This is a genomic window from Bartonella sp. bp_1 (assembly GCF_055808085.1).
Window position 1 is genome coordinate 1,956,964 of the sequence record NZ_CM147851.1, and the last position, 57,671, is coordinate 2,014,634.

The window sequence follows — 57,671 nt, forward strand, 5'->3', positions numbered from 1 at the left end:
ATTATTGTTGCCCGTTCTATGGGTGCAGCTGAACTACTCGATTATCCGCGCGAAAATCTGCGCGGTCTTGTGCTGGAAGACGGTGCTGCAACAAGTCATGTTTCCATCGTTGCCCGTGCAATGGGTATACCCGTTGTCGGTCAGGCCAAGGGCATTGTTTCACTATCTGAAAACGATGATTCAATTATCATTGACGGGGATGACGGACGTGTCCACTTGCGACCTCCTGTCGAAGTTGAACGTGCTTATGCGGAAAAAGCTCACTTTCGTGCTCAAAAACAAAAGCAATATAAAGAACTGCGTGATATTCCCGCCATCACCAAGGATGGCGCTGCCATTACACTTTTAATGAATGCCGGATTGCTAGTCGATCTGCCTCAACTTAATGAAGCCGGTGCACAAGGAATAGGCCTCTTCCGTACGGAATTGCAATTCATGATTGCGTCAACCTTTCCTCGGGCCGAACAACAAGAAAAACTCTACCGTGCTGTCTATAAAGAGGCAGGCAGCAAACCTGTCACTTTCCGTACGCTTGATATTGGCGGTGACAAAGTGCTTCCCTATTTTCGCGCCAAAGGAAAAGAAGAAAATCCGGCGCTCGGCTGGCGCGCCGTACGTTTGACGCTTGATCGTCCGGCTTTGATGCGGACACAGTTACGCGCCTTGCTGAAAGCCTCGGGTGGGCGTGAATTACGCATTCTTTTACCTATGGTCAGCGAAATTGCCGAAATCCACCGTACGCGTCAGTTAATTGATCGTGAGATTACCTATCTCACCCGTTTTGGTCACCCTTTGCCAACACGAATCAAACTCGGCGCCATGATCGAAGTACCTGCACTTGTTTTTCAGCTTGATGAATTGATGAAAGAAGTCGACTTTGTTTCTGTCGGCTCCAACGATCTCTTCCAATTTGTTTTGGCGGTAGATCGCTCCAATCAGATGTTGGCCTCGCGTTTTGAATGGATGTCTGTGGGCTTCATGCGCGTTCTGCGCCATATTGTTGAAGCCAGCGAGCGCAATGATACACCGCTGACACTATGCGGTGAACTTGCCGCCCGTCCGCTTTCAGCCATGGCTCTAATCGGACTCGGCTTTACCCGCATGTCTATGACACCCTCTGCCATCGGGCCGGTAAAAGCCATGGTTCTCAGCCTTGATGCCAAAGCGCTGCAACAACAATTGCAAGAAAAACTAAAAAATCCAGAGCAAGACAATCTGCGTGATTGGTTGATAAAATTTGCTGAAGACCATAAAGTCAGCTTGTCCTGATCTTTATGTTGTTTGATACCGAAACCACTTTGAATAACGGATAAAAGAAATGGTCGCCCTACCTCAGGATCGTATGAACCAGCTCGAAAAACGGTTCGAAATGATTGAAAGCCAAATGGCAAACAATCCAGATCCCGATACTTATGTCAAACTCGCCTCCGAATATGCCGATTTGCAACCAATTGTCGGACCGATCCGTGAACTGAATGCAGCCCATCGCGAAGCCAATGATCTGGAAGCTATGTTGAATGACAAGGCAACGGATACAGATATGCGAGCCTTGGCCGAAGACGAGTTGCCGCTTTTGCGTGAAAAAATCGAACAGCTTGAAAATCAGGTGCAGATTTTACTGCTGCCCAAAGATGCGGCCGATAACAAAAGTGCCATTCTTGAAATCCGTGCCGGTACAGGCGGTTCGGAAGCGGCTCTGTTTGCCGGTGATCTATTCCGTATGTATGAGCGCTATGCCAGTGCCCATGGCTGGAAAGTCGAGCTGGTCTCGAGCAGCGATGGCGATGTCGGCGGCTATAAGGAAATTATTGCAACGGTCTCCGGTCAGGGCGTCTTTTCCAAACTAAAATTTGAATCCGGCACCCATCGGGTCCAGCGTGTACCGGAAACAGAAGCCGGCGGTCGTATACATACATCGGCAGCCACTGTTGCTGTTTTACCGGAAGCCGGAGATATCGATGTTGAAATCCGCAATGAAGATATCCGTATTGATACCATGCGTGCATCAGGTGCCGGCGGACAGCATGTCAATACCACCGATTCAGCCGTACGCATCACCCATATTCCAACCGGCATCATGGTCGTACAGGCAGAAAAATCACAGCACCAGAACCGCGCACGGGCCATGCAGATCTTACGCGCACGTCTTTACGATATGGAGCGCCAAAAAGCCGATGCAGAGCGCTCTGCCTCACGTAAAGCCCAAGTTGGTTCAGGTGATCGTTCCGAACGTATCCGTACCTATAATTTCCCTCAAGGACGCGTGACCGACCATCGCATCAATCTAACCCTCTATAAGCTGGATCGCGTCATGGAGGGTGAATTGGACGAACTGGTCGATGCATTGATTGCCGACCATCAAACCGCACTGCTGGCTGCAATGGGAGAAGCCGGTTGAAAAGTATAACGCTTGCAGCCTTGCTGGCGGATAGCAAAAACCGTCTTGCACAAGCTGATATACCCAATGCATCACAAGATGCACGTCTGCTCGTTGAATGGACAACAGGCACCACACGTAAAGACATGATCATGGCACCCGACCAAACGGTCTGTGCCGCCGCAGAAAAAAAATTACAAGAAGCGCTGCACCGTCGACTGAAAGGTGAACCTGTCTACCGTATTATTGGTGAACGTGAATTTTATGGTCTTCCCTTCATATTATCGGCTGAAACCTTGGAACCACGAGATGATACCGAGGCTCTTGTCGGTCTGGTTTTGCAACCGATGCGTGATAAAGCGCAAAGCAATAGCGGGATCAGCTTTATTGATCTTGGCACAGGAACCGGTGCGATTGCCATAACAATCCTCACGCAGATTGAAACTGCTCAAGGCCTTGGCGTCGATATATCTGTTGGTGCGCTAAAAACGGCCCAAATAAACGCTGAAAATGCGAAAGTCGCCAATCGCTTCAATATTTGCCACAGCAATGGATTTAAAAACATCAAGGGCCGTTTTGATTTTATTCTGTCTAATCCACCCTATATTCCAAGCCATGAGATTGAGACACTTGAACGAGAGGTAAAAGCCTTCGATCCAATTCAGGCACTCGATGGCGGTCCGGATGGCCTTGATTTTTATCGTCTCATTGCTTCAAACGCATCGGAATTTCTTCATCCATATGGCATGGTGGGGGTCGAAATTGGTAAGGGTCAAGAAAGAGATGTCGAAGCGTTATTTTTAAAACACGGATTCAAACAGATCGGTTATAAAAAAGATCTATCCGACATTATCCGCGCTCTGCTTTTCCAGCTTATCTGAAAGCGTATCGAAGACCAATTTTAATGTCATGTGACGTCAAGTGATCAGCCTTCATGGAAGATATACCATGGTTATTACCGGTTTTGGCGTCACCAAGATCAGAATAGCTGTAACCAATATCCAATGTCGCCCGCTGGTTCAACTTAACTGCAAAACCGGTATGTAAGGCCCAGGCAAAATCCCAATTGGTATTAGATGAGAATGACCGTTTTCCGGCAGATGACTGCACGGAAAAGTCGGATATATGATTAGCGGCGGCACCAACACCAAAGCCCAGATAGGGGGTTACATATTTGACCGTCGCCAGATCGACATAGGCATTGGCCATGAGAACCGTTGAAGACACATCACCACTATAGCGTCGTTCATCCAGACCAAACCTATCTTTTGCCCCGAGTTTGTTTTTAGCACGATACTCAACCGTACCATCAACACGCAACAGATCTGAAAAACGATAACCGACACCAACGCCGCCCATAAAATTAGCGTCATCAAGACTAGCTTTATCAGACCATCGTCCATAACCGCCCATATGATCAAATGACGAAAGATCAAGGATTGAACCACCAAGATAGCCTTTAATATAAAAGCTTCGCTTTTCGTTTTTAATTGTAACTTCCGGCACATTATCAAAATTGATATCCGCACCATGGGCGATCCCCGTCATGCCGACAAAAGCCATTGTCATGATAGCCAGATATTTCATTCTAGATCGCCCCTTAATACTGACGGTCGATAAAACAAACCGATTTCTGCAGTCTTTAAAGGATATTGGTTAAGGCCCTCTTAACCATAAATATTAAGGAACTATTTTCGATAAAAAAAACCGCCTCAAAGGGCGGCCTTTCAAAAAATGGATAAACAATCAAATACTATCGCGTACTTTGACTACAGCATCGACAATATCGTCGACTACTCTTTCAACAAGCTTATAATCATCCCCTTCCGCCATAATGCGAATTAAGGGTTCTGTACCAGACGGACGGATAACAAAGCGGCCATTCTTACCCAAATCATTTTCACAATCAGCAATGACCTGTTTAACATGCTTGTCATCCAGCGGTTTGGCGCCAGGCTCGATACGCACATTTTTGAGCAATTGTGGAACCGGATCAAATCTGTGACATAACTTCGACATAGGTAGACCGGTTTCCTTGACACAGCTCAATATCTGCAACGCGGATACAAGACCATCGCCTGTTGTTCCAAAATCCGTCAACACAATATGACCCGATTGCTCGCCGCCTATATTCAGGCCATGCACACGCATATATTCAACGACATAACGGTCCCCCACCTTGGTGCGGGCAAGATTAAGACCCAGATCATTGATAAAACGCTCCAGCCCCAGATTGGACATGACAGTTGCAGCAATGCCGCCACCGCGCAACCGTCCCGATGCCAGCCAATTTTCAGCAATCACAGCCATCAACTGGTCACCATCGACAATCGCGCCGGTCTCATCCACCATCACAACACGATCACCGTCACCATCAAGGGCGATACCAGCATCAGCACGCACTTCATTCACTTTTCGCATCAAGCCTACCGGATGGGTAGAGCCACTATCCTCATTAATATTGAGACCATTGGGCTGATCATTAATTGTAATGACTTCGGCACCCAATTCCCACAAAGCAAGCGGAGCCGCCTTATAGGCAGCGCCATAAGCACAATCAACAACAATACGCATACCATCCAGACGGACCTCACGCGGCATGGTACGCTTGGCAAATTCAATATAGCGGTAAATATCGCCATCCACACGTTTAGCGCGGCCAATCTGGGTAGAACCCGCAAGTTCAGACGTCATATCAGTCTGAATCAAATGTTCGATCTTCGCCTCAATATCATCGGACAATTTAAAACCATCCGGACCAAAAAGCTTAATACCGTTATCATAAAAAGGATTATGAGAAGCAGAAATCATAACACCAATATCGGCACGCAATGAACGGCAAAGCATAGCAACCGCTGGCGTCGGAATTGGTCCCAACAGAAATACATCCATGCCTGCTGCCGTAAAACCAGCAACCAGTGCATTTTCCAGCATATAACCGGAACGACGTGTATCCTTGCCGATCACAACACGTGACACACGCTCTGTCGAACGAAATAGAATACCAACAGCCATACCAACTTTCATGGCAATATCGGCCGTCATAGGAAAAGTGTTGGCTTTACCGCGAATACCGTCGGTGCCAAAATATTTGCGAGTCATGCAAAAGACCCCTCTTAATCTATAGTGAGAGCTGCATATCCTACCATGCCCTAATTGTCTATATTTGCTATAAAAAGACAGCAAAACAAAGGCGTCTTCAAATAAAGACGCCTTTGTTTTCTATTTTAAGGTTAATCTTTTTAAGCTTGCGGTTCCGGCTCATCGTTTGTTTTCGGTTTTACCACACGTTTTTTAGGTGCCGCCTTCGGCTTGGCTGTCGCTTTTCCAGCTTTGGGAACTGTTGAGCCACGTGACGGCGGTGTATCCTTACCCATATCACGTGAAGGAGGCTTACCATTAATCACGTCATTGATTTCGCTACCTGTCAATGTCTCGTATTCAAGCAGGCCTTCAGCCAAGGCAACCCACTGTTTTTTCTTTGTTGTTAAAATTTTAGTGGCTGTCTTATAAGCTTCATCAATCAGTTTACGTACCTCGGAATCAATCAACTGGGCTGTTTCTTCCGAAACATCTGCCTTACGGCCACCACCAAAACCGACATAAGAATTCTGCTGTTCTTCTCCATAGGCAACATTGCCCAACTTATCAGAAAATCCCCATTTAGTGACCATATTGCGCGCAAGCTTTGTAGCCTGTTCAATATCGGATGAAGCACCAGCCGTAATATTTTCCTTACCGAACTTCATTTCTTCCGCTACGCGCCCACCCATCATAATCGCAAGACGTGAAATCATCCAGCGATAACTGATCGAATAACGGTCACCTTCCGGCAACTGCATCACCATACCCAAAGCTCGGCCACGCGGCACGATGGTTGCTTTATGGACAGGATCGGTTGCCGGCAGATTAAGTGCAACAACGGCATGACCCGATTCATGATAGGCTGTCAGTTCTTTTTCAGCTTCCGTCATGGCTGATGAACGACGCTCTGCGCCCATCAAAACCTTGTCTTTAGCATCTTCAAACTCCTGCATGGTAACAAGGCGCTTATTGCGACGGGCCGCCATCAAAGCCGCTTCATTAACCAAGTTCATCAAATCGGCACCGGAAAAACCGGGCGTACCACGTGCCATTATCTTAAGATCGACATTAGGTGCCAACGGCACATTGCGCACATGAACCTTCAAAATCTGTTCACGACCGGCAACATCAGGATTGGAAACAACAACCTGACGATCAAAACGACCCGGACGCAACAAGGCCTGATCCAACACATCTGGACGGTTGGTCGCTGCGATAATGATCACGCTTTCATTGGGTTCAAAACCGTCCATTTCAACCAGAAGCTGGTTCAATGTCTGTTCGCGCTCATCATTGCCGCCCCCCATGCCGGCGCCACGATGACGGCCGACAGCATCAATTTCGTCAATGAAAATAATGCAAGGCGCATTTTTTTTGGCCTGTTCGAACATATCACGCACACGGCTGGCACCAACACCAACAAACATCTCAACGAAATCAGACCCTGAAATGGTAAAAAACGGCACATTCGCTTCACCGGCAACAGAACGCGCCAACAAAGTCTTACCGGTTCCGGGAGGACCAACAAGCAGGACACCACGCGGAATACGACCACCAAGACGCTGAAACTTCTGCGGGTCACGCAAGAATTCAACAATTTCCTCAAGATCTTCCTTGGCTTCATCGACACCGGCGACATCCTGAAATGTCACACGCCCATGTGCTTCGGTCAAAAGCTTGGCCTTGGATTTGCCAAAACCCATCGCTCCGCGAGAACCACCCTGCATCTGGCGCATAAAAAATATCCAGACTGCAATCAACAAGACAATCGGCAGAAGCGAATAGAGAAGATTCATAAAAGTATTATTGCCGGATGTGTCAACCGAGGCATGTATATTGACACCCTTTTTTTCTAACCGTCCCACCAATGTCGGATCATTAGGTGCATAAGAATTGACAGAGGTATTGGGCCCGGTCTTCCCAATAAGCCGCTGGCCTTGAATCTCAACGTCCTTGATCTCGTTATTATCAACTTTTGCTAGGAAATCCGAATATGAAATATTGGAAGTCGATGACTGACTTCCTGATTCATTATAAAAAGAAAACAAGGTAATCAGCACAAGAGCAATAATACCCCAAATAAAATAGGGCCGATAAATAGGATTCATCTTCAGTCCATTCTATGCATAACGCAAACACATTTCACCTAACATATGCACTCAACCATTGCTTGCCAAGGCCAAGACCACTGTTTTCTTTGATAATTTATGATTGTTGTACAGCATCCTTAATTTTTTTGCGTAAAAATCTGTTCCAACGCTTTTACCATCAGTACATCATCACCAGAAACGAGCCATACAAAAGGGCGCATGATACGGCAGAAACGGATATCTGTTGTCTTCAATGCCTTATGATTAAGTTGCGGCAAATAAAGTTTCTGCCCTTGCCGTATTGAAAAACCCGATTGCAATGAAGGAAAATGCAGCTGGTCGCGTGATAAATTATGATCCCGTACATATTTTTGAAGATCGAAAAGACTGGCAGGTGCGATATGGATTGGTCGATCACTCTTATTGCTAAAGTAGAAGCGCTGATCCCATATACCGCCAGCCTTCGGTGCAATATCGCTATTTTGTAAATTGCGATTTTCACGCCATATCTGCCATTTCTTCAGGCCCCGTTCGATCACTGCACCGGCAAGCGTTAACCGGGTCACTGTTGCTATCGGCCGCGTGATAAAATTTTCTAAATGCTGGATATGGCTATCATTTGGAAGAAACTCCGCACCTCCGAGAACAGCCGCAAAAACACCCAGCATAAAAGCAAAATCAGAATAGTCCTGCACTTTAGAAAGAGGAAACTGCAAACATTCGGCATCAAGTCTGGGAGCTACCGTTCCTATCAAGGCCGCAATACGCGCCGATTGTTGACGACGCGATTGGGCCGCTTGCAGCACAGCATTCTGGGCTATCATAATATCATTATCAGATAGCTTTTTACGCATCCTCACCCGTTCATAATGATCACATTCATTACTTGGATCATCAATCCAGCTTTGGTCATAATGTTGCAAGAAATCGCGCAACACCTTACGGCGTAAAGATAAAAGCGGCCGGATCAGACGGATTTTTTCATCCATAGAATCACAACCTAAAGAACCCATCAAGGCTTCACGCGGCATACAGGAAAGTCCCCGCACACTGCCACGTTGCAAACGCATATAATAGGTTTCAGCCTGATCATTGAGTGTATGGCCGGTCATAATGACCTTCGCCCCCAGCCGACGGGCTTCGCTCAACAGCAGATTATAGCGGGCAATTCGCGCCTGACGGGACAGTGCAGTCAAAGGCTTGGCATCCACCCAACTGACAATTTTATGCTTGATCCCTAATTTTGCGCATAATGCCGCAACCCATTGCGCCTCTTCACGCGCTTGCGGACGCAATCGATGATCAACCGTCACCGCCACCAGTTGCGGCGGATCGGCGCGCTTTGCCAAGGCCTCTTTTAAAAGAAACAGTAATGAAAGTGAATCACTGCCCCCCGAAACAGCGGCAATAATTGTATCGGTGCCAGAAAAATCAGATTCTTCAAAGATATTTTCGGCAAATGGTTTCACAGGCTCGGCTTACTGGCAATGATTACGATTTTGCTCATCCTTAACCCGTTTAACAAGCATCGGATCAGTATTCTTATAACGTTTACCAATTTCAGCGAAGACAGCGCAAGCCACTTTCGTATTTTCAAGCTTGGCCATTGTCATGCCAAGTTTTAAAAGATTTTCCGGCCCACGCGGTGAATCGCGATAATTATGCTGCACATCGGTATAAACGGCCGCAGCATCAGAGTATTTTCCCTGTCCGTAAAGCGATTCACCCAGCCAGAAACTGGCATCGGCAATCATTGGATCATTAGGGAAACGCTCCTGAAATGTGCGAAAAATAGTTTCTGCATCGCTATAATCACCCGCCAGAATACGCTTATATCCTATATCATAAAGCTGCTTGGGGTCACTGATCTCAGTCGGATTTTGCTGTGTCGCATCTGTTGGTGCCGCATCGCTGGACTGGCCGATAATATTGCCATCCTTGTCAAACTGGATAGTGCCAAGCTCCTGCGGAGGCGTAGCTGATCCATCCGTTGTGGCTACAGGTGTCTTATCGTTGCCATCCTGTGCTGTTCGGCCTGATGAAAACACACCCGGCAAAAAACCACCGCTACGTTTTGTTTGCGGCGTGCTCCGAGGATTAGAACTGCGTCCGTTCATATCATCTGTCATTGTTGGTGTTGAAGATGCTGTATTATTGGCAGTCTGGTTATTGACCGGCATATCGGTACGCGCCGTTGGGGCAACCGATGTTACGTTTTGATCTCCCCCCTGCAATTGACGTATCTGCTCTTGCATCTGTAAGACCATAAAATTGAGCTCTTCAACTCGACCGGTCAACTGGCGCACATGTTCCTCCAAATCATTGACCCGAGGATCCACGGCCTGTGCCAATTGAACATGTCCCTGCTCAACAGACGGCTGAGACTGCTTTGACGAAAAAATACCGCCAAAAAAACGGCTCCCGCCTTCGCCACCTGTTGCCGCATATGAAGACATAGACGAAAATACCACCATTCCCGCCAAAATAGCCGGGGCCAACCCTTTATAAGCCAAAGACTGCAATGCCATTATTCATTCCTTTTATATAGCGGCCCATATCGCATCGCTCACATACAATCAAAGCCCATAAAGAATAAAACCCGTTCAAGCAAGAAACCCATAAGTCAGGCTCCTATTTTCAATAGACATTGCCTATCCTTGAAGTCCGGCAAAATTTTGTCGTCCATAATATTTGATGGCATACTTCAATACAACCAATAAAAAAGCGGCCCTGAAGAGCCGCTTTTTCAATTTTCTATATTATAACCAGATCAGCTGCCGGCACCGTTAGAAATCACGGTTACAGCACGGCGGTTCTGGTTCCAGCATGATACGTCATCACAGACGGCAACAGGACGTTCCTTACCGTAGGAAATAGTACGCAAGCGGCTTGCCGGTACACCTTGCGAGATTAAATAATCACGCGCAGCAACCGCACGACGCTGACCCAATGCAATATTATATTCACGTGTGCCGCGTTCATCAGCATGACCTTCAACCGTCACAACACGATATTGCGGATAACGCAACAACCATTGGGCCTGACGGGCCAAAGTCTGCTGGGCATCGGCACGAATCGACGATGAATCAAGATCAAAGAAAATACGGTCTCCAACATTGACCGTAAAATCCTGCGGGGTGCCGGGTTTAGCATTCAAACCCAAGGCATTCGGATCATTATATTTGTTTTTACCTGAACAACCTGCCAAAGCAAGTGATGCAAAAAGCGCTGCGGCAATCGAGGCGCGAGCGATTGTCATGATACGGCGCATGAGCCGGAACTCCTTAAATTAGAACAATCATAAAGCTGTCTTAATCGCTTTTCATTAAAACGCCTTCAATAACTATGGTTAATGATGCGTCAATTTGATTTATTTTTACATATATAAGTTTTCGTATAATTACGGCAAATTCACGACATTGATTATAGATTAAAGCAAAAAGACTTTTCCAAATTATACCCTGAAATGAAACAGGCCCACAAAGGGCCTGTTATCATCGTGTTCCATCAAAAATCTAATCCAACAAAGGTGACCATGCCGGATCAGATGCATCATTGGGTGTGGGCACCTGTCGTTCATTGCGCCCTGTAATATCAATTGTATAAAGTTTAGGGCCCTGACCGGGATTTTGCCGGAAAAACATGATGACACGCCCATTCGGTGCCCAGGTCGGCCCCTCATTATGATAACCGGTAGTCAACAAACGTTCGCCCGAGCCATCAGTCAGCATAACACCGATTGAAAACTGGCCCTGCGACTGTTTAGTAAAGGCAATATAATCACCACGCGGCGACCAGACAGGCGTTGAATAGCTACCATCGCCATGAGAAATACGTTGCTGGTCACTGCCATCGGCATTCATCACATAGAGCTGTGGCGATCCACCACGATCCGATGAAAATACAATCTTCGAACCATCTGGCGAATAGGATGCGGATGTATCAATAGCAGGCGTCGTGGTCAGTCGCATTGTCGTACTAGAGCGCAAATCCATTGTATAAAGATTGGCACTGCCATTATCCTGCAACAGACTCATAATGACTTTTTGTCCATCCGGCGAGAAACGCGGCGCAATCGTCATATTAGGAAATGTGCCAACCAATTCACGTTGTGGCGCTCCTGCACCGGGAGCATCAATCTGCTGAAGATAAACGCGCGGTACATTATTGGTATAGGCCATATAGGTGATTTCTTGTCGGCTTGGTGAAAAACGCGGCGTAATGCTGATTTCCTTACCATTGGAAAGATAACGCAAATTAGCACCATCCTGATCCATGATTGCCAGACGCTTGATACGTCCATTGCGCGGGCCTGTTTCATCGATGAAGACAATCCGTGTATCGAAATAACCGGTTTCACCTGTCATTTTAGAATAGATTGCATCTGCAATGATATGGGCAACACGCCGCCAGCTATCGGGTGTTGTATAGAACTGGCGTCCTTCCATTTGCTGACCTGTATAAACATTCCAAAGGCGGAACTCAACACGAAGACGACCATCGGTTTCCTTGGTGACACGGCCTGTTACCAGTCCCTGCGCCCCAATCTGCTGCCAATCAGTAAAACGCGGCTGGATATCGGGGTTCGAAATACGCTCTAGAAAAGAAGCGCGATCAATCGGATTGAAAAGACCGGAACGCTCGAGATCCGCAGCAATCACCGAAGTAATCTGCGTACCCATTGTGTCACCGGCCAGAAAATCGGTCACCGCAATCGGAATAGGATCAAAATTACCGCCGGTTACATCAACTTTCAATTGCGCCCACGCATGGCCTGAACAACCAACCATCACCATAACATAAAGGACACATACCGCCCAGAACCGTTTTATCATTGTCAATTCCAACCTTTTCATTCCAACGCCATAAACGGCCTATACCGCCCTTATCATGTTCCATATTGCCAGATTACAACTTTCTAAGACCTTTAAAAGGATCAATGATCAACTCAACTTCTTTCCATATATCATACTTGTCCGCTGGCAACGGAAAAGGCGAACAGTTTGCCAAAGCGGCATAGGCCTGATAAATGCCGACCGCTTGCTGGCGATTATCGCCGCCTGTTGCGCTGACCTCAGGGGTACCAACAAGCGAGCCATCTACATTAAGATAGAAATGCACCTTGAGTTTCAAATCCAATTGTTTTCCACCCAAAGCCAGCACATTGAATTTGCTTCCAACACATGAAGTCACAATATTGGCAAATGTCCGGGCGAGCCTATCCTCTTCGCCAATGTTTTGACTTGTCTTCGAAACTTGCGCCCCTTGTGCGCGCTTGGCGCTCGCAATCTGCACATCCATTGTGTTGCTAACAAAATCATCTGCAACAGAATCAGAATGATTGCCGGCTGTATCGATTTTCGATTGCGAAACAGCATTATTCGCCATACCGCCAACGCTAAAACCCAGTACAAAGCACAACGCCAAAAGCCTTCTGATAATCATTGTTCTCAAGCCTTCATAGCCATAAACGCGTTCCTACACCCAATGCCCGATTATCTCTGGCTTCCGACTCGTGATTTTTCATAAGGATCAAAAACCATTTCAATTTCTTTCCACATATTATACTTGTCCGCCGGCAACGGAAAAGGAGAACAGTTTGCCAAAGCGGCATAGGCCTGATTCATGGCGACCGCTTGCTCGCGATTGTCACCACCTGTTGTACTGACCTCAGGGGTACCGACAAGCGATCCATCTACATTAAGATAGAAATGCGCCTTGATTTTCAAATCCGATTGGGCACCACCGCCCAAGGCCAAAACATTAAACTTGCTGTGAACACATGACGCCACAATATTGGCAAATGTCTGGGCAAGCCTGTTCTGCTCACCAATATTCTGGCTTGCACCAAAACCTTCCGGCCCTTGCGAGCGCTTGGCCCCGCCGCCTTGCGTCTTGGCATTGTTGTTAAGCAGCGCATCGTTGATCATCTCTGACAACTCGTCTTTTTCGCCCTTGGCAGATTGGGACTTCTCTTTAGGCTTTTCAGTCGGTGCGCGTTCAGTCTTATCTGCAACCTGTTGTGGCTTGGCCATTGGCACAGGCGCCTGATCTGGCAAAGCAGGAATAGTTGGATCAGGCACAACAGACTCTGCCGTATCTGCAGGCTTTTCTGACGGCGCCTGCGTCTCGACCGGCTCTTTAACCGGTTCCTTCGGTTTTTCAGGGGCAGGCTGTTCTTCCGGTTTGTCGACCTGTTCCTGATCATCGCTCTTTTGCGGATTATCAGGCGGTACAATCGGTGTCTTGGCATCAGGATCACCCGCCTTGGGCTGCGATGTCTCGACCTCGCGGGGACGCTCTTTCGGCTTTAGCGGCGCCTTAACATCCACTTTACCTTCCCCGACATTCTTGGCATCGGGTTTATCTTCATCCTGTTTGGTCGTCGGCGCTTCCGCTGCTTTATTTTCCTGACTGGCTGACAGGCTGCCTTTCTGGACAGACATTTCATCTTCAATCGGTACGGTGACCGGCAATGGCTCGTTCAAGGTCGCGTCAAATTGAGCCGGCGAAGACAGGACAACCATGCCCCATCCCAGTGCGATAACGTGTGCCGCTACCGATGTCGCCAAACCTGCTTTCATTTGATCAACTTACCTGCTCTTCACATTCAGTTCTGCTCTGGCAGACTTGCAAGTGCAACATTGCTAAAACCCGCCTTTTGAATCATTGCCAAAAGCCCTAAAACCTTTTCATAAGCAATAGTCTTGGCACCACGCACAAATATACGCTGCTTTGCCGGATCGGTTCCATTGTCAGTCTGCGCCTTCAATTTGGCAATAATCTGTTCCGGCGTGTCATAATATTCATTATTGACACCAAGTTTGCCATTCGCATCAATTGAAACCGTCAAAGGCTGGGTATCCGCATTAACAGGGCCCGCCTGTGTCTGCGGCAAATCAAGCGGTACACCATTTACAAGCAAAGGGGCCGAAACCATAAAGATAATGAGCAATACCAGCATAACATCAACAAAAGGCGTCACGTTGATTTCACTCATAAGCCCATGCTTATTGCTACGTCGACGGCCACGACGACCGCCATTTTTTGCTGCCCCTGGTCCTGACATACCCATATCGAAACTTCCTTAACCCGCCTAACGGGCGTTTAGTTTTTCATCAATCTGTCGCGATAAAATAGCCGAAAATTCGTCGGCAAAACCTTCCATCCGCCCAGTCATTTTGGCAACATCCCCTGACAATTTGTTATAAGCAATAACGGCAGGAATCGCAGCCAACAAACCAATAGCTGTCGCCAACAACGCTTCGGCAATACCCGGCGCAACAACAGCAAGAGACGTATTCTTAGACGCTGCAATCGACTGGAACGAACTCATAATACCGACAACCGTACCAAAAAGACCGATAAAAGGAGCCGATGAGCCAACCGTGGCAAGAAAGCCCAAACGCTGTTCAAGTTTTTCACTTTCACGTGCCAAAGCAACATCCATAGCCTTATCAATACGGCTTTGAAGGCCAATGGGAGAACGCGCACCCTTTTCAAAGGATTTTTTCCACTCGCGCATAGCCGACATAAAAACAGCACTCATACCAGAGACACGTTTTTCATCGAGATTGCGATAAAGTTCTTCCAGCGACTGACCTGACCAGAAAACCTGTTCGAAGCGGTTAATCCCACGGCGCACGCGGCCATAAAAAAACAGCTTATCAATAATGATCGCCCAGCTCCAGACAGAAGCCAGCAGCAACCCGATCATAACAAGTTTGACAACCCAGTTTGCCTGCATAAACAGGCTCCAGATTCCTACCGTTTCGGGACTTGCAAGCTCAATTGAAGGCATAATTTCCAATCCTTGAATCCAAACGCCCGGCTCAACATCAAAACCGGGCGACACTATTTGAACAGATGCAATATCTGACGACAAATTTTGTTAAAACAAAGGCCAGAATCCAACATTAAAACTGTATCGGATCAAAGCCGTTGATTCTGTGTAAATTTAACAGTGCATGGTTAAAGATTGGTTGATTGAACAGTGGCTACAAAAAGACTAAAACCTATTTAACGTGCTGCAAAAATTCCTTCAATCGTGGATTGGAAGGCTTTTCAATCATCTCTACAGGATCGCCATCAACACTGATTTTGCCGTTTTCCATAAAAATAAGCCGCGACCCAACATCCTTGGCAAAACCAATTTCATGTGTGACCACAATCATCGTCATGCCGCTTAATGCCAAAGTCTGCATCACCTTCAGCACTTCCTGACGCAGTTCAGGATCCAATGCCGATGTCGGTTCATCAAACAACATCAGCTTGGGCTTGACAGCAAGAGCGCGGGCAATAGCTACACGCTGCTGTTGACCACCCGAAAGTTCGGACGGATAATGATTGGCGCGCTCCGACAAACCTACCTTGCCCAATAATTCATGGGCTTCTTTCAAAGCCTGTTTTTTAGATGTTCCACGCACTTCACGCGGTCCAAAAGCAACATTTTCAACCGCCGTCATTTGCGGGAAAAGATTGAATTGTTGGAAAACCATACCGGCTTCCTGACGGATCTGGCGAATTTTGGAACGTCCGCCCAACACGGAAATACCATCAACGATAAGATCACCACCGCTGATTTTTTCCAAGGCATTGATACAACGCAGCAAAGTCGATTTACCCGACCCTGACGGACCGATCAACACAACAACTTCACCCTGATTGATTGTCAGGTCAACATTATCCAGCACCACAAGCTGATCAAAACGCTTAGAGACCTTTTTAAATTCAACAATAGCTTGGCTCATAACATACGAATCCGTTTTTCAGTAATACGCAAAATAATCGTCAATGAAATTGTCATGATCAGATAGAGCGCGCCAACTGTGGTCAAAATTTCAGGATAACGATAATTGGTCGAAGCAATCTCGTTGCCACGACGCATCAATTCCGTGACACCAATCACCATCAGCAAGGATGTATCCTTCAATGAAATAATACATTGATTACCTAAAGGCGGGATCATACGTCGCCAAGCAATCGGCAAGATCACTTTCATCACAACCTTCCATGTCGGCAAACCAAGAGCCAGACCAGCCTCACGCAGACCCGGACTGACCGAAATCAGGGCACCACGTACAATTTCAGCAATATAGGAAGCCGAGTTGAGCATGATCGTTATAATGCCTGCAACAGGTGCGCTTAACGTGATATGATATCCGAAAATAGATATAAGCGGCAAAGCAAAATAGATGAACATCACCTGCAAGATCACCGGGGTGCCACGGATCAACTCGATATAAATCATCGCCACCCAATTCAAGACAGGAACTTTATAGGCACGGGCCATGCCCAGCACCAACCCCAATACAAAACCCGCAGGAATGCCTATAATCGAAATGATCAAGGTCCATTGAACGCCGTTTAAAAGTTGCGGCATTGCAATATTAATCGCAGACCAGTCGAAATCCATGATTCATCCTAATATGAAAAAGTGAAAATTATTCGCCAACATCGTCAATAATTAAAAGTTGGCCGCTTATAAAATAAAAATGATAATAAAAAAAGGGCGCAAGCGCCCTTTTAATAAGCAAAGCAATTACTTTGGTTCTGTACCGAACCACTTTTTATAAATTTCAGCATAAGTTCCGTTTTCACGAATCTTAGCAAGGGCTGCATTATATTTTGCAGTCAAATCACTTCCTTTTTTCATCGCAGCACCATATTGCTGGGCTTCAAGAATATCACCGATAATCTTGACTTTGCCTTTACCGCCTGTTGCCGCATAATATTGGATATTGGGTGCATCATGCAGCACAGCGTCAACACGCCCAGTCTGCAATTCAAGAAAAGCATTATCAATATTGGGGAACTGACGCTGCTCTACATCCTTATAATGCTCAGTTGCATAAGGAACAGAACCGGTGCCGGTTTTCAAGGCGATAGTCTTGCCTTTCAAATCATCGGCAGATTTAATATCGCTATCCGCACGCACCATCAATAACAAACCGCTATTATAATAAGGATCGGAGAAATCAACGACTTTCTTACGCTCTTCTGTAATCGTCATACCCGCCATAGCGACATCGATTTGCCCTGCCTGAACACCGGGAACAATACCGGCAAAGTCCATTGGACGCAGTTCATATTTTACGCCCATTTCTTTAGCAATAGCATCCCAAATCTCAACATCGAAGCCGACATATTTATCGCCTTCTTTAAAGCTGAATGGCACAAAGGCTGTATCGGTTGCAAAAACCAAATCTTTTGCTTGAGCCGAACCGTTGAATGTAAAAGCGGCAGCTAAAATCGCAGCGGCTAAACCTAATTTAAATTTCATGTAAAGATCCCTTCATCTCTTGATGATTTTACAGTACAGAAACCATTCAGCCTGAAGCAGGACATGAACAATGACTGATTATAGACAATATGGCGCTTTAACCAAAGTCTCAAGCCTATTTTCCGTCGTCAATCCTGTTTTTAATAATTAAACCAATATAATGGCATTATAGAACACAATATAAACCTATAATAAAATATCATAAATTGCAGCAACGACAGAGGCACAAAACATGAAAATATTTGCTGCTCTTTTCCGCTTGGACATCATGCCCAAATGCATCCTGTCACTTTTAATCCTTATTGTCTTTCATATGCCAGTCGCTATTGCGCATGAACAAGCGCTTGACCATTTTCCTGATAAAATACGCCAGACCATTTCCGATGATATACAGTCAGGACGTTTTGATCGTGCATTAGAGCGGCTTCAAAAACTTTTTGATGAAACCTCTGACAATAAAACCCGTTTCTTACTGGCTATGGACATGGGTGAAATTTCCACACAAACCGGCCAGCCACGCAAGGCCGCCGAATATCTTTCTACAGCTCTCGACATCCCCTTGGACAATATACCATCCGATGCCATCGACCATGTCTGGTATCTCTATACCGAAGCAATCTATGCTGCCAATAATAAGAAAAAAGCGGCAATCATTGCACAAAACTGGGCACATTTTCGCGAACTTTGGCTTGGCAGTGACGATTCTGCGACATTGCAGGCCTTTGTCAAACAATCTTTCTTCATGGAAGAAGCCGGTGATGTGACAGGGGCAATGGTTGTACGTGAAAAGGCACTGACAAAACTACGCGCGGTCAACTTCCATGATTATAGTATGGCCCTCAACAATCTGGCAATCCGCTTGCAAAATAGTGGCCATATGGAAACTGCGTCTCAAACTTTTTTGCTACTGCTTACCGCCATATCGAACCAACCCGAAAGTGTCTTTCTCGGCATAACCTATTTCAATCTTGCCGTCCTAGAGCGGGACAAACTGCAATTCGATAAAGCCATCGACTATCATCGCAAGGCAATTGATATTCTTGAACATACCGGAGGCTTGAATGACACACGCACCATCATCGCTTATGATGGTATGGGACAAACCTATGATGTGGCAGGCCATCCTGCGGCGGCCCTTTTATTTTTGCGCGAGGCCTATCAGCGCAGCATGAAAGCTGGCCTCGATAATAACCAATTCATGACCACAACCAATAATTTGGCCAATGTCTATCGCACCATCAAACAGCCGGACAAAGCCTATGAAATGGATAAAAAAGCCTATTCATGGCGCGTTCAAAATTTAGGTGCTACCCATCCAGATACACAGACAAGCCTTTACAATATGGCTCTTGATTTGTTTGAACTGGGTGATTTCAAAACAGCCTTTGAAACATTCCAGCATATGATTGCACAGCGTCAAAATGCTTATGGTGCCAAACATCCTGATACACAGCTCGCACAAAAGATGTTTTATGCGCTTTTTGGCAAACATGATACAGCTACTATGCCGACCTTGCCTGACAATGCCGATGCTTCCGCCTATAATGCTGATCTTGCTTTTGCATTAGCCCAAGCCACAGCCCGAGAAGGCAACTGCCAAAAAGCCATTCAATATCTCAACAAATCCTCTTTATGGAGTGACATGATTTACGGCCCTTTGGATCCCATTTCGATCTACCGCCTCAAAAGAGCAGTTTATGCATTATCATATGAAACAGATGGCGCCGTTGATGCCTATATAAAACTTGAACAGCGATTGCGCCAATGGCAACGCCGTGAACTCTTTGCAACATCCGATCCTTTCATCATCGATCAAATCGCCAAAAGTACACATGAAGACATCAGCCGGATATTTACTTTTGCACTCCATGCATCCCTAAAAGATCCTAAAGCAACATTGTTAATCGAAACAATTGCACACGAATGGAAAACGCCAATCTCAATGGAAAGACAATTTCTTCTCCAGCAGCACAATGCTTTAACAAGTGATGATAAAGAGCGCCTCAAAACGATTGACGCACTCAGAGTACAGCTTTACCAATCACAAGACCCTGTAGAAAAAGCAAAGTTTCAACGTGATCTGACAATCAATGAATCGAAACTGACAGATCGTTTAAGTACCTTGCGCACACAAATGGACGTCCAAAAAAACACCGGACAACAACAAGCCGATAAGGATCGAGCCCTACCTATTTATGCCGATGAAGCCATTATTGATTTCATCATTATAAATTCAAAAATGTCAGACAATGCCGAAATGCAAGATTATCTCTTTGCGATAATCACACTGGGAAGTGATAAAAGCTTCGTTCATGTTCTCCAGTCCGCTCACTCTATTCAAGCCATGCTTTCAGAACAAAGTCAGATAGACAGCTCTTCTGGAAATGAAAGCCTGCGTAAATTCTACGATATATTGCTTGCACCACTTGAAAAAAATCTTAAAGATATCAGACATATCTATATCGTACCCGATGGCGAACTGGCTCTTGTGCCTTTTGATTCCCTTCTCGATAAAAATAACCAGCCCTTTTTCATGAAGCGGGATGTCACCATTGCACGCAATCGTTCCGCTATTGATTCAATGCGCAAAACGCCTTCTATAAAAGATACGACCGCCCTTCTTATCGGCAACGTCAGCTATCCCGAACATATGCTGCTCGCTCCTTTACCCTATACAAAAATTGAAACACAGGCCGCACATGAATTGCTTGATAAAAAATCGGCCAAAACCATATGGCTTGGCGGTTCAGACGCCAATGAGCGCAATATTTATAAGGAAAGCCGCAATAAAACTATTATTCATTTTGCCACCCATGGATTTTTCAAACCCGATTCTACAACACAAGATGATCCATTGGAGCGCAGCGGGATCATTCTTTCAGCGCCGACGCAAATGACAAAACAGGACAATCCGGATAATGACGGCATATTGCACGCATCCGAGATCATGCACTGGCCGTTGCAAAATACCGAACTTGTCATTGTTTCTGCTTGCGAGACGGCAGATGGCGATATCAGCTATGGAGATGGTATTTTAGGTTTTTCTTCCGCATTGGCGGCCGCCGGTGCCAAACGCAGTCTCTTGGCACGCAAGCAAGTCTATGACGATCAGGCTTCCATTTTCATCATTCGTTTTTATGAATATGTAGCAAACGGCTTTTCATACGAACAAGCAATTAATGCAGTAAAACGGGAAGTTTACCGCCACGAACTACCCCATGTCAGCCTTGAGACAGCAACAGCCTTTGTCCTGATTGAAAACTGATAGCTAAAAAGAAAATTGACTGCGGCTTATGATCAATGCGCCAGCTGAAAACTTTTAGGAAACCGCCGCGGGCGTCCCTCTTCATTGATAATCGCTGCTTCAACACGGGCTACGACCAGTTCCACATCATTACAAAAAATGGCCTGTTGCATGCTGACACGCGCGCCGCTAATTGCTGTAATTGATGTTATAATCGTCACCAGATCATCAATACGTGCCGGTTTTTTAAATTCGATCTCCATACGTCGCACAATCCATGCCAGTTTTTCACCCGTCTCCCCCTGTGCCAATTGCGTATGATGAATACCGCTTGCCCGCAAAAACTCGGAACGACCACGTTCTAAAAACTCAAGATAACGGGCATGATAGACAACACCGGAGAAGTCTGTATCCGCATAATAAATACGCGCCTGCAAACAATGACGACCATCTTTTAGAATACCGTCAAGCGCTATATTTTCTTGACTATTCGTCATCTTCAAATAATCCAAATTGCGGCGTTGCAACTGTTTGCGGTGCAGCCAATCCCATATGTTCAAAAGCTTTCGGTGTCATAATACGCCCACGCGGTGTACGCTGGATAAAACCCTGCTGGATCAGATAGGGTTCGATAATATCCTCGATAGCATCGCGCGGCTCCGAAAGACCAGCCGCGATTGTTTCAATTCCAACCGGTCCACCGCCAAAGTTTTCCGCAATCATGCTAAGATAACGCCGATCAAGCTGATCAAGACCGCGCCCGTCAACCTCTAGCCGCAACAAAGCTTCATCGGCAATCCTGCGGTCAACAACATCTACACCACCAACAAGAGCAAAGTCTCGCACCCGCCGCAGCAAACGCCCGGCAATACGCGGTGTGCCACGTGCACGCGCCGCAACTTCATGCGCACCATCGTCGGAAATTGCAATTTTCATCAATCGCGCACCACGGCGGACAATCTGTTCCAGCTCTTCCACCGTATAAAAATTCAACCTTACCGGAATGCCAAAACGATCACGTAGCGGCGTCGTCAAAAGTCCCAAACGGGTTGTCGCCGCCACAAGAGTGAACTTTGCCAGATCAATCTTGACCGAACGCGCTGCTGGCCCTTCACCGATAATCAGATCCAGTTGATAATCTTCCATAGCCGGATACAGGATTTCCTCGACTGCCGGACTGAGACGGTGGATCTCGTCAATAAACAACACATCGCCTTCTTCCAAATTCGTCAAAAGCGCTGCCAAATCACCTGCTTTGGCAATAACCGGCCCCGATGTCGAACGAAAATTAACACCCAGTTCACGTGCCATAATTTGTGCCAATGTTGTTTTACCCAATCCGGGCGGACCGACAAACAGCACATGGTCCAGCGCTTCCTTGCGCGTTTTGGCCGCTTCAATAAAAATTTTAAGATTGGCGCGTGCTGCCGCCTGACCGATAAAATCGTCGAGCGTCTGCGGCCGCAATGACGGATCACTATCTTCACCACGCATATCAGCCGAAATCAAACGATCATTTTCCATCTAAGCGCCTTGTTTTAACATTCTTCTTACCGGGAAAGCGCCTTCAAGCCAAGCCGGATCAGTGTTGCAGATGGTGCATCTTCACCAGCCTCTTTTAAAGCTGCTGAAACGGCATTGGCCGCCTGATCGCGTGAATAACCAAGATTGGCAAGAGCTGAAACCGCATCACCCACAGCTGAAGAGGCAACACCATCACCGATATTTTGCTTAAGCGCCATATCGCCACCACCACTAAAGGCAGGGGCCTTGTTCTTAAGCTCGGTGACAATACGCTCAGCCACTTTTTTACCAACTCCCGGCGCGCGACTGACCATAGCAATGTCTCGCAATGCTATTGCATTAGCCAACTCACTGGCCGACAGCGTCCCTAAAACCGCAAGAGCCACCTTGGCACCAACGCCTTGTACATTCAGCAGGAGGCGAAACCATTCCTGTTCAATCTTGGACGAAAACCCAAACAGCCGAATGGCATCCTCCCGTACCTGCGTTTCTATAAAAAGAATAATGTCCTCTCCCGTTCCCGGAAGGTTTGAAAGTGTACGCACAGACGCAAAAACCACATAACCAACTCCATGAACATCGATGATCAAATGATCATCATCGATTTCATCCACAATACCTTTAAGTTTGCCGATCATGCGCTAACTTTCATTTTAAGAGCCAGAGAAGATCGATTATGTGCGTGGCATATAGCGATTGCCAAGGCATCTGCCGCGTCACTTGAATCAAATTCCGCTCTGGGCATCAAGACTTTGACCATCATATGGATTTGCTGCTTTTCACCATGTCCAACACCGATCACTGATTTCTTGACCGCATTAGGGGCATATTCAGCAACCTTTAATCCCGCTTGAGCCGGCACGAGCAATGCAATGCCGCGTGCCTGTCCTAGTTTTAATGTTGCACCTGCATCCTTATTGACAAAGGTCTGCTCAACCGAAGTCTCATGCGGTTGATAGTGATGAATAATACTGCTCAACCCTTCATATAGCTGGCACAGTCGTGAAGCCAGATCGCATTTTTCATCGGAACGGATTGTACCGGCCCCGATAAATTTCAAACTATTGCCAAGACTTTCAATGACACCCCATCCCGTGCGGCGCAAACCTGGATCAATACCTAATATACGAATCGCTTCTGTCATTGCCCGACCTTATCCAATTTCTAGAACGGATAATAGAAAAATGTGAACAAAAGGGAAACAAAGTAAACAGATTTATATCAATTTGCCTGTATAAGACGATGGCAGACACTAACGCCTGTCGAAAGCATCCTGTATCCGTCCAATCTGGCGGGCAACAGGATTATGCACTTCTTCATGCGGTTCAATGATGCTGTCAATATCATGATCAAGGCGCCGCACACGCTCTTCCAACTGCAGTGAACGCATGACAAGATCACGAAAATTCTGCGGCAATTGCAGCCAATCAGGATCAATATCCTGTTTTGAAGGCGTCTCAAGCGAAACCTTGGCCTTCTCGGCTGCAATCTGCTCCTCACTCATTTCCTTTTCACGTCCGGCGCGAATAAGCAAAAGCCACGAAGCAACCTGCATGAGTCTTGTGCTCATCCGCATGGCTTCTGCCGTATAAAGATTGGTTACAGATGAAGATAAGGTCTTGGCAAGATGTTTGCCTTCACCATCAATATAAGCGGCTGTTTCTTCAATCAAGGCCATGCCATAGGCATAAAGCTTGTCAAAAACCACGCCAAAAGCCTCATGCTCCATCAGCACAATCATATTATCTGCCTGTTGTGCATGTGCCTTGGTCATGGCGAATACTCTATGCCTTTAAATAACTGATATAAAACCCCTGATCACCATAAAAGTTTCATGGGCTGTTTCCGGCTCAAAATGCATCAGTCAAAGCAGGAAAGCAATCACAGTCTTAATGCAAGGTTAATGCGGTCAAATACACCGACATTGCCACTACTTGATATTGGTCATTACAGCTTGGAAAGCGCAGGCACCGGCTCTGCCGTTGCCTCGTCACGCACGGCTGCTGATGCAACAAGCGATGCATCCTGACGCTTACCAGATGTCAACTGTTTGATCCATTCCAGATAATAGGCAACAGTAAACTGCATAATAATACCGGTTGCAATCAACAAGGTATCATAAGGAAGGCCGCCGGAATTAACTTTTTTAAGAACTTGCTCCGCCATGGCCAGAATGGTGCCGGCAACAAAAACAGCAAGACTGTGTTTACCAAGAATAGCCAAAGGATGGTGAATATTGACACGGGCAAGATTGGACAGGCGCGGAATCATAACAACCACATAGGCAAGCGACAAAACATGCAATAGACGCGGCACAGACAAGAATGTCTTGTTAAAACCGGTCAATGTCCGCGGCAATCCCATGGAGGGATCAATCCACCACCAACCCAACCGTACCCACAAGAACGACATGACCAGATAACCGATTGCCAATGCCAACAATAAAGGATGGGATGGCAGCTTTCCGCCACGGCGCACATGGATAACCGCAACCATGCCAATTACGAAAATAAGCTGCCATGAAAGCGGATTGAGAAACCACAAGCCCTTGGTCGGATAATTATGCGGCGCCACACCGAACCAACCGGCCACAAGATAAAGGACAACCGAAAACGCAACCAACAGTTTCAAGCTGCGTGAGGCAAGGTAAAGCATCAAGGGTGATGCCAGAATAAGCACCATATAAAGCGACAATATATTATTATAGCCCAACTGGTGACCAAGGGTAACCAGACCGACAAGCCCGTTTACCGGATCCTTGAGCAAAGGCGCAATATTGATCTGCTTTAAAAAAGCCGGATGATGGAAAAATACCGCAGCCGATAGAAAAATGGCCAATGATACAAGTGTTGTCAGAATATGGGTCGAATAGAGCGTAAAAGACCGCCGCCACAATTTTAAAGTCAGCAGCAAACGGTTGCCAACTTCAAATTTGGCACCATAAGCCAAGCCGACCGCAATACCGGAAATAAGGACAAAAGCCTCAGCCGAATCAGAAAATCCATAATGCTTATGGGTCAAATATTCAAAGATCGTCCCCGGCACATGATTGATAAAAATCGTAATCAAAGCCAATGCACGGAACACATCAAGACGTGTATCACGCGGCGCTTTGATGGTGCCGTTACCATTTTCATTGCCATAGAGTGGCTTTACTGGCTTCAATGACTTTCTCCGCTTCACATTGACCGATAGAAACACAACACACATCTATCCATGTCGAACTTCATCATATCCGAAATAATTCCATAATTGTGCCCTTTTTATCGCCATGCTGGTCAACTTTCATTCCATCTTGAAATGCAACGTTAGATAAGAATGAAAAATCGTAACCATCATTTAATGAGAACTGTTGCACATTGGGATCAAAATCCACACCATGGATCAAGCCGGAGCAAAAAGAGAATGAGTAACAACAAAGCCCCCCTTTTCCCCGAATGTGTGCTATGCCTTGATGTCCAGAAAAACATCTCACCCGACAGAATTAAAAAAATCCTGTCCGCTTCAAAAGCAGGCAGTGTCATTCTTTATGACAGCAACCATGACGAAGCTGCCTTTCAAGAAAAAGCAGCCCCGCTTGTCACGGCCATACAAGAGATAGGTGTTGCCGCCATTATTGCCGGAGATAGCCGGATTGCTGGCCGCCTAAAGGCCGATGGCATCCATATTGAATCCAGCATAAGCGAACTGGCCGACACAATCGAACGCCATAGCCCGGATATGGTTGTCGGTTTTGGCAATATCAAAAACCGTCATACCGCTATGGAGGCAGGCGAACTCAATCCCGACTACCTGATGTTCGGCAAGCTCGGTGCAGATACCAAACCAGAAGCCCATCCACGCAATATCGCCTTGGCATCATGGTGGGCCGAATTAATGGAAATTCCAGCCATTATACAGACCGGACAAGCCATTGAGAGTGTCGAAGATGCTGCCGCAACCCATGCAGAATATGTGTCACTGGAAAATATTATTTTTGGCGCAAATAACGAAAACATGATAATAGACCAATGCCTTGCAATCTTGCAAAAATATCCTTTCGAAACCGGAGAAAGCGAATCGTGACCCGTATCATTGCTGCACTTTTATTGACGGTTGCGCTTGTCCCTACTGCAGGTTTTGCAGCAACCACCCCCAAAGAGGCATCCCCTCGAGACGACAATCACGCTGCAGACAGCCATGATACGAAATTCGAAATTCTCAAACCCGGTGAATTTGATGCCGCCTATCAAAATTATATGGTCGGGCGCTATACAACCGCTTTTCATCTGGCTTTGCCACGTGGCGAGAACGGCGATCCACGTGCGCAAACACTGCTGGCCCGTCTTTATATGGAAGGCAATGCTGTCGCTCCTGATGGTGCGCGCTCTGCTCTTTGGTATAGCCGTGCCGCTGCGCTGGGTGATCCGCAGGCACAATTGCGCTATGGTCTACTGCTCTTCAACGGCAGTTTTGTTACCCGCGACCAGAAAAAGGGGGAAGATTATGTCCATCAGGCGGCTGAAGCCGGTGTACCGGAAGCTTTTTTCTATTATGGCAGTCTTTTGATGAACAAGGTTGGCGGTGAACCGGCCGCCGATGTCGGCCTGACATGGTTTTTAAAAGGAGTAGCTGCGGGTGATCCCGATTCGGCCTATGCCGCGGCTAAAATTCTGGCCCATGGCACACCGAAAGTTGCCAAGGATGAAAAGGCTGCGCGTAAATTATTGGAAATGGCCGCAGCAAAAGACCATGCACCGGCTCAGGTTGAACTTGCCAACTGGATGATCAATGGTCGCGGCGGCCCGCGTGATTATGACAATGCCTTCAACTATGATCTGCTAAACGCAACACGCGGCTTTACACCGGCACAAATTAATCTAGCGCGCCTTTATCGCGACGGTATGGGAACAGAAGGCGACACTGTTAAAGCTGCAGCGTGGTATATGGTGGCACAAAAAGCAAACATGATTGCCCCTGATCTTGATGACCTAATTGAAGGTTTATCGGCAGAACAACTTGAGAAAGCGCGTAGCCTATCTCTCTATTATCAACCCAATCTAATCCCGCCACCGGCAAAGATTGCTAAAAATTAAATCATCGCCACCCCTTGCGCTGGCAGTGTTTTTATGGTCTTGAAAACGACCGAATAGCCCGACATATTTGCTCGGGGTACAAAGCTGATTATCCTTGATCTTAAGGTATGGAAATAAAAGCATGAAAATCAATGGCAATGAAATCCGTCCCGGCAATGTGATTGAACATAATGGTGGCCTATGGGCAGCCGTTAAATGCAATGCGGTTAAACCTGGCAAAGGCGGGGCCTTCAATCAGGTGGAATTGAAAAACCTGATCGACGGCACAAAACTTAACGAACGTTTCCGCGCTGCTGAAACGGTTGAAAAAGTCCGTCTTGAACAAAAAGACTTCACCTTTTTATACGAGCAGGGTGACGCACTCGTTTTTATGGATTCAGAATCCTATGAACAGCTTGAGTTACAAAAAGAATTTGTCGGCGATCGCGCTGCCTTTTTGCAAGACGGCATGACCGTCACCGTCGAGCTTTATGAAGATCGCCCCATCGGCATCTCGCTTCCTGATCAGGTTACATTGACCATTACCGAAGCCGATCCTGTCGTTAAAGGCCAGACAGCAGCTTCTTCCTATAAACCGGCTATTCTTGAAAATGGCATCCGTGTTATGGTACCGCCCTTCATTGAATCGGGCGAACGTATTATCGTTGATACCAACGAAATCACCTATCTCAGACGCGCCGACTAAAAGGATTTTATACAATGGCACGTTCGGCAATCATGAATGTGATGGTACAAGCGGCAATGAAAGCTGGGCGTTCACTGGCACGCGACTATGGCGAAGTACAAAATCTTCAGGTCTCGCTTAAAGGGCCTGCCGACTACGTTAGTCAGGCTGATCGTCGTGCCGAAGATATTGTACGCACCGAATTGCAGAAAGCACGCCCCGATTACGGTTTTCTCATGGAAGAAGCCGGGGAAATTATCGGCAATGACGCGCACCACCGTTTCATCATCGACCCCCTGGATGGCACAACCAATTTTCTCCACAGCATTCCATTATTTGGTGTTTCCATTGCTTTGGAACGTCAAGGGCAGATTGTTGCCGGTGTTATTTATAATCCGGTTATGGATGAATTATTCAGCGCTGAAAAAGGCGGCGGTGTTTTCTTGAATGACCGGCGTATGCGTGTCGCAAACCGCCGCAAGCTTGAAGATTGCGTCATCGGCACCGGCGTACCACATCTTGGCCGCGGCCAGCATGGCCATTACCTTGTTGAACTGCGCAATGTCATGGCAGAAGTTGCCGGCATCCGCCGTATGGGTGCTGCCGCGATCGACCTTGCCTATGTTGCCGCCGGGCGTCTTGACGGTTTCTGGGAAGACCAGTTGCAACCTTGGGACATGGCCGCAGGTATGCTGATGGTGCGCGAAGCGGGCGGCTTTATCAGTGACAAAGATGGTGGCCAAGATATTTTTGGCAAAAAAAATATCGTTGCCGGCAATGAGCTGACCCATCGCGCCTTGCTAAATACACTCAAAAAACCTGTTTAAAACACAGTCAGACAGAGGAGATTACATGGATAATCTCTATGGAATAGCCGCAACCAGAAAATACTTTTCAGGCATTTTACTGATTATCCTGACATTCGTTACCATAAACCTTGCCATGGCCGCCAACGATGAGGCAAGCCGTAGCACCTATATACACCATATCTATGTTGGTGAAATAGAAGGGGCGGGAAAAATCATTATGGAGCTGGAGGAAGTAGAAAAAGGCCAGTATCGCGGCCGCTATTTCTATGACAGTAAAGGCATCGACATTCCCTTGCAGGGTACGCTTGATAATCTTTAAGAAGCCATCTTGCGCAGTACGATGAATGACAACGACAATAATTTTTACGACCGTTCACTGGCTGTATTTAAAAATTCGACGCAAGCTTTTTCTGGAAAAATTTATAAAAACCGTTATCAAGGCGTATGGCTGAACAGTACAAATGAAAACAGATTAAATTTCGATCTTTATGAAATAACAAACTATAAAACCAAAACATTTGGCAAAATCGAGAATGACTTTGATCTTCTATACGCCGATCAATCGGCAAGTATGATTTATAATAGCCTTAAATTCACCGATCACAATGTTGCCGATAGCAAGGTTCTAGGTAGCAACCAGTTCCATTTCCAATATCGCAAAGATCAGCGCACAAATGTTTCCTATCCCTATGTTCTCTTTATTGACGATGCAAATCTATCTGTTGATTCAATAAATCGTAGTCTCAAAACGCGCCATGACAAAATGATTGCCAATGCGCTCGAGTGTTTGGGACAGGATTATTATATCCCTGATAAATACGGCCTTGGCACCGGTGGGTTTAACGATGTTACCACGACCATACATTATGCATCCAAAAATTTGATCGCTTTAACAGAAAGCGGCAGCGTATTTTGTGGCGGCGCGCATCCGTATAATTTTTATGACAGCATTATCTATGATCTCAAAAAATATAATGACGATGGCGTAGTGAATGAAATTAACTGGAATGACTATCTCGATTTTGATATTATCGACGAGTATAACCGACAGAAAAACCCGCGTCTCATTAATCGTCTTGCCAAAGAATTCGCTCTTCCCCAAGAGGACGCACAGACAAACTGTTATGATCCATCTCTTTTGTCTGACTATCTGACGTTTTTTCTTGATCATGAAGGCTATTTGATGATCGGCAATCAGGGCGTGCCCCATATCATATCTGTTTGCAATGGTCCTCAAAGCGAATTGCCGTTATCATGGTTTAAAGAGTTTTAGAAAAAGGGCGCGGAGAATTATTTTGCCCAACCCGCTTTCTATTCAAAGCCTCTCATGGAAGATAAATAAATAAAATTACCGCTATTTTTTGATATAGGTTTCAGCAAGCGCAACCGTGTTATCAGTATAATACGGATTTAGCTCTTTAGCTGTCGATGTTTCAGCATGGGTGGTAAGCCATGCAGTCAACTGAATGCGTCGGATCATAATGAAATCAGCAAGCATCTTTTCATCTGCTTTTGAAAAATTGCGGATCTGCCGATATCCCTCAAGCCACGCCATCTGATAGTCGATAATCCGTGGATCATCCTCGATAAAACTGACACTGGCGGCAAAGTCGAAACCAAACCATGAAAAACCGCAATCATCAAAGTCAATCAATGCAAGACGGCCATCCGTCTTAATCAGATTGGCTACCCGCATATCACCATGAATAAGCCCGAAACGGTTTTGTTCCATACCATATTGCTCGACCCTATCCTTTAAAAGCAAAACCGCTTTTTCTATGACTGCCTGCCCCTGAGGTGTCAGATTGATCGCTTTACGCCAATCCCCCCAATAGGCATGAGGGCCGATCAAATGGTCAATATTCCATATTTTACGTGTAAACTGCGCCGGTTTTTGCCAGCCAAGACTATGCAAATGCAGCCTAGCGGCCATCTGTCCAAGCTGGAAAAAATCTTTTACCAACATAGAATCAGAGCAAAGCCCTGTAGCAGACAAAAAGTCGCTCGCCATAACATAAAACAATTGTCCATCTATCATAAAACTTTGTAGCCGCGCCCCATCTTGCGCTTTGTGTAATCGGGCTGTCGGAACAATATCGTCCGCCGACAAGGCATCAATCCATAATAATTCGGATAAGATTTCTTCACGTGTATGATAATGCGGTCGATAGATTCGCAAGACATAATCACGCTCCCCTTCGCGCGCGCGAAATGTTGCATTTTCAGAAAAAGCCATTAATTCCGGCACAACAGATATTGAAAATCCCCAAAGCGGCAAAACTGCTTTCAGATTTGTTTGCAATGCCGCCAGAAAATGCGGATGATACAGCATATCAGGTTGAAAACTGCAATTTGGCCAAACGTGCATAAAGCCCGTTCTTTTTTACCAATGTTTCGTGATTACCCTCTTCAACAACCCGTCCTTGATCAAGAACAATAATCCGGTCTGCTTTCAATACAGTTGCCAAACGATGGGCGATTACCAATGTGGTACGGTTTTGCATCAAACCTTCTAATGCCTTTTGTACCAACATCTCACTTTCAGCATCCAATGCCGAAGTTGCTTCATCCAGTAACAATAAAGGCGCATCACGCAAAATCGCACGGGCAATAGCAATACGCTGACGCTGCCCACCCGACAGATTAACGCCGCGTTCGCCAACCTGTGCATCAAATCCGCCTTTAAGCGCAGCAATAAAATCATAGGCATTGGCCGCTTTGGCAGCGGCCTCAATCTGCGCATCCGTCGCATTCGGCTGGCCAAGAGCGATATTATCACGCAGACTGCCTTCAAATATAGCGACATCCTGCGGCACATAGGCAATGCGGGCGCGTAATTCATGCGGGTCGGCAAGTTTAATATCAACATCATCAAATAGAATATGGCCACGCAATGGATCATAAAACCGTAAAATTAACGAGAATAATGTACTTTTACCTGCCCCTGACGGCCCGACAAAAGCAACTGTTTCACCAGCTTTAACCCGAATTGAGACCCCGTCAATAATGGCTCTTTCCTGTTTTTGTGCGTAAGAAAATGAGACATCATCAAACACAACTTCGCCTTGCGACGGTATTTTCAACATAACTGGTACAAGTGGTGCATGAATGGCGCTTTCCTCAGCCAACAGCTCCGCCAAACGCTCGGCGGCACCTGCCGCCTGGGCAAGCTCAGCACCGACTTCCGATAACTGACCAAAAGAACTGGCGGCAAAAACCGCATAAAGAACAAACTGTCCCAAGGTGCCACCACTCATATGGCCGTTTAAAACATCATGCGATCCTATCCACAGAACGCCGACAACCGAACTGAAAACAAGGAAAATAGCAAAGCCTGTCAAAAAAGCACGTGCCGTTACAGACTGACGCGCGGCATCAAAGGCGGTCTGGATCAGCCGCGAAAATCTGGCCACAATCTGCCCTTCTGCCGTAAAAGCCTGAATGGTTCGGATAGAGGCAATCTGCTCGCTTGCGAGGGCATTGGCTTCAGCCAACCGGTCTTGTGCCTCACGGGTGCGGCGACGCACATTGCGACCAAAAACAATCAACGGAATAACAACAATCGGAATAGCAACAAGCACAAGGGCCGACAGTTTGGCACTGGTGACAATCATCATCGCAATAGCACCAATCGCCATAATCATATTACGCAAAGCAACCGATGCCGTTGCACCCACCGCCGATTTAAGCTGGGTGGTATCCGCAGACAAACGCGAAACAATCTCTCCTGAATGCGAACGATCAAAAAAGGATGGCGATAAGGATGTAATATGGGAGAAAACATCACGGCGCAGATCAGCAACGACTTTTTCACCCAATGTTATCACGCAATAATAACGAAGCGCCGAGGCGAGAGCCAGAACGGCTGCAAGCGCAAACAACAAACCAAAATAGGAATTCATAAGATTGCCCTGCACATCACTAAAGCCATGATCGAGCATACGGCGAATGGCATAGGGGATGGCAAGCATGGCAAAAGCGGCCAAAACCAGTGAAACAAGAGCACCCCCTGCCAACCCTTTATAACGCCCTATATAAGGCAAAAGACGCGATAAGGGCCGCAAATTACGGGTGCGGCGGCGTGACTTGCCTCCAACGTTATCATTTTTGACATTATTAGAACCGGTCTGTTTATTCACCGTATAAATTCCTGTTTACGGGGTTTATCCCTTAAATCCATCTCGGCACTTGTGCTTGGCGCATTGCTGTTGTATAGGCAAGGCCAGATTTTTAAAAGCCTGGCGCTTTCGCCGGTTTATGTATCAAATTAATAGCGGCAAAGCATCAGTAAATTCTGAAATTTGTCCATTGTATGACAGGAAGTGCGTTATGAAAGCTGATATCCATCCCGATTACCACACAATCAAAGTTGTGATGACCGATGGTACTGAATATTTCACCCGCTCCACATGGGGCAAAGAGGGTGACACAATGAACCTCGATATTGATCCGACCACACATCCTGCATGGACTGGCGGCAATCAGACTCTGGTTGACCGTGGCGGACGCGTTTCCAAGTTCAAAAACCGTTTTGGCAATCTCGGTCTTTAATCACCGATTGCATAGAATTAAAAAAACCCGCCTTAAGGCGGGTTTTTTATGAGCTCAATATTTTTCTATTTCGAAATAGCAAACAAATCCTATCAATGCTTCCTATAAAAGCATAACAACCGATGATCCATCATGCCTATGATAAATGATCAGGCCGACAGTTTGGCCAAAACCTCGTCACTTACTTCAAAGTTTGCATAGACATTCTGCACATCATCATCATCTTCCAGTGTCGCAATCAAGCGCAGAACCGATTGGGCCTTTTCTTCATCAACCGGAGCACCGGTTTCAGGTTTCCACACGCTTTTCACACTTTCAGCTTCACCCAACGCCGCTTCAAGCGCTTTGGAAACATCGCCGATATCCTCAAAAGCACATAAAATAACATGCCCGTTCTCATCCGACTGTACATCTTCTGCACCGGCCTCGATTGCTGCTTCCATTATCGTATCATTATCACCGGCTTCCAGCTTATAGACAATTTCACCCACGCGGTTAAACATAAAGCCGACTGAACCTGTTTCACCCAAAGCACCGCCCGATTTGGTAAAAGCTGCACGTACATTAGAGGCTGTACGATTGCGATTATCGGTCAAAGCTTCGACAATAACCGCAACACCGCCCGGACCATAACCTTCATAACGCACTTCTTCATAATTCTCGCTATCGCCGCCAGATGCCTTTTTAATGGCCCGCTCGATATTATCTTTCGGCATAGATTGCGCTTTGGCATTTTGTACCGCCAGACGCAGGCGCGGGTTCATTGACGGATCAGGTGCGCCCTGTTTGGCAGCAACGGTAATTTCACGTGCAAGTTTGGAAAACATTTTAGAGCGCATCGCATCCTGACGGCCTTTACGATGCATGATATTTTTAAACTGTGAATGGCCTGCCATGGTACACCTTTTTCTCTGTTCCGGCACCTTTCCGCCCGAGGCAAAAAAGCCGGTTGATTGAAACTGTGAGGATTGCCGCCTTATACGGAAGAGTTGGCAAAAGGTAAAGATGCAGAGCATGAAAACAACGGCAAAATACCGATAATAAAATCAATATTCCTACCAGAAATCCGGCATCTGCTCTTGAAGACGCGCGCCCAATCGCAAAGGAGAAACCTTTTCAGCCAATCCGGTACGATCGGAAATTTCGACACATAGGCCACACATTGTGGCAGGACCATGCGCCGGTTCATAGCGCCCACGTGGTACCTTGGTCAAGAAACGGTTTAAAGGTTCTTCCTTATCCATACCAAGAGAAGAATCATAATCACCACACATGCCTGCATCCGATTGATAGGCCGTGCCGCCATTCAATATTTGTACATCTGCCGTCGGCACATGGGTATGGGTACCGACCACCACAGAAACACGCCCGTCGAGAAAATGGCCAAAACACTGTTTTTCACTTGTAGCTTCTGCATGAAAGTCAAAAATGATCGCATCGGCCTGCTCACCCAAAGGACACTCACCGACAATTTTCTCAGCAGCCTCGAAAGGATCACCCAGTTCAGGATGCATAAAAACGCGCCCCATGACATTGGCAACAAGAACACGGGCACCATTTTTAGCCATATATACGCCTGAACCCCGGCCAACCGTGCCACGTGGAAAGTTGGCCGGACGCAAGAAGCGATCGGCATCATTGGCATAATTGAGTGTATCTTTCTGGTCAAAAGCATGATTGCCGGTTGTCACCACATCGGCACCTGCATCTAGTGTTTCTTGATAAATACGATGGGTAATACCGAAACCAGACGCCGCATTCTCACCATTAACAACAACAAAATCGAGTTTCATATCCCGAATGAGGCCGGGTAATTTTTCATAAACGATGGTCCGTCCAACACGTCCAACCATATCACCTAAAAATAAAAATCTCATAACGGCGTCTTAAGCTCTTTATCCAACCAGCGCAAACCACTTTGTGTCAAAATGCCCTGCAAAGAAAAATCATGTGGCTCCACCGGTACAGAATCTGCATGCTGACAATCAAAGGCTAACCCCAAACGTAGAGGATAGTGTCCCTTTTGATGCATAGCGGCAATAGCACGATCATAAAAACCACCGCCATAACCGATACGATGCCCGTCATTGTCAAAAACTGCAAGCGGCATCAATAGTAGATCAGGTAAAACAATCGGACATTTTTCCGAAGGGCCCATTGTACCAAATCCCATCGGCACAAGATCATCAACATGAGAGAAGCGGCGAAAAACCATTCCATTCCCAGACACCAATGCAGGAAGAGCCAAATGTGCACCTCTATCCTGAAAGGCTGTCATCAAAGGAACAGGATCTATTTCCGAGCGGATAGGCCAAAACCCAGCAATGATCAAACCTTCCGGATCCTCAATAATATCATCGGCAAAAATAGCCATCGACCGCGATATTCTTGCGCGCTGGTCCACATCCATTTCATCACGTTTGCCAAGAGCTTCCTCGCGCAGTTTCTGTTTTGCCAATTTCATTATTTAAAATACCCAAAAATCAAGCGGCGAACCACAACAGCCGATGGAAGTTTTTGATCCCGGGAACCTACATAGTAGGTGGGTGCCGTATGAAAAGGCCCACGAGCCTTCTCAGGGACAGCTCCCTTAAGGATCATTAAGGCCCCGGGGATGCAGTTATCCTGTCGTAAAGTGCAGAACGCCGCAACCAATATAGGGCGATTAGAGCCAACCCGCCAGAGGAGATTTGCAATAAATCAGATCGCCCGATCTGTTTTTTCTTCCAATAAATCACCAAGACGTGTCTGTATACGCTGCATTTGCGGATAAATTTCCAAAGCTTTTTCATAAGCCGAAATCGCACTATTATCACGATCGGTCATTTCCATAATCGAACCGATTAGCGCCAGCGCATTATAATTACGCGGCTCGTAACGCAAAACCTGTTCCAGATCAATCATGGCAAGAGCAATGTCATTCAGCTGGATATGGACAGCAGCACGACGCATCCAACCTTCGGCAAATTCCGGCTGTAAGGCGATAGCATTATCGACAAAATCAAGAGCTTTGGCATAATCCTGCTCTCTAATGCCATCTTCCGCCCATTGCATCAATAAATCAACTGTCTCTGAACCTGATTGTGCCCACAGTCCCTGTATCTGGCGGCTAATCTTACCCGCTTCCTTAACATCGGCGGTACGTTTCAACTGGCTCAGCAACCGATCAATTTCAGCAGCTTTCTTTTGCGCCGCATTCTTATCATGACCAATTTCAGGCAAAGCCTCACCTTCTTGAGGTTTGGCAGGGATCAGATCATCAGGATCAAGGGGCGGAGCAGTCGGGTCTTCTTCATCTGGCAGTTCAGGTAACCCTTGCACAAATAAAGGCTGTGCATAGACAGATGTAACCGGCATATAAACCAGCGCTACAGCCAATAATAATCTGCGTAAAATAAGCAAATTCCGTTCCATCCACGTTTATCAAATATCCTGATACAAAATCGGTTTATAGGCTCAGGCATATTTCATTATAGATGTGCAATATGGTTTCACAAGAGAACAAACAATAAAAAACGGCCCCCGAAGGAGCCGTTTGAAACAATTTCAAAAAAATCAACCCTGACGCGCTTTAAAACGCGGTGCTGTTTTATTGATAATATAGATGCGACCTTTGCGGCGAACCATACGGTTGTCGCGGTGACGCGCCTTCAAAGCTTTAAGAGAATTCTTGATCTTCATTTTGTCACCTTTTTCAACCCATTGCCGGGTCTTCAACTCATAAAAACCCTATCAAGGGCTAAATCTGGCGGTTTGATAGACTGAATCAAACCTGCTTGTCAACACTCTGCGGCACAGAAATGACTCTTTTAATGCACAGCCCATCTATTCCATAAATATATCATATAAAAAGCCGCCACTGGTTAAAACCAACTTCTTATACATTAAACGTAACATTTTCAGACTTATTTAGCTACGATACGTGTGAAATGTCCCATTTTGCGGCCAAGACGTATTTCCGCCTTACCATAAAGGTGAATAAGCGTCTGCGGTTCTTCAAGCAATGCAGGCAACCGGTCAACATCATGACCGATCAGATTTTCCATGACACAATTACTGTGCCGCGCCGGACTGCCTAATGGCAAACCACTGACAGCGCGGATATGCTGTTCAAATTGTGAAATCAGACAAGCGGCTTCCGTCCAGTGGCCGGAATTATGAACACGCGGGGCCATTTCATTAGCCAGAACAGATCCGTCCTTGAGCACAAAAAACTCGACCCCGATCACGCCGACATAATCAAGCGCATGCAGGATTTTTACCGTCGCCGCCTGTGCTGCATCAATCGTTTTTTTCTCGACCAATGCGGGCACAATAGATTGATGCAAAATACCGTCTCGATGAATATTTTGCGGACAATCATAAAATGCAACACGACCTTGGACATCACGTGCTGCAATCACCGATATTTCCTTATCGAAATCAACGAATCCTTCTAAAATAGCCGGGGCATGAGCAATCGCCGCAAGGGCGGCATCAGCAACAGCATCGCTTGCTTCTTCAATCCGTACCTGTCCCTTGCCATCATAACCAAGACGGCGGGTTTTCAATATGCCTTTACCGCCGCAGGCTGCGATTGCCGCCAAAAGCGAAGTACGATCATCAACCAGATGCCACGACGCCGTTGCGATATCACTTTCATTCAAAAATTTTTTTTCCAGAAACCGGTCCTGTGAAATCTCCAATGCCTGCGGCTGCGGATAGATTACACTCTTTTTTGCTAAAAAATCAGCTGCAGTGACCGGCACATTTTCAAACTCATACGTAATGACATCACATGCCTGTGCCAGTTCTTCCAAAGCAGCAAGATCATCATAAGCCGCAACAATCTGGCAGTTAGCTGTTTGAGCAGCCGGACAATTGGCCTGTGGTTCCAATATAATGGTCCTGAAACCAAGCCTTGATGCAGCAATGGCCATCATTCGCGCCAATTGGCCACCACCAATCAAACCTATTGTTGCCCCCGGTTGCAAAGCTTTCATCATTTATGCCTCGTCTTTGGGAAATTCATCAACAGCGGCCGTCTGTTTAGCCCGCCATTGGTCAAGCCGTTGGGCCAACGCTTCATCATAGACAGCAAGCATGGCTGCACTCAAAAGAGCTGCATTAATAGCGCCCGCCTTGCCAATCGCCAATGTACCAACCGGAATACCCGCCGGCATTTGAACAATGGAAAGCAACGAATCTTGGCCGGACAAAGCCTTGGATTGGACTGGCACACCAAAAACCGGCAACGGCGTCATCGCCGCTGTCATCCCCGGCAAGTGCGCCGCACCACCTGCACCAGCGATAATAGCCTTGAACCCTTTTTTCTTGGCACCTTTGGCAAATTCAACCAAACGATCAGGCGTACGATGCGCCGAAACAATACGGGCTTCAAACGAGATATCGAGATTTTCAAGCGTCTCGGCGGCATAACGCATGGTCGCCCAATCAGACTGGCTGCCCATAATGATAGCAATATCAGCTTTTTTATCAGCCATGTTCGTTCCTTCAGGCAATAATATCGGGGATGATGCGGTCTTCCAGTTTCTGCATCTGATCCTTGATAATAAGTTTTTTCTTTTTCATCCGCTGAATCTGCAATCGGTCGCAGCCAACTTTTTCCATAGCGTCAATCGCGGCACTGAAATCTGCATGATCCTGCTTGAGTTTTGCCAATGCCAGCTTGATATCGGCCTGATCCTGTTCAAACATTGTGAAACTCTCTTTCAATGCTATGTGTCAAATAGAAACTGCGCTATAACACATTTATCAAATTAGAAAAATATTCGTTTCAACATTCGACAAATGATCACAACTCTGCCAAATTGTTTTGGCTTGCTTATGACAAATCGGTTCAAACCGGCCTGTCAATAACAAGAACAGATACAAGGAGGTTAACATGGCAATAGAAGCTCACTTGAAGACATTGGAACAAAAACATTCCGAATTGGATGAGGAACTGTCCAAGGCATTAAATGCACCTTCGGTTGACGATCTCATCATTGCCGACCTCAAGCGCAAAAAACTTCAAATCAAAGACGAAATTGAAAAGATCAAACTGCAAATTGCTTAAAACCAGCCCATAAAGCGCTTTGGTGCTATGCTATAATTATTTTCAAGAAATATTGCCGGGTAAGCCCGGCAATCATGAAATTTATTTTTTAAAAAATGCATCCGCACTGGCACGGCTTTTTTCCTTATCAGCACAAGCCTGTTCAAGCCTTGCAATTTCTTGCCGCAATGCCTCTATCCGCAGCCTGATCTCATCAAGCGATAAAAGTGAAATATCCTGACCAACAACATGCGATGTCATAGCTTTAGGCTTGGATTCATCATCCATTTTATTCTCCATACTTTCCATGTAAGATCCAATGACCATGCTTTGACAGATGATTTTATCGCGATATTGTATTGCTTCAACAAAAATCAATATTGCATCTTGAATAATGGGAAAAGAACGCATGATACAGCCCGACAGCATAACACTGCCCGATAAGATGACAGCTATTGCAATCGAAGATATTGGCGGCCGTGGCAATCTGATAAAAATCGAAACTGAATTGCCATCCTGTACAGATCGGGAAATTCTGGTGAGAGTCCATGCTGCCGGAGTCAATAGGCCTGATCTGCTGCAACGCCAAGGCGCTCATCCACCTCCACCCGGCGCATCTCCCTTTCCCGGCCTTGATATTGCCGGAGAAGTCGTTGGTTGCGGCCCCAACGTCCAATCTTTCAAGATTGGTGATCGCGTTACTGCCCTGGCTCCCGGTGGCGGATATGCCGAATATGCAGTTATTGATGAACGCACAACCCTGCCTTTGCCTCAAAATTATAACTACATCAAAGCTGCAGCCATTCCTGAAACATTTTTTACCGTCTGGAGCAATGTATTTGACCGTGGCGGCCTCAGAGCAGGAGAGACCTTTCTCGTCCATGGCGGCACTTCCGGCATCGGCACAGTCGCCATCCAGCTGGCAAAAGCTTTCGGAGCAAGAGTTGTTGCCACAGCAGGTTCTGAAGAAAAATGCCGCGCCTGTATTACGCTTGGAGCCGACCTCGCCATCAACTATCGTACACAAGACTTTGTCGAAGAAGCAAAACGTTTTAGCGACAATAAAGGTATTGACGTAATCCTTGATATGGTAGGGGGCGACTATACCAATAAGAATTATCATTTGGCCGCTCTTGAAGGCCGCATTGTTCAAATTGCCTATCTGAATGGCGCCAAGGCCCAGATCGACCTCAGCCCACTGATGCGCAAACGATTGATTCATACAGGTTCAACCCTGCGTCATCGCGATATTGCTTTCAAAGGTGCCATTGCTTGTACCTTGAAAGAAAAAGTCTGGCCGCTTTTGGAACGCGGCATTGTCTCGCCTGTTATCGACAAGATTTTTGCCTTGGATGATGCGGCAGATGCCCATGAATACATGCGCAGTGGCCAGAATATCGGCAAGATTATTTTGCAAGTCATTCAAGATTAGCTACAGTCAGGAAAGATGGCTTGTGATTTGGGAAATTTCGCGTTATAAGACACCATGTTTTCCCGGAAATTGTGGTTTCATCCACGTCCCGCCTCACCGGAGCGGGCGCATAAGAGGATAATGTTAAAATGGCAACACAACTTTTGATGCCCAAAGCCACAGCCGTATGGCTGGTTGATAATACCGCGCTTTCATTTGATCAGATTGCGGCTTTTTGTACCCTCCACCCGCTGGAAGTCAAAGCCATTGCCGATGGCGAAGCCGCACAAGGCATCAAGGGTCTTGATCCAATCAATACCGGCCAGTTGAGCCGTGACGAAATTGCCAAAGGTGAAGCCGACAGTAATTATCGCCTTAAAATTCTTGAACCTAAAGTGCGCATTCCTGAAGCAAAACGCAAAAGTCCGCGCTATACACCACTTTCAAAACGTCAAGATCGCCCCAATGCCATTTTGTGGCTGGTTCGCAACCATCCTGAATTGAAAGATGCTCAAGTTTCACGCCTTGTTGGTACAACCAAATCGACAATCGAACAAATTCGCAACCGCACCCACTGGAATGCAGCGAATTTAACGCCACTTGATCCGGTAACCCTTGGTCTCTGCTCACAGATTGATCTTGATCTGGAAGTCGGGAAAGCAGCAAAAAATCGTCCGGCCATCGCGGAAGATGATGAAACATTGCTACCTGCATCGGCAACAGAAAATCTGGAAATCGGCGCAGCAGATGACGATATTCTGGATGCCGACAAGGTTTTTGCCAAATTGTCATCCTTGAAATCATCCGATACATCACCCGATGATCAATAATGTGTCTCAGCGTTGTATAATATTTGTACAGCGCTGATACCACTGCCGTTGATGGACGACCATCATCCGGTATTTCTATAACATTCGGGGACGACCCCTCTTGAGCGATCTGTAATTTTGCTGAAATGGTAAAACCGGATCGCTTTATATATGAGGTGCCTGATGTCTAAAAAACAATCCTGTCCTTATCCCGAGCCAAAGCGCATTCCACTCCGTGCAATTATGCGCCCGCTGACCATTTTCAGACTTTTGCTGGCGTGGGGTACGGTCTTACTATTCATGACCATTGGCGCAAGCTGGTTTGAAGCTCCCTTCAGCCCTCTATCAGCAAGCCTGTTATTTGCCATACTCTTTATCGTTATTCTTTATCTCGCCTTTGGTGTCGTCCGCGAAGCTGATAAACTTGCCCATAGTCTGGGTGAACCCTACGGCACACTAATCCTGACTCTTTCCATTGTCAGCATCGAAGTTATCCTTATATCATCGGTTATGCTAGGCCCTAATAATGCGCCTACAATTGGCAAGGATGCAATATTTTCAGTCATGATGATCATTCTCAATCTGATCATCGGCCTCAGTATCATACTTGGCAGCCTCAAATATGATGAACAGGAATATAATGTCCGCGGCGCCATGCTTTATAATATGCTGATTCTTGTTTTTGGCATCTCGGCACTCATCCTGCCCAACTATCTAGGCCATGATAACGCCTTCTTAAACCATGAAGCTATTCTTATGGCTTTTCTGATACTTGGTCTTTATGGCACTTTTCTTTTTCTCCAGACAACAACGATCAGCCATTACTTTATCCAACCCCCTCAAGGCAGAATGGACGTCATCAAAAAAACTGTCCATGAGCCGATGACGCCCAAAATGCCAGCCGATATACGTATGATTATTCTACGCACTATAATCCTAATCGGACTAATGGTGCCGATCGTTCTATTATCACATAATATGGCAATCATCATCGACTATGGCATTGCAGCTATCGGTGCCCCAACAACATTAGGTGGGCTGATTATTGCCATTATTGTATTTACACCTGAATCAATCACTACATTGATAGCAGCACGCCACAATGAAATGGCACGCGTTGTCAATCTATGTCTTGGCGCTTTTCTTTCTACAGTTGGCCTGACAGTTCCAGCTGTATTGATCATCGGGCTCATAACCGGAAAAACTGTTTCATTGGGGCTGACACAGGCTGAAACCGTGCTGTTTATATTAACAATCATATTAAGTATGATGACATTTTCAGGACGCCGCAGCACACTTATCGTCGGACTGGCCCATCTCTTTGTCTTTATGATCTATGTTATCCAGCTTTTCAGCTGATCAGATAAGGATAAAACATAAATAGCCCGGATTTATATCCGGGCCACTTTAAAAAGCTTTTCAAACCTGCAATCAGAATTCACGTTGTAAATGAATTGCGCCGCCGATCGCATCCCTGCCATCAAGCTCGGAATGTATATCGTTCCATTGGCGATAGTTGATTTCAGGCATAACTGTCAGACCTGGTACCAGTTCATAATTGATATTGGCCGCAACATAGGAATTTCCTGCACCTTCATAAGCCAATTGAAGATTGCCCGCCGTCTTGGGGGTAAACTGGTAAGTCGCACCAAGCCAACCTGCCCAATTACCGCCCCATGTACCATAAAAGCTATCAATAGCCCTGACGCCTTTGGTCCGATCAACAATACGGCTGTCGAGATCGTCAATATCCTCATAATAGGTATCGCCACGATCCTTATAGGCGCCCATCAGCCAAAGATTGAGTTTTTCCGTGACATTAAGGTCGATCTTTGCCTTGCCCATCCAGTCTTCATTGCGTGCATCATAAGCGCCGGCACCGGTCAATGAGCCCCAATCACGTTTATATTTCGCCCCCAATACAACATGAGGCGTATAATCATCAATTGTTCCATTATAATCGGTATCCTCATCTCCGCCTTCTTCAAGCGAGATCATAGCCGAAAATCCGTTATCAGCCGTATAGGTATATTGAATCATATTGGTACGATAAGCACCGCCCAACTGCACATCATCATTGATGAAATTACCATAATAACCGAAAAACGTATTGAATGACGATTCATCAAGACCGACATGCAAACCGCCAAGTTCGATAAATCCGAAACGCATTTGTGTTTCCATTTCATCGAAACCATTATTAAATTCGGTTCTAAAGCCGATATAGCTGCGCAAGGTACCCAGTTCGGTTTCCTTGCGTGTATCAAAATAAAGCTCGTTACGAACACTCGTATCCCATTTACCAAAGCGGCGTTCATTACGCGAACGTGCATATACGTTATCGCCACCTTTGATCTGTGAATAGATCAACCCGCCAATACGCATACAGGTATCCGTTCCAGGGATATAGAAATAGCCTTCACCGTAAGCATCACAGACCCGCACATATTCAACGGGTTCCGGTTCAGGCAGCAAAACATCGGCCGCCTGACCTGTTGCGCCGGAAAACCCAAGCGCCGTAGTTGAAAAAAGAAGTACTCTCTTGATCATAGTCCGCCTCCCCGTGCCTTTATATGGCTTAATTCATCGACCCTATTACTGCAAATAATTTGCAACAAAGCAATATTCTTCTGTAAAAATTCTCTCAAATTATACAATAAGTCTATCCGCTTAAAAAAATTAACAAGGCAGACAAGCTTCCAAATTTATTGAATCAGTCCCCTTCGGCGGGCACATTATTAAATATGATTTATTTAGTCAACTTTAAAGCAACATGGTTTAAAAACTCAACAGACAGCCCAAAGCAGATCACCCATCACATCATAAAAAAACCGGTCAAAAGACCGGGTTTTTATTGAAAAAAATAAACAATCAAGCAGCTTTTTCAGCTTCCTTGCTCCATTTTCCAAGGGCTGCCAAATAATTCATCTTAGCGCGATGAGCAAAAGCACGCTGGCCGGCAGCAACATTTTCACGCTTGCCTCCCCATGCCTTGATAGCAGCTGCCTGCAATGCCCGCCCATAAGAAAAAGTCAAATTCCATGGTAGATTGCCGAGTGCATTCATAGCTGACAAATGGGCTGTAGCTTCTTCATCCGACTGGCCACCAGAAAGAAAAGCAATGCCCGGAACAGCCGCAGGAACGGTTGTTTTCAAAACACGTATTGTTTTTTCGGCGACTTCTTCAACGCTCGCTTTGCGTGCATTTTTGCCATCAATCACCATATTGGGTTTTAAAACCATACCTTCCATTTTGACATTAGCGGCAAATAATTCATCAAATACAGTACGAAGCACTTCCAAAGTCACATCGTAACAACGGTCAATAGAATGATCACCGGGTTTGCCGTCCATTAAAATTTCCGGCTCAACGATCGGAACGATTTTAGCTTCCTGACAAAGAGCGGCATAACGTGCCAGAGCTTGCGCATTTTGGCGCACAGCACCACGGGTCGGCAAACTGCTCTTATCAATAGCGATGACACCGCGCCATTTGGCAAAACGGGCGCCTAACTCATAATATTCGTTCAAGCGCTCGCGCAAACCATCAAGACCTTCGGTGATTGTCTCATTGGCAAAACCAGCCAGCGGCTTGGCTCCGGCGTCCACCTTAATCCCGGGAATAGAGCCAGCAGCCTTGATCAGATCGGTCAACATCTTGCCGGAAGATGCTTTCTGACGGATGGTTTCATCAAACAGAATCACGCCGGAAATATAATCCCTCATAGCTTCATCTGTAGTGAACAGCATTTCACGATAATCGCGGCGGTTTTCTTCGGTTGATTCCAGATTGATAGTATCAAACCGCTTTTTGATGGTACTGGTGCTTTCATCAGCGGCAAGAATACCTTTACCGGCAGCAGTCATCGCAACAGCAATATCTTCAAGACGTTCACTCATATAGGAAGCTCCTCTTTATTATCTATCCTGCCATAGCAAAACCCGACCCAAAACAAAATGGTTATGTGCTATTGTTAATCGATTGAAATGGGGAGAAGTGACAATAAATCGCATCTCCCATACTGTCATTTGAAACGACACATATCTTTTATTTTTCCAAAGCCAATACACCAGGTAACGGCTTGCCTTCCATCCACTCCAGAAAAGCGCCGCCAGCAGTCGAAATATAGGTAAAATCATTGGCCACATGTGCATGGTTCAACGCAGCGACCGTATCACCACCACCAGCGACCGAAACAAGCTTGCCTTCTTTGGTGCGTGCAGCCGCACGTTTGGCAATAGCAACCGTGCCCTTGTCAAAAGGATGCAATTCAAACGCGCCAACAGGCCCGTTCCACACCAATGTTGCAGCTTCATCAACCGCACCATTGATCCGTTCGATCGAACGATCGCCAATATCAACCATCATGCCGTCTACAGGAATGGCTTCGACACCATAATGCTGATTGGGGGCATCAGCCTCAAAATGATAGGCAACCACCGCATCAACCGGCAAGATAACAGTGCAATTCTTGGTTTTTGCCTTAGCCATAATGGCACGCGCCGTATCTCCAAGCTCGTGTTCACATAAAGATTTGCCGACATTCACACCTTGGGCAGCCAGAAAAGTATTGGCCATACCGCCGCCAATCACCAAAGCATCTACTTTCTCGATCAGATTATTAAGTAAATCAATTTTGGTTGAAACTTTTGCACCACCAACAATCGCAATAACCGGATGTACCGGCTTACCAAGACCTTTTTCAAGCGCCTCAAGCTCCATCTGCATAGAGCGACCTGCATAACTTGGCAAAAGATGGGCCAGCCCTTCTGTTGAAGCATGTGCGCGATGGGCCGCAGAAAAAGCATCATTGACATAAATATCGCCATTTTGCGCAAGCGCTTTAGCAAAATCGGCATTATTTTTTTCTTCGCCCTCATGGAACCGGGTGTTTTCCAACAGGAGAATATCACCGTCTTTCATAGCGTCGACGGCAGCCTTGGCTTTATCACCAATGCAATCTTCGGCAAAAGCAACAGCTTTACCCAAAACTTTTTCACTTACCTTGACAATCTGCTGCAACGAGAACTCGGCAACAACCTTACCTTTAGGCCGACCGAAATGGGCCAACAAAATAACTTTGGCACCCTTTTTCGCCAATTCATCAATCGTCGGCTTTACCCGCTCAATACGAGTTGTATCACTCACCACGCCATTCGCCACCGGCACATTCAGATCAACGCGCAACAATACGCGTTTGGATTTGACATCAACATCATCAAGGGTGCGAAAAGCCATTATCTTCTCCGAAAGTTATATCTATTGATAAAGAATAGGTATTTACAAAAATGGGGGCCGCAGCCCCCAAAGTCAATTCAATTAAATGGTTTTGGACAAAGCCACAGCCGTATCACTCATACGATTAGAGAAACCCCATTCATTATCATACCATGTCAGAATACGGCAAAGCTTGCCATCCATGACCTTGGTCTGGTCCATATGGAAAACAGAAGAATGCGGATCATGGTTGAAGTCGTGGCTGACCAGTTTTTCATCTGTAAAGCCAAGAATACCTTTGAGCTTACCGTTGGCAGCCGCACGGATCGCATCATTGATTTCTTCAACCGTTGTATCACGTTTAGCGATAAAGGTTAGATCCACAACCGAAACATTCGGGGTCGGCACACGGATAGCAACACCATCCAGAAGCCCTTTCAATTCAGGCAGAACAAGGCCGACAGCCTTAGCCGCACCAGTTGAAGTCGGAATCATCGAAAGAGCAGCCGCACGGGCACGGTACAAATCCTTATGCATTGTATCCAGTGTCGGCTGGTCACCTGTATAGGAATGGATGGTTGTCATGAAGCCTTTTTCAATACCGATCTTTTCATTCAGCACATAAGCAACCGGTGCAAGACAGTTGGTCGTACAGGATGCATTGGAGATAACCTTGTGATCAGCGTTGAGCTTATCATGATTAACACCGTAAACGACGGTCAGATCAGCGCCATCGGCAGGTGCAGAAACAATAACGCGCTTGGCACCAGCCTCAAGATGATAGGCTGCCTTATCACGGGCTGTAAAAATACCGGTGCATTCCATAGCGATGTCGATGTTGAGTTCCTTCCACGGCAACTCTTTCGGATCGCGTACAGCTGTAACCTTGATCGGGCCACGACCGACGTCGATTGTATCACCGCTCACCTTTACTTCATGAGGAAAACGGCCATGAACAGAATCATAGCGCAACAAATGCGCATTGGTTTCAACCGGTCCCAAATCGTTAATAGCCACCACTTCGATATCTTTGCGTCCGCTCTCGATAATTGCACGAAGAACATTACGACCGATGCGGCCAAAACCATTAATTGCTACACGTACTGCCATTTTTTTCTCCCTGAAGAGTTAGGTTTCAAGCTTTCAATTTGTCTTCAGCGGCTTTGACCACCGCGTCCGGCGTAATGCCGAAATGTGAATAAAGAGCATCAATCGGGCCGCTGGCACCAAAACCACACATGCCGATGAAAATACCATCATTGCCGATAAAAGAATCCCACCCCTGACGGATGGCTGCTTCAACCGCAATTTTAACTGGAGCATTACCGATCAGAGCTTTCTGATATGAAGCACTTTGTCGGGCAAAAAGTTCAAAACACGGTACGGAGACCACACGGGTTGGAATACCTTTGCCTTCCAAGGCAAGACGAGCATCAAGTGCAATCTCGACTTCTGAACCGGAAGCAAAAATCGTCACCTTCGCATCATTGCTGGCTGTTTCCAGCTCATACGCCCCCAAAGCACACAAATTATCAGCCTCATACGACTTGCGTACGGTGGGCAAGTTCTGACGTGTCAATGCAATCGTTGACGGTGTTTTCTTTTCCTTCAGCGCCAGCTGCCAGCATTCAGCCGTCTCCACAACATCGGCCGGACGGAAAACAAGATGGTTAGGTATAGCACGCAAACTGGCAAGATGTTCTACCGGCTGGTGTGTCGGACCATCTTCACCCAAACCGATAGAATCATGCGTCATCACATAAACAACGCGAATACCCATCAAGGATGACAAACGCATGGCTGGGCGCACATAATCGGCAAAGCACAAGAAAGTACCGGAATAAGGAATGATGCCGCCATAAAGCGCCAGACCATTCATCATAGCGCCCATAGCATGTTCACGAATACCGTAATGGATATAACGGCCAGAAAAGTCTTCCGGTGTAACACTAGCTGTCTGGCTGGTCTTGGTATTATTAGAACCGGTCAGATCCGCTGAACCGCCAATTGTTTCGGGAACAATGCCATTGATGATTTCCAATGCCATTTCAGAAGCCTTGCGGGTCGCGACCTTCGGCAGATCAGCAGCCAGCTTCTGTTTATAAGCATCAATCTCACTATCAAAATTACCCGGCAAATCGCCCCGCATCAAACGATCAAATTCAGTCCGTTTGGTGCTATCAAGCGCAGCCAGCTTCTTTTCCCACTCAAGGCGTTTTTTAGCGGCATTGAGACCACTCAACCGCCACGTATCGAGAATATCGGAGGGAACAACAAAAGGTTCTGATGTCCAGCCCAAGGCCTTGCGCGTTTCAGCAACTTCTTCCGCACCCAAAGGTGAACCATGTACCTTGTTGGTACCGGCCTTATGCGGAGAGCCGAAACCAATGGTTGTCTTACAGGCAATCAATGTCGGCTTATTAGACTTCTGCGCCTTTTCAACAGCCTTGGCGATAGCATCCTGATCATGACCATCAACCTTGATCGTTGCCCAGCCACAAGCCTCAAAACGCGCACACTGGTCGGTACTATCCGCCAATGAAACAGCACCATCAATACAGATATTATTATCATCCCAGAAAACAATCAGCTTATTAAGCTTCATGTGGCCGGCCACCGAAATCGCTTCCTGGCTAATACCTTCCATCAAACAGCCATCACCAACCAGCGCATAGGTATAATGGTCGACAAGATCGCCAAAACGCGCATTCATCAGCCGCTCACCCAAAGCCATGCCAACCGCATTGGCAATACCTTGGCCAAGTGGACCTGTGGTTGTTTCAATACCGGCTGCATGACCATATTCAGGGTGACCGGCAGTCTTGGCACCGATTTGACGGAAGTTCTTTATCTCGTCAATCGTAATATCCTCATAACCGGTTAGATAAAGCAATGAATAAAGCAGCATCGAACCATGTCCGGCAGAAAGAACAAAACGATCACGATTGGGCCATTGCGGATTCTTCGGATCATGCGCCATAAAACGCGTATAGAGCGTTGTCGCAATATCGGCAGCCCCCATTGGCAGTCCTGGATGACCGGAATTGGCTTTTTCAACGGCATCAATGGAAAGAAAGCGGATGGCATTGGCCATCTGGTTCTGTTTATCGGTGTTTGTCATGAATTCGCCTAACTGATTTCAAGTAACCCTAATAGGATTGGGCATATTTGGATTCCGGTTCAAAAGAACACATAACACTTAAGCAAAAGGAGTCAATAAATTCTGCCTTTCAACAGTTCTGTTATGGTGGATTTCTTGCAAGCCGCATCAACGCCATTTATGAATATGGATATAAGTGGCTATAAATGTGTATTGATTCGGCCTTGTGCATAGATGATCAATAGAACAAGGAAAGCAAATGACGCAGAACCCTTCTCTTGAAGACGCATTCAATCGGCTAGACAAAGCCCTGACTATGCTTGAGGGCACATTTGAACGGCGGATGGAAAATCAGGGCGACGTTGCCGAAATAGAAGAAGAAGTCCAGCGCTTAAACGCAGACCGCGCGAAACTGGCTCAGGAACTAGACCAATCAGAAGCCCGTGCCGAACGGCTAGAACAATCCAATCGCGAGGTTTCAAAACGGCTGATCAATGCCATGGAAACCATCCGTTCGGTCGTTGACCAATAAAGGGGAAATTAGATGGCAACGGTTTCAGTCACAATTGATGGAAAGACCTATCGCATGGCATGCGATGAAGGCCAAGAAGAACACCTGACCGGCCTTGCCCAACAGCTTGACCAATACATCACCCATCTGAAAACAAATTTTGGCGAAATCGGGGATCACCGTCTTTCAGTCATGGCCGGCATTATGGTCATGGATGAAATGTCTGAAATCCAGAAGCAGTTCAAAACCCTCAAAGACGAGATCGAAATACTCAAGCGTGAAAATGAAGCATTAGCCAACGCCAATAATAACAACCAAAAACACCTATCCGAAACAGTTGAAAAAGTTACCGAGCGCATCGAGTTGCTGGCTGCGCGTCTCGGCCATAAATAGCAAATCTCTTAATTGGTTTTAATCTATAGATGAATACCATGAGATAAACAAATATCCGGCTGTTTCTCTGTCTTAATATTATTGCCTATATTGGATTTCAACACGACACCGTTTTCCAGTACAGCATCAAAATAATATATTTCACCATAATCACGTTTAAAGTTGAAATATGATACATAGCCGCAGACGAGCACTTTGTTATTACCCAATTTATTTTGATATGCACCCATACGGCCAGCATATAATGCATGCGCCAAAAGTTCACTTCCTGGTTGTTGCTGGGCTGTTATAGTGCGCTTTAACGCATCGCTTTCTGCACTCGAAAGTGAATATCGAATAGACTTGGGTACTGGATTGGGGCTGCTGTGATCCTGCTTTACACAAAAATCACAATTATAACCACACGAACCTAGAAACAACAGGCAAGAAAGTAGTGCCAATATACGGCACACGATGATTAGTCGTGTATTTTTATTACACTCCCAGCTCATACCGCCTATCATGCCGATTGTCAGCATGTTCAAACGCCGCTTTTACCGTCTTTGCCAATATAGGCCATACGCAGCATATTGGTCGTGCCGGGCGTCCGCAAAGGTACACCGGCCGAAATCAGAATACGATCTCCTGCAACACAAAAACCTTCTCGACAGGCGATCATCGCCGCACGATTGACCATATCATCAAGATCGTGGGCATCATCGGTCACAACGCAATGCAACCCCCAAACCAATGCCAGACGCCGTGCTGTCTCGACAATCGGCGACAATGCAATCAATGGACGGTTGGGACGTTCACGCGATACACGGATACCTGTATTGCCCGATGACGTATAAGCGACAATAGCACCCAACTGCAATGTTTCAGCAATCTGGCGGGCAGCCATGGCAATTGCATCCGCACCCGTTGGCTCGGGATTGGGATGCTGGGCCGTAATCATCGGTGTGTAATTGGAATCACGCTCAATTTTCTGGGCGATACGATCCATCATCTTGACCGCTTCTTCAGGATAATCTCCGGAAGCCGATTCAGCCGATAACATAATAGCATCGGCACCTTCATAAACAGCTGTCGCAACATCCGACACCTCGGCGCGGGTCGGCACCGGTGCGCTGATCATTGACTCAAGCATCTGCGTTGCAACAACAACCGGCTTACCGGCCTTGCGGCACGCTGTAATAATACGCATCTGGATGCCGGGAACCATCTCAAGTGGCATTTCAACACCCAAATCACCACGTGCAACCATCACCGCATCGGCAAGATCAACAATTTCCTCAATCCGGCTAACAGCTTGCGGTTTTTCAATCTTGGCCAACAGCGCAACACGATCCTGAACGATTTTACGCACCTCGGTAATATCTTCCGGTCGCTGGATGAAGGAAAGCGCGACCCAATCAATGGGCTCTTTCAATACAGCCTGCAAATCCTGATGATCTTTATCGGTCATAGCGCCAACAGCCAATGTTGTGTCTGGCAAGCTAACACCCTTACGATCGGAAATACGTGTCCCCGCAACAACCCGACACTGGATCGACTTGCCATTGCATTTTTCCGCAATCAACTCCAGCTTGCCATCATCTATCAGCAACCGCTCACCAGCCTTGACTGAACTTAAAATCTCGGGATGAGGCAGAAAAACACGTGTCGTACTGCCCGGAATATCCTGATCGTCCAATGTGAAGCTCTGGCCGATTTTCAATTCTACCTTGCCATCCGCAAATTTGCCAACACGCAATTTGGGGCCCTGTAAGTCGGCAAGAATACCAATAGGACGCCCCAATTTTTTTTCTACCTTGCGGATACGCGCCACCAGCTGGCGCATCGTATCATGATCGGCATGGCTCATATTGATGCGAAAAACATCAGCCCCCGCACAAAAAAGTTTCTCGATCATCTCCTCGCTTGATGAGGCAGGCCCCAAAGTTGCAAGAATTTTTACCATACGATCACGTTTCATTATTCACCATTTCCATTCACAAGAGGTGTATTTAAAACAGGATTAGCCGCCGTTGGTTCCGTCAACTGTACCATCCAGCTCGATTGTGTACCGGTATCGATTTCCTGAAAACCGGCTTTTTGATAACCACGCTGGAAGCAGTCATCGACATCATTGATCTTGAAAGCAGATTCTTTAAGGCACATATTGACAGGCCCGCCCCAATTCCCTTTATTTTTCGCATCTTCTGCATGCAGATAATAAAAGCGTGATGACAAAGAACCTTCAATAATAGTGCGGCAACGTGTCGGGCCAATCCGCCACCAGCCTTCACTGACCCAGCCTTCCGGAGCACGATAACCGATAGCAACACCAACCGTTTCCTGCGTTGCATTGCAAACACGGAAATCAGCATATACCGCACCTATACTGCCGAAAACGACACCACAAGCTACGACCGTCATTATTATATGGCGTAACAACATCGCTAACACCCTATGCCTTTATCGCATCCAAATAAAGTAGTTTATAAGTGTTTTTTCAAACCGCTTATTTCCAGAGCCTGTGTTTTTTGCATAAATGACATGGCAAAACAATGACAACGCCGTTTTCATCCTTAACAATTTATGTTTTAACAATGGAAAAAGGCTCATAAAATCAAGTTTTTTACAATTGATAATCATAAACCAAGACTTGACTCTTCGCTGTCGGCGAGTCATCGACTGTGATAATAATCATGCAGTTTTTTAGACTGCATTCCTCTATCAACCATCCTATTGATCGGAGACCCAAGTGAGCGAAGCAATAGACCAGACACAAGCCATTGCAGTCGGACAACTGCGTTCTTTTATTGAACGTATCGAGCGACTGGAAGAAGAAAAGAAAACCATCGCCGACGATATCAAGGATGTTTATGCCGAATTGAAAGGCACAGGTTTTGATGCCAAGGCTGTACGCAGTATTATCCGTTTACGTAAAAAAGAAGAACATGAGCGACAGGAAGAAGAAGCAATTCTTGAGCTCTATAAAGACGCCCTCGGCATGCGCTAATCCTATATCCGATTGGCGGATCAACCCTTCACGCAACACGTGGAGGGTTTTTTATTTTCTTTGCTTGTACCACAAACTTTACGGGCAAATCAGCTGCTGCACGGAAACATACTAACTGGAAGCCGCATAACCGACTGATTGGACAAAGCCAAAACATCCAAATATGAAAATAATAGATCTGTCAGCCGCATAGCCTGCCAAATCCGCATTAAAAGCACTAACTTCCAATCTCTTCGCGCAGCATTTCAAGTTCCAGCCATTCTTCTTCCTTCTGCTGCAAAGAAGTGCGCTTTTCAGCAATAAGGCCGGACAGCTGCGAAAACCGTTTTTCATTTTTCATATAAAGATCAGGATCGGCAAATTCCTGCTCAAGCTTGACAATATCGTTTTCAAGGGCCTCCATCTCGCGTGGCAGATTTTCAAGCGCATATTTCTGTTTGAAAGAAAGTTTCCGTTTTTCTTCCCGCAATGGCTGGCCATTCGATTTTGTCGAAGCAACCTGTTTCTTTTCTGTTTGCGTCTGTTTCAGTGCGAGTTCTGCACCTTTACGCTGTGCCAACATATCATTATAGCCGCCTGCATATTCAAGCCATAATCCATGACTCTGTGGCGCAATAATACTCGTCACGGTACGATCAAGAAAATCACGATCATGGCTGACCAATATCACAGTCCCAGGAAAACCGGCGACCAATTCCTGCAAAAGATCTAGCGTCTCCATATCCAAATCATTGGTCGGCTCATCAAGAATCAATAAATTGGCAGGACGTGCCAGAACACGCGCCAGCATCAGTCGCGCCCGCTCTCCGCCCGACAATTCACGAATAGGCGTCCGCGCCTGCTCGGGTGAAAAAAGAAAATCCTTCATATAGGAAACAACATGGCGCTCTTCGCCATTAACGACAACACTGTCACCACGTCCATCTGTGAGGTAATGGGATAGCGATTCATCAAGATCAAGCGAACGTTTCTGATCCAATGTCGCAATTTCAAGGTTGACGCCAAGTCGGATCGTACCCGAATCAGGTTTGATTACACCAATCAGCATATTAAGAAGCGTAGTCTTGCCAATGCCATTAGGACCGACCAGGCCAATTCTGTCGCCACGCTGGATTCGGGTTGAAAAATTATCAATCAGGACATGCCCGTCATATGCTTTGGATATGTTCTTGGCTTCAATAACCAGCTTGCCGGATTCCTGCGCCTGGCTGGCTTCCAGAACAGCACTGCCCTGCGGCCCGCGATAATCACGTTGCTTTTGCCGTAAATCTGCAAGTTCGCCAAGACGGCGCACATTACGTTTACGCCGTGCCGTCACACCATAGCGCAACCAATGCTCCTCACGCACAATCTGACGGGCGAGTTTATGCTGCTCACGTTCCTCTTCTTCCAATACCTTGTCGCGCCACTCTTCAAACGCGCCAAAGCCTTTATCCAACAACCGTGTTTCACCACGATCAAGCCATAAGGTCGAACGTGAAATATTTTCCAAAAACCGGCGGTCGTGAGAAATCAGTACAATAGACGAACGACTCTGATATAATTCACTTTCAAGCCATTCGATGGTTGTCAGATCAAGATGATTTGTCGGCTCATCCAGCAGTAGAATATCAGGTTGCGGCGCAATAACCCGTGCCAAAGCAGCCCGTCTTGCTTCTCCACCCGACAGATTGACCGGATTGCGCTCACCTTTCAAACCGAGATGATCCAACAGATAACTGACACGATGCTGCTCGTCAGCAGGCCCTAGCCCTGCTGCCACATAGGCTTCAACCGTATCATAGCCCTCCCAGTCCGGCACTTGCGGCAAATAACGGATGGTCGCGGTTGGATGGCGAAAAACATTTCCCGATGTCGGCTCAATCAGACCGGCAGCGATTTTAAGCAATGTCGACTTGCCAGAACCGTTACGTCCGATCAAGGCCAAACGATCTCCTGCACTTACAGAAAGATTGGCATCTGCCAACAAAGGCGTACCACCAAATGTCAGTGCAATATTATCCAATCGCAAAAGGGGCGGACCCGCCATTATCTATTTCCATATCCATCAAACTGCCATGCTTTTGCGCGACAATTTCATGCCTGTCAAATACGGATTGCTAAAAATAAAAAAAGACGGCCCTCTCGGCCGTCTTTTCTCTTGTTAGAAATATTATATCTTAATTGCATGGCGCATCATAAATGCGTCCATATGCATCACGATAGTTGCAATATTGGACTCCATTACGCTTAGTCGTAGCACCCACCAGCGTACCGGCAGCCGCACCAATAGCAGCACCAGCCAAAGCGCCTTTACCGCTTCCTTTGATCGCACCACCAGCCAAAGCACCCAATGCGGCACCGCCAACACCATAACCGGCCGTACGTTGTTCATTAGCTGTACATGCAACAGAAGCAAAACCCATCATCGATACGAGGGTAACCGCAATCATCTTTTTCAACATCTTCAAAACCTCTCCTCAGACGTTTATTTCAATCACTCTGCCAAACAATTAGGGCTAAACAAAGACTAAATAGCCTGAAATGATGACAATCTGCCCCATCATAAACATCAAGAGATGAACAACACTTTATCATGATATTCATATTGAGTTCAGCATAACTACATAATCATCCCTGAGGACAGGCTATCAATATTCCATTACCTGAACGCAACCTCACACATAAAGTTCCACGAACATGGTTGGAAAGCGTCAAACTGGCACCAAACGGCACGGCATGGTCATTTAATGTCCATTGCGCACCCTCAATCGTCAATCCATCAAGATATCCAAAACCGATTATACTAAACAGACAAGAATCAGGCAGATCAAAGCAAGACTGCCCCGGATTAATCGGCCACCCCTCCTGATTGCCACTGGTCATGAAAACAGCAATACCCTGATGTGAAAGTTGGGCCATCTTGGTCATTAAAGCCATCATATGATCGGCACGACTTCCACCAAAAGCACCGCAAAAAATTATTTCACGCGCCCCACGACGCAAAGCTTCATTAATTGCCAACTCACCATCAGTCATATCCTTGGCCGCAGGAAAAGTCATTCGTTCTACATTCTGATATTGTTGCTGCATTTCTTCATTGGCAGAATCAAAGTCACCTACCCATAATTCGGGTATAATCTCCAAGGCCTGTGCATGCTTCATACCGGAATCAGCCGCAATCGCGCGTGCGCCACTCAATTGACGGCGCAGTCTGGTGCCAACGACAAGGTCTCCCCCCAATAAAATAACAAATTTTGACAAAACCACCCCCTATATTCCAGTTTATTCTTTCACAGATCGCTTCCTATATGTAACAGGTGATAAAAAATATGATACTCGTCCTTGAAAAAGACAGATATTTTTAGTGTGAATCATAAATATTGATTGGCTTTTTGTAAAATATGATCAATGAACTGAAAAACATCCATGATGAAAATATGCAGGTTCAAAAAATTGACCACAAAGAAAACGGCAACCAATGACAGAAAACACAGATTTGGCGCTATTATAGCAGCGGCCAGCCT

Annotated in this window: 61 protein-coding genes, 1 other RNA gene and 1 pseudogene (2 of these 63 only partly in view); 19 read left to right on the top strand and 44 right to left on the bottom strand. The window is 46.4% G+C overall.

What is annotated here, in order from left to right; genetic code table 11:
- The 3 genes in view from ptsP to prmC are tightly spaced (at most 49 nt apart) and all read left to right on the top strand, a layout consistent with a single transcriptional unit that may run on beyond the window.
- Window positions 1-1,269 carry the 3' portion of a phosphoenolpyruvate--protein phosphotransferase gene (ptsP, locus tag ACYZ97_RS09755; protein ID WP_473298465.1) on the top strand. 1,002 nt of this gene lie to the left of the window's left edge, so the window shows 1,269 of its 2,271 coding nt (coding positions 1,003-2,271); its start codon lies beyond the left edge, outside the window; it ends in the stop codon at window positions 1,267-1,269.
- 49 nt (window positions 1,270-1,318) lie between these two features.
- On the top strand, window positions 1,319-2,398 hold the full coding sequence (gene prfA / locus ACYZ97_RS09760; RefSeq protein WP_473298467.1) for a peptide chain release factor 1: 1,080 nt from the start codon (window positions 1,319-1,321) through the stop codon (window positions 2,396-2,398).
- Window positions 2,395-3,258 (top strand): peptide chain release factor N(5)-glutamine methyltransferase, encoded by an 864-nt coding sequence (prmC, locus tag ACYZ97_RS09765; RefSeq protein ID WP_473298469.1) that lies wholly within the window; start codon window positions 2,395-2,397, stop codon window positions 3,256-3,258. Before prfA ends, prmC begins: the two co-directional genes overlap by 4 nt.
- Here the strand turns inward: prmC and ACYZ97_RS09770 are convergent.
- The 14 genes from ACYZ97_RS09770 to glnH all read right to left on the bottom strand — a co-directional run bounded on the left by ACYZ97_RS09770 (window position 3,251) and on the right by glnH (window position 17,833).
- Entirely contained in the window at window positions 3,251-3,964 is a 714-nt protein-coding gene (locus tag ACYZ97_RS09770; RefSeq protein WP_473298471.1) for an outer membrane protein, read from the bottom strand. The two genes, prmC and ACYZ97_RS09770, sit on opposite strands and share 8 nt — an antisense overlap.
- A gap of 159 nt (window positions 3,965-4,123) precedes the next feature.
- On the bottom strand, window positions 4,124-5,479 hold the full coding sequence (gene glmM / locus ACYZ97_RS09775) for a phosphoglucosamine mutase (protein WP_473298473.1): 1,356 nt from the start codon (window positions 5,477-5,479) through the stop codon (window positions 4,124-4,126).
- 140 nt (window positions 5,480-5,619) lie between these two features.
- A complete protein-coding gene (gene ftsH / locus ACYZ97_RS09780) occupies window positions 5,620-7,569 on the bottom strand; it encodes an ATP-dependent zinc metalloprotease FtsH (protein WP_473298475.1) in 1,950 nt (649 codons plus the stop codon).
- A gap of 119 nt (window positions 7,570-7,688) precedes the next feature.
- The gene (gene tilS, locus ACYZ97_RS09785; RefSeq protein ID WP_473298476.1) at window positions 7,689-9,020 is read right to left on the bottom strand and encodes a tRNA lysidine(34) synthetase TilS; all 1,332 of its coding nucleotides are present in this window, start codon (window positions 9,018-9,020) and stop codon (window positions 7,689-7,691) included.
- A 9-nt stretch (window positions 9,021-9,029) separates the two neighbouring features.
- Window positions 9,030-10,079, bottom strand: coding sequence for a tol-pal system protein YbgF (gene ybgF / locus ACYZ97_RS09790; RefSeq protein WP_473298478.1), 1,050 nt, complete (start codon window positions 10,077-10,079; stop codon window positions 9,030-9,032).
- 242 nt (window positions 10,080-10,321) lie between these two features.
- Entirely contained in the window at window positions 10,322-10,822 is a 501-nt protein-coding gene (gene pal / locus ACYZ97_RS09795) for a peptidoglycan-associated lipoprotein Pal (RefSeq protein ID WP_473298479.1), read from the bottom strand.
- A gap of 244 nt (window positions 10,823-11,066) precedes the next feature.
- The gene (gene tolB / locus ACYZ97_RS09800; protein WP_473300678.1) at window positions 11,067-12,347 is read right to left on the bottom strand and encodes a Tol-Pal system beta propeller repeat protein TolB; all 1,281 of its coding nucleotides are present in this window, start codon (window positions 12,345-12,347) and stop codon (window positions 11,067-11,069) included.
- A gap of 112 nt (window positions 12,348-12,459) precedes the next feature.
- Window positions 12,460-12,996, bottom strand: a complete 537-nt coding sequence (locus ACYZ97_RS09805; RefSeq protein WP_473298481.1) for a cell envelope integrity TolA family protein — start codon at window positions 12,994-12,996, stop codon at window positions 12,460-12,462.
- A 50-nt stretch (window positions 12,997-13,046) separates the two neighbouring features.
- Window positions 13,047-14,135, bottom strand: a complete 1,089-nt coding sequence (locus tag ACYZ97_RS09810) for a cell envelope integrity TolA family protein (RefSeq protein ID WP_473298483.1) — start codon at window positions 14,133-14,135, stop codon at window positions 13,047-13,049.
- Window positions 14,136-14,161: 26 nt separating this feature from the next.
- The gene (gene tolR / locus ACYZ97_RS09815) at window positions 14,162-14,626 is read right to left on the bottom strand and encodes a protein TolR (RefSeq protein WP_473298484.1); all 465 of its coding nucleotides are present in this window, start codon (window positions 14,624-14,626) and stop codon (window positions 14,162-14,164) included.
- Window positions 14,627-14,647: 21 nt separating this feature from the next.
- The gene (tolQ, locus tag ACYZ97_RS09820; RefSeq protein WP_473298485.1) at window positions 14,648-15,352 is read right to left on the bottom strand and encodes a protein TolQ; all 705 of its coding nucleotides are present in this window, start codon (window positions 15,350-15,352) and stop codon (window positions 14,648-14,650) included.
- Window positions 15,353-15,566: 214 nt separating this feature from the next.
- Window positions 15,567-16,301 (bottom strand): glutamine ABC transporter ATP-binding protein GlnQ, encoded by a 735-nt coding sequence (glnQ, locus tag ACYZ97_RS09825; RefSeq protein WP_473298487.1) that lies wholly within the window; start codon window positions 16,299-16,301, stop codon window positions 15,567-15,569.
- Window positions 16,298-16,966: an ABC transporter permease subunit gene (locus tag ACYZ97_RS09830; protein WP_473298489.1), complete on the bottom strand. Its 669-nt coding sequence runs from the start codon at window positions 16,964-16,966 to the stop codon at window positions 16,298-16,300. The genes glnQ and ACYZ97_RS09830 overlap by 4 nt, the downstream gene beginning before the upstream one ends.
- 126 nt (window positions 16,967-17,092) lie before the next feature.
- Window positions 17,093-17,833: a glutamine ABC transporter substrate-binding protein GlnH gene (glnH, locus tag ACYZ97_RS09835; protein WP_473298491.1), complete on the bottom strand. Its 741-nt coding sequence runs from the start codon at window positions 17,831-17,833 to the stop codon at window positions 17,093-17,095.
- Between the two features lie 232 nt (window positions 17,834-18,065).
- Between glnH and ACYZ97_RS09840 the strand changes: the two genes are divergently transcribed.
- Window positions 18,066-21,098 (top strand): CHAT domain-containing protein, encoded by a 3,033-nt coding sequence (locus ACYZ97_RS09840; protein ID WP_473298493.1) that lies wholly within the window; start codon window positions 18,066-18,068, stop codon window positions 21,096-21,098.
- 32 nt (window positions 21,099-21,130) lie between these two features.
- On the opposite strand, the gene ybgC is transcribed toward ACYZ97_RS09840, so the two are convergent.
- From ybgC to ACYZ97_RS09870, 6 genes are all read right to left on the bottom strand, one after another.
- Complete coding sequence (gene ybgC, locus ACYZ97_RS09845; RefSeq protein ID WP_473298495.1) at window positions 21,131-21,574, bottom strand: tol-pal system-associated acyl-CoA thioesterase; 444 nt, start codon at window positions 21,572-21,574, stop codon at window positions 21,131-21,133.
- Window positions 21,564-22,601 carry a Holliday junction branch migration DNA helicase RuvB gene (gene ruvB, locus ACYZ97_RS09850; RefSeq protein WP_473298497.1) on the bottom strand — a complete coding sequence of 346 codons (1,038 nt, stop codon included), beginning with the start codon at window positions 22,599-22,601 and terminating at the stop codon, window positions 21,564-21,566. The genes ybgC and ruvB overlap by 11 nt, the downstream gene beginning before the upstream one ends.
- A gap of 26 nt (window positions 22,602-22,627) precedes the next feature.
- Window positions 22,628-23,239: a Holliday junction branch migration protein RuvA gene (ruvA, locus tag ACYZ97_RS09855; RefSeq protein WP_473298499.1), complete on the bottom strand. Its 612-nt coding sequence runs from the start codon at window positions 23,237-23,239 to the stop codon at window positions 22,628-22,630.
- Entirely contained in the window at window positions 23,236-23,745 is a 510-nt protein-coding gene (ruvC, locus tag ACYZ97_RS09860; RefSeq protein WP_473298501.1) for a crossover junction endodeoxyribonuclease RuvC, read from the bottom strand. Before ruvC ends, ruvA begins: the two co-directional genes overlap by 4 nt.
- Before the next feature lie 108 nt (window positions 23,746-23,853).
- Entirely contained in the window at window positions 23,854-24,375 is a 522-nt protein-coding gene (locus tag ACYZ97_RS09865; protein ID WP_473298502.1) for a DUF1465 family protein, read from the bottom strand.
- A 173-nt stretch (window positions 24,376-24,548) separates the two neighbouring features.
- A complete protein-coding gene (locus ACYZ97_RS09870) occupies window positions 24,549-25,766 on the bottom strand; it encodes an OpgC family protein (protein WP_473298503.1) in 1,218 nt (405 codons plus the stop codon).
- 240 nt (window positions 25,767-26,006) lie between these two features.
- On the opposite strand from ACYZ97_RS09870, the gene ACYZ97_RS09875 reads away from it, so the two are divergent.
- The 6 genes from ACYZ97_RS09875 to ACYZ97_RS09900 all read left to right on the top strand — a co-directional run bounded on the left by ACYZ97_RS09875 (window position 26,007) and on the right by ACYZ97_RS09900 (window position 30,422).
- Window positions 26,007-26,666 carry a thiamine phosphate synthase gene (locus tag ACYZ97_RS09875; protein ID WP_473298505.1) on the top strand — a complete coding sequence of 220 codons (660 nt, stop codon included), beginning with the start codon at window positions 26,007-26,009 and terminating at the stop codon, window positions 26,664-26,666.
- Window positions 26,663-27,676, top strand: a complete 1,014-nt coding sequence (locus tag ACYZ97_RS09880) for a tetratricopeptide repeat protein (protein ID WP_473298506.1) — start codon at window positions 26,663-26,665, stop codon at window positions 27,674-27,676. Before ACYZ97_RS09875 ends, ACYZ97_RS09880 begins: the two co-directional genes overlap by 4 nt.
- 121 nt (window positions 27,677-27,797) lie before the next feature.
- A complete protein-coding gene (gene efp / locus ACYZ97_RS09885) occupies window positions 27,798-28,361 on the top strand; it encodes an elongation factor P (RefSeq protein WP_473298507.1) in 564 nt (187 codons plus the stop codon).
- Between the two features lie 14 nt (window positions 28,362-28,375).
- Complete coding sequence (locus ACYZ97_RS09890) at window positions 28,376-29,167, top strand: inositol monophosphatase family protein (protein ID WP_473298509.1); 792 nt, start codon at window positions 28,376-28,378, stop codon at window positions 29,165-29,167.
- A 25-nt stretch (window positions 29,168-29,192) separates the two neighbouring features.
- The gene (locus ACYZ97_RS09895) at window positions 29,193-29,468 is read left to right on the top strand and encodes a hypothetical protein (protein ID WP_473298511.1); all 276 of its coding nucleotides are present in this window, start codon (window positions 29,193-29,195) and stop codon (window positions 29,466-29,468) included.
- A 9-nt stretch (window positions 29,469-29,477) separates the two neighbouring features.
- Window positions 29,478-30,422: a hypothetical protein gene (locus ACYZ97_RS09900; protein WP_473298512.1), complete on the top strand. Its 945-nt coding sequence runs from the start codon at window positions 29,478-29,480 to the stop codon at window positions 30,420-30,422.
- Between the two features lie 81 nt (window positions 30,423-30,503).
- Here the strand turns inward: ACYZ97_RS09900 and ACYZ97_RS09905 are convergent, their stop codons facing one another.
- Entirely contained in the window at window positions 30,504-31,517 is a 1,014-nt protein-coding gene (locus tag ACYZ97_RS09905) for a phosphotransferase enzyme family protein (RefSeq protein ID WP_473298514.1), read from the bottom strand.
- Window positions 31,483-33,288 (bottom strand): ABC transporter transmembrane domain-containing protein, encoded by a 1,806-nt coding sequence (locus ACYZ97_RS09910; protein WP_473298516.1) that lies wholly within the window; start codon window positions 33,286-33,288, stop codon window positions 31,483-31,485. The genes ACYZ97_RS09905 and ACYZ97_RS09910 overlap by 35 nt, the downstream gene beginning before the upstream one ends.
- Window positions 33,289-33,478: 190 nt before the next feature.
- Here ACYZ97_RS09910 and rpmE point away from each other — a divergent pair, with 190 nt between their 5' ends.
- Window positions 33,479-33,700, top strand: a complete 222-nt coding sequence (gene rpmE, locus ACYZ97_RS09915) for a 50S ribosomal protein L31 (RefSeq protein ID WP_473298518.1) — start codon at window positions 33,479-33,481, stop codon at window positions 33,698-33,700.
- Window positions 33,701-33,849: 149 nt separating this feature from the next.
- On the opposite strand, the gene ACYZ97_RS09920 is transcribed toward rpmE, so the two are convergent.
- From ACYZ97_RS09920 to ACYZ97_RS09960, 9 genes are all read right to left on the bottom strand, one after another.
- Window positions 33,850-34,596, bottom strand: a complete 747-nt coding sequence (locus tag ACYZ97_RS09920) for a YebC/PmpR family DNA-binding transcriptional regulator (RefSeq protein WP_473298519.1) — start codon at window positions 34,594-34,596, stop codon at window positions 33,850-33,852.
- A gap of 159 nt (window positions 34,597-34,755) precedes the next feature.
- Window positions 34,756-35,577, bottom strand: a complete 822-nt coding sequence (locus ACYZ97_RS09925) for a TIGR00282 family metallophosphoesterase (protein ID WP_473298521.1) — start codon at window positions 35,575-35,577, stop codon at window positions 34,756-34,758.
- Window positions 35,574-36,164 carry a 5-formyltetrahydrofolate cyclo-ligase gene (locus tag ACYZ97_RS09930; protein WP_473298522.1) on the bottom strand — a complete coding sequence of 197 codons (591 nt, stop codon included), beginning with the start codon at window positions 36,162-36,164 and terminating at the stop codon, window positions 35,574-35,576. Before ACYZ97_RS09930 ends, ACYZ97_RS09925 begins: the two co-directional genes overlap by 4 nt.
- 24 nt (window positions 36,165-36,188) lie before the next feature.
- Window positions 36,189-36,347: non-coding RNA, 6S RNA (gene ssrS, locus ACYZ97_RS09935), on the bottom strand.
- Window positions 36,348-36,400: 53 nt separating this feature from the next.
- Window positions 36,401-37,102 carry a tetratricopeptide repeat protein gene (locus tag ACYZ97_RS09940; RefSeq protein WP_473298524.1) on the bottom strand — a complete coding sequence of 234 codons (702 nt, stop codon included), beginning with the start codon at window positions 37,100-37,102 and terminating at the stop codon, window positions 36,401-36,403.
- Between the two features lie 153 nt (window positions 37,103-37,255).
- Window positions 37,256-37,381, bottom strand: coding sequence for a type B 50S ribosomal protein L36 (gene ykgO, locus ACYZ97_RS09945; RefSeq protein WP_473298526.1), 126 nt, complete (start codon window positions 37,379-37,381; stop codon window positions 37,256-37,258).
- A 224-nt stretch (window positions 37,382-37,605) separates the two neighbouring features.
- A complete protein-coding gene (locus ACYZ97_RS09950) occupies window positions 37,606-38,682 on the bottom strand; it encodes a 5-(carboxyamino)imidazole ribonucleotide synthase (protein WP_473300679.1) in 1,077 nt (358 codons plus the stop codon).
- 3 nt (window positions 38,683-38,685) lie between these two features.
- Window positions 38,686-39,183, bottom strand: coding sequence for a 5-(carboxyamino)imidazole ribonucleotide mutase (purE, locus tag ACYZ97_RS09955; RefSeq protein ID WP_473298528.1), 498 nt, complete (start codon window positions 39,181-39,183; stop codon window positions 38,686-38,688).
- A gap of 10 nt (window positions 39,184-39,193) precedes the next feature.
- A complete protein-coding gene (locus ACYZ97_RS09960; RefSeq protein WP_473298530.1) occupies window positions 39,194-39,397 on the bottom strand; it encodes a YdcH family protein in 204 nt (67 codons plus the stop codon).
- Between the two features lie 187 nt (window positions 39,398-39,584).
- Between ACYZ97_RS09960 and ACYZ97_RS09965 the strand changes: the two genes are divergently transcribed.
- Window positions 39,585-39,758, top strand: coding sequence for a YdcH family protein (locus ACYZ97_RS09965; RefSeq protein ID WP_473298531.1), 174 nt, complete (start codon window positions 39,585-39,587; stop codon window positions 39,756-39,758).
- 81 nt (window positions 39,759-39,839) lie between these two features.
- Here ACYZ97_RS09965 and ACYZ97_RS09970 read toward each other — a convergent pair whose 3' ends face one another.
- Window positions 39,840-40,025, bottom strand: coding sequence for a DUF1192 domain-containing protein (locus ACYZ97_RS09970; RefSeq protein ID WP_473298532.1), 186 nt, complete (start codon window positions 40,023-40,025; stop codon window positions 39,840-39,842).
- Window positions 40,026-40,146: 121 nt separating this feature from the next.
- Here ACYZ97_RS09970 and ACYZ97_RS09975 point away from each other — a divergent pair, with 121 nt between their 5' ends.
- The 3 genes from ACYZ97_RS09975 to ACYZ97_RS09985 all read left to right on the top strand — a co-directional run bounded on the left by ACYZ97_RS09975 (window position 40,147) and on the right by ACYZ97_RS09985 (window position 43,316).
- On the top strand, window positions 40,147-41,169 hold the full coding sequence (locus ACYZ97_RS09975; RefSeq protein WP_473298534.1) for an NAD(P)H-quinone oxidoreductase: 1,023 nt from the start codon (window positions 40,147-40,149) through the stop codon (window positions 41,167-41,169).
- 128 nt (window positions 41,170-41,297) lie between these two features.
- Entirely contained in the window at window positions 41,298-41,978 is a 681-nt protein-coding gene (locus ACYZ97_RS09980) for a DUF1013 domain-containing protein (protein WP_473298536.1), read from the top strand.
- Between the two features lie 162 nt (window positions 41,979-42,140).
- Entirely contained in the window at window positions 42,141-43,316 is a 1,176-nt protein-coding gene (locus tag ACYZ97_RS09985; RefSeq protein ID WP_473298538.1) for a calcium:cation antiporter, read from the top strand.
- Between the two features lie 72 nt (window positions 43,317-43,388).
- On the opposite strand, the gene ACYZ97_RS09990 is transcribed toward ACYZ97_RS09985, so the two are convergent.
- From ACYZ97_RS09990 to tkt, 5 genes are all read right to left on the bottom strand, one after another.
- Complete coding sequence (locus ACYZ97_RS09990) at window positions 43,389-44,507, bottom strand: porin (protein ID WP_473298540.1); 1,119 nt, start codon at window positions 44,505-44,507, stop codon at window positions 43,389-43,391.
- Window positions 44,508-44,828: 321 nt separating this feature from the next.
- Window positions 44,829-45,857, bottom strand: a complete 1,029-nt coding sequence (locus ACYZ97_RS09995) for a class I fructose-bisphosphate aldolase (RefSeq protein WP_473298542.1) — start codon at window positions 45,855-45,857, stop codon at window positions 44,829-44,831.
- A 148-nt stretch (window positions 45,858-46,005) separates the two neighbouring features.
- A complete protein-coding gene (locus tag ACYZ97_RS10000) occupies window positions 46,006-47,196 on the bottom strand; it encodes a phosphoglycerate kinase (RefSeq protein WP_473298544.1) in 1,191 nt (396 codons plus the stop codon).
- A gap of 81 nt (window positions 47,197-47,277) precedes the next feature.
- A complete protein-coding gene (gene gap, locus ACYZ97_RS10005; RefSeq protein ID WP_473298545.1) occupies window positions 47,278-48,285 on the bottom strand; it encodes a type I glyceraldehyde-3-phosphate dehydrogenase in 1,008 nt (335 codons plus the stop codon).
- 25 nt (window positions 48,286-48,310) lie between these two features.
- The gene (gene tkt, locus ACYZ97_RS10010; protein WP_473298547.1) at window positions 48,311-50,296 is read right to left on the bottom strand and encodes a transketolase; all 1,986 of its coding nucleotides are present in this window, start codon (window positions 50,294-50,296) and stop codon (window positions 48,311-48,313) included.
- A gap of 238 nt (window positions 50,297-50,534) precedes the next feature.
- Here tkt and ACYZ97_RS10015 point away from each other — a divergent pair, with 238 nt between their 5' ends.
- A complete protein-coding gene (locus ACYZ97_RS10015) occupies window positions 50,535-50,807 on the top strand; it encodes a DUF4164 domain-containing protein (protein WP_473298549.1) in 273 nt (90 codons plus the stop codon).
- A 12-nt stretch (window positions 50,808-50,819) separates the two neighbouring features.
- Window positions 50,820-51,179, top strand: a complete 360-nt coding sequence (locus tag ACYZ97_RS10020) for a cell division protein ZapA (protein WP_473298551.1) — start codon at window positions 50,820-50,822, stop codon at window positions 51,177-51,179.
- Window positions 51,180-51,202: 23 nt separating this feature from the next.
- Here ACYZ97_RS10020 and ACYZ97_RS10025 read toward each other — a convergent pair whose 3' ends face one another.
- The 3 genes from ACYZ97_RS10025 to ACYZ97_RS10035 are packed head-to-tail and all read right to left on the bottom strand — an operon-like array spanning window position 51,203 to window position 53,579.
- Complete coding sequence (locus ACYZ97_RS10025) at window positions 51,203-51,697, bottom strand: hypothetical protein (protein ID WP_473298553.1); 495 nt, start codon at window positions 51,695-51,697, stop codon at window positions 51,203-51,205.
- 2 nt (window positions 51,698-51,699) lie between these two features.
- Window positions 51,700-53,136 carry a pyruvate kinase gene (pyk, locus tag ACYZ97_RS10030; protein ID WP_473298554.1) on the bottom strand — a complete coding sequence of 479 codons (1,437 nt, stop codon included), beginning with the start codon at window positions 53,134-53,136 and terminating at the stop codon, window positions 51,700-51,702.
- Window positions 53,136-53,579 carry a DUF1036 domain-containing protein gene (locus tag ACYZ97_RS10035; protein ID WP_473298556.1) on the bottom strand — a complete coding sequence of 148 codons (444 nt, stop codon included), beginning with the start codon at window positions 53,577-53,579 and terminating at the stop codon, window positions 53,136-53,138. Before ACYZ97_RS10035 ends, pyk begins: the two co-directional genes overlap by 1 nt.
- A 328-nt stretch (window positions 53,580-53,907) precedes the next feature.
- Here ACYZ97_RS10035 and ACYZ97_RS10040 point away from each other — a divergent pair, with 328 nt between their 5' ends.
- On the top strand, window positions 53,908-54,165 hold the full coding sequence (locus ACYZ97_RS10040) for a DUF2312 domain-containing protein (protein ID WP_473298558.1): 258 nt from the start codon (window positions 53,908-53,910) through the stop codon (window positions 54,163-54,165).
- 217 nt (window positions 54,166-54,382) lie between these two features.
- Here ACYZ97_RS10040 and ACYZ97_RS10045 read toward each other — a convergent pair whose 3' ends face one another.
- The 4 genes and pseudogenes from ACYZ97_RS10045 to ACYZ97_RS10060 form a co-directional block, all read right to left on the bottom strand.
- The gene (locus tag ACYZ97_RS10045) at window positions 54,383-54,568 is read right to left on the bottom strand and encodes a hypothetical protein (protein WP_473300680.1); all 186 of its coding nucleotides are present in this window, start codon (window positions 54,566-54,568) and stop codon (window positions 54,383-54,385) included.
- Between the two features lie 125 nt (window positions 54,569-54,693).
- Window positions 54,694-56,194: pseudogene (locus tag ACYZ97_RS10050) on the bottom strand (ABC-F family ATP-binding cassette domain-containing protein); the annotation flags it as partial.
- 130 nt (window positions 56,195-56,324) lie between these two features.
- A complete protein-coding gene (locus tag ACYZ97_RS10055; RefSeq protein WP_473298560.1) occupies window positions 56,325-56,609 on the bottom strand; it encodes a glycine zipper 2TM domain-containing protein in 285 nt (94 codons plus the stop codon).
- Between the two features lie 166 nt (window positions 56,610-56,775).
- Window positions 56,776-57,408, bottom strand: coding sequence for a thiamine diphosphokinase (locus tag ACYZ97_RS10060; protein WP_473298562.1), 633 nt, complete (start codon window positions 57,406-57,408; stop codon window positions 56,776-56,778).
- Between the two features lie 168 nt (window positions 57,409-57,576).
- Between ACYZ97_RS10060 and ACYZ97_RS10065 the strand changes: the two genes are divergently transcribed.
- On the top strand, window positions 57,577-57,671 hold the 5' portion of the coding sequence (locus ACYZ97_RS10065; protein ID WP_473300681.1) for a M48 family metalloprotease. It continues 1,426 nt past the right edge of the window; 95 of the gene's 1,521 nt are visible here — the first part of the coding sequence; it begins with the start codon at window positions 57,577-57,579; its stop codon lies beyond the right edge, outside the window.

Excerpts from the sequence above, each read along its gene's own strand:
- prfA (WP_473298467.1), top strand. The coding sequence starts at position 1,319 with ATGGTCGCCCTACCTCAGGATCGTATGAACCAGCTCGAAAAACGGTTC.
- ACYZ97_RS09770 (WP_473298471.1), bottom strand. The coding sequence starts at position 3,964 with ATGAAATATCTGGCTATCATGACAATGGCTTTTGTCGGCATGACGGGG.
- glmM (WP_473298473.1), bottom strand. The coding sequence starts at position 5,479 with ATGACTCGCAAATATTTTGGCACCGACGGTATTCGCGGTAAAGCCAAC.
- ftsH (WP_473298475.1), bottom strand. The coding sequence starts at position 7,569 with ATGAATCCTATTTATCGGCCCTATTTTATTTGGGGTATTATTGCTCTT.
- ybgF (WP_473298478.1), bottom strand. The coding sequence starts at position 10,079 with ATGGCATTGCAGTCTTTGGCTTATAAAGGGTTGGCCCCGGCTATTTTG.
- pal (WP_473298479.1), bottom strand. The coding sequence starts at position 10,822 with ATGCGCCGTATCATGACAATCGCTCGCGCCTCGATTGCCGCAGCGCTT.
- tolB (WP_473300678.1), bottom strand. The coding sequence starts at position 12,347 with ATGGTGATGGTTGGTTGTTCAGGCCATGCGTGGGCGCAATTGAAAGTT.
- ACYZ97_RS09805 (WP_473298481.1), bottom strand. The coding sequence starts at position 12,996 with ATGATTATCAGAAGGCTTTTGGCGTTGTGCTTTGTACTGGGTTTTAGC.
- ACYZ97_RS09810 (WP_473298483.1), bottom strand. The coding sequence starts at position 14,135 with ATGAAAGCAGGTTTGGCGACATCGGTAGCGGCACACGTTATCGCACTG.
- tolR (WP_473298484.1), bottom strand. The coding sequence starts at position 14,626 with ATGGGTATGTCAGGACCAGGGGCAGCAAAAAATGGCGGTCGTCGTGGC.
- tolQ (WP_473298485.1), bottom strand. The coding sequence starts at position 15,352 with ATGCCTTCAATTGAGCTTGCAAGTCCCGAAACGGTAGGAATCTGGAGC.
- glnQ (WP_473298487.1), bottom strand. The coding sequence starts at position 16,301 with ATGAGCCAAGCTATTGTTGAATTTAAAAAGGTCTCTAAGCGTTTTGAT.
- ACYZ97_RS09830 (WP_473298489.1), bottom strand. The coding sequence starts at position 16,966 with ATGGATTTCGACTGGTCTGCGATTAATATTGCAATGCCGCAACTTTTA.
- glnH (WP_473298491.1), bottom strand. The coding sequence starts at position 17,833 with ATGAAATTTAAATTAGGTTTAGCCGCTGCGATTTTAGCTGCCGCTTTT.
- ACYZ97_RS09840 (WP_473298493.1), top strand. The coding sequence starts at position 18,066 with ATGAAAATATTTGCTGCTCTTTTCCGCTTGGACATCATGCCCAAATGC.
- ybgC (WP_473298495.1), bottom strand. The coding sequence starts at position 21,574 with ATGACGAATAGTCAAGAAAATATAGCGCTTGACGGTATTCTAAAAGAT.
- ruvB (WP_473298497.1), bottom strand. The coding sequence starts at position 22,601 with ATGGAAAATGATCGTTTGATTTCGGCTGATATGCGTGGTGAAGATAGT.
- ruvA (WP_473298499.1), bottom strand. The coding sequence starts at position 23,239 with ATGATCGGCAAACTTAAAGGTATTGTGGATGAAATCGATGATGATCAT.
- ruvC (WP_473298501.1), bottom strand. The coding sequence starts at position 23,745 with ATGACAGAAGCGATTCGTATATTAGGTATTGATCCAGGTTTGCGCCGC.
- ACYZ97_RS09865 (WP_473298502.1), bottom strand. The coding sequence starts at position 24,375 with ATGACCAAGGCACATGCACAACAGGCAGATAATATGATTGTGCTGATG.
- ACYZ97_RS09875 (WP_473298505.1), top strand. The coding sequence starts at position 26,007 with ATGAGTAACAACAAAGCCCCCCTTTTCCCCGAATGTGTGCTATGCCTT.
- efp (WP_473298507.1), top strand. The coding sequence starts at position 27,798 with ATGAAAATCAATGGCAATGAAATCCGTCCCGGCAATGTGATTGAACAT.
- ACYZ97_RS09890 (WP_473298509.1), top strand. The coding sequence starts at position 28,376 with ATGGCACGTTCGGCAATCATGAATGTGATGGTACAAGCGGCAATGAAA.
- ACYZ97_RS09895 (WP_473298511.1), top strand. The coding sequence starts at position 29,193 with ATGGATAATCTCTATGGAATAGCCGCAACCAGAAAATACTTTTCAGGC.
- ACYZ97_RS09905 (WP_473298514.1), bottom strand. The coding sequence starts at position 31,517 with ATGCACGTTTGGCCAAATTGCAGTTTTCAACCTGATATGCTGTATCAT.
- rpmE (WP_473298518.1), top strand. The coding sequence starts at position 33,479 with ATGAAAGCTGATATCCATCCCGATTACCACACAATCAAAGTTGTGATG.
- ACYZ97_RS09920 (WP_473298519.1), bottom strand. The coding sequence starts at position 34,596 with ATGGCAGGCCATTCACAGTTTAAAAATATCATGCATCGTAAAGGCCGT.
- ACYZ97_RS09925 (WP_473298521.1), bottom strand. The coding sequence starts at position 35,577 with ATGAGATTTTTATTTTTAGGTGATATGGTTGGACGTGTTGGACGGACC.
- ACYZ97_RS09930 (WP_473298522.1), bottom strand. The coding sequence starts at position 36,164 with ATGAAATTGGCAAAACAGAAACTGCGCGAGGAAGCTCTTGGCAAACGT.
- ykgO (WP_473298526.1), bottom strand. The coding sequence starts at position 37,381 with ATGAAGATCAAGAATTCTCTTAAAGCTTTGAAGGCGCGTCACCGCGAC.
- ACYZ97_RS09950 (WP_473300679.1), bottom strand. The coding sequence starts at position 38,682 with ATGAAAGCTTTGCAACCGGGGGCAACAATAGGTTTGATTGGTGGTGGC.
- purE (WP_473298528.1), bottom strand. The coding sequence starts at position 39,183 with ATGGCTGATAAAAAAGCTGATATTGCTATCATTATGGGCAGCCAGTCT.
- ACYZ97_RS09960 (WP_473298530.1), bottom strand. The coding sequence starts at position 39,397 with ATGTTTGAACAGGATCAGGCCGATATCAAGCTGGCATTGGCAAAACTC.
- ACYZ97_RS09965 (WP_473298531.1), top strand. The coding sequence starts at position 39,585 with ATGGCAATAGAAGCTCACTTGAAGACATTGGAACAAAAACATTCCGAA.
- ACYZ97_RS09970 (WP_473298532.1), bottom strand. The coding sequence starts at position 40,025 with ATGGATGATGAATCCAAGCCTAAAGCTATGACATCGCATGTTGTTGGT.
- ACYZ97_RS09975 (WP_473298534.1), top strand. The coding sequence starts at position 40,147 with ATGATACAGCCCGACAGCATAACACTGCCCGATAAGATGACAGCTATT.
- ACYZ97_RS09980 (WP_473298536.1), top strand. The coding sequence starts at position 41,298 with ATGGCAACACAACTTTTGATGCCCAAAGCCACAGCCGTATGGCTGGTT.
- ACYZ97_RS09985 (WP_473298538.1), top strand. The coding sequence starts at position 42,141 with ATGTCTAAAAAACAATCCTGTCCTTATCCCGAGCCAAAGCGCATTCCA.
- ACYZ97_RS09990 (WP_473298540.1), bottom strand. The coding sequence starts at position 44,507 with ATGATCAAGAGAGTACTTCTTTTTTCAACTACGGCGCTTGGGTTTTCC.
- ACYZ97_RS09995 (WP_473298542.1), bottom strand. The coding sequence starts at position 45,857 with ATGAGTGAACGTCTTGAAGATATTGCTGTTGCGATGACTGCTGCCGGT.
- ACYZ97_RS10000 (WP_473298544.1), bottom strand. The coding sequence starts at position 47,196 with ATGGCTTTTCGCACCCTTGATGATGTTGATGTCAAATCCAAACGCGTA.
- gap (WP_473298545.1), bottom strand. The coding sequence starts at position 48,285 with ATGGCAGTACGTGTAGCAATTAATGGTTTTGGCCGCATCGGTCGTAAT.
- tkt (WP_473298547.1), bottom strand. The coding sequence starts at position 50,296 with ATGACAAACACCGATAAACAGAACCAGATGGCCAATGCCATCCGCTTT.
- ACYZ97_RS10015 (WP_473298549.1), top strand. The coding sequence starts at position 50,535 with ATGACGCAGAACCCTTCTCTTGAAGACGCATTCAATCGGCTAGACAAA.
- ACYZ97_RS10020 (WP_473298551.1), top strand. The coding sequence starts at position 50,820 with ATGGCAACGGTTTCAGTCACAATTGATGGAAAGACCTATCGCATGGCA.
- ACYZ97_RS10025 (WP_473298553.1), bottom strand. The coding sequence starts at position 51,697 with ATGCTGACAATCGGCATGATAGGCGGTATGAGCTGGGAGTGTAATAAA.
- pyk (WP_473298554.1), bottom strand. The coding sequence starts at position 53,136 with ATGAAACGTGATCGTATGGTAAAAATTCTTGCAACTTTGGGGCCTGCC.
- ACYZ97_RS10035 (WP_473298556.1), bottom strand. The coding sequence starts at position 53,579 with ATGACGGTCGTAGCTTGTGGTGTCGTTTTCGGCAGTATAGGTGCGGTA.
- ACYZ97_RS10045 (WP_473300680.1), bottom strand. The coding sequence starts at position 54,568 with ATGGAGGCCCTTGAAAACGATATTGTCAAGCTTGAGCAGGAATTTGCC.
- ACYZ97_RS10055 (WP_473298560.1), bottom strand. The coding sequence starts at position 56,609 with ATGTTGAAAAAGATGATTGCGGTTACCCTCGTATCGATGATGGGTTTT.